The following is a 56,125-nucleotide window of genomic DNA, read 5'->3' as shown; positions in this document are numbered from 1 at the left end:
CCAGGCTCACGCCGCGGCGGCGGTGGCGGCGCTGAAGGAACGCGAGGAGGAGCTGACCGGGTTCGCCGCGGCGGCCGGGGAGAACCTGCACGCCCCGCTGCACACCATTGCCGGGTTCACCGACCTGCTGCTGGAGGAAGTGGCACCCCAGCTCGATGAGGCTTCGCGAGGGTTCCTGCATCGCATCGGCGCCAGCACCCGGCGCATGCTCGCCCTGGTTGACGAGTTGCTCACCTATTCGCAGGCCGGAGAGGCGGCGCTCAAGCTGGAACCGGTCGACGCCACCGGGCTCACCCTCGGCGTGGTGGCCGGCCGGCTGGACTCGGTCGAGGGCGAGCGCCCCAGCATCGACGTCGCCGACCTGCCCACCATCATGGTTGACGCGCACCTGTACGGCGAGGTCGTCGGCCAACTCGTCGACAACGCGACGCGCTTCGTGCGCCACGGCACCGCCGCGCGCGTCACCGTGTCGGCGCGCGAAGCTACGCCCGGGTGGTGGCGCATCGAGGTGGCCGACCGCGGCATCGGCGTACCGGAGGATCAGCGCACCCGGATCTTCCGGCCGTTCCACCGTGCCCCGGCGGCCGAGGGCTTCCCCGGCACCGGCCTCGGGCTGGCCGTGTGCCGGCGCATCGTCGACCTGCACGGCGGCGAGATCGGCGTCGAAGCCAACCCGGGCGGCGGCAGCGTCTTCTGGTTCACGGTTGCGGCGACAGGGGTGGCGCTGCAGCCTTCGCTGGCATCATCAGCAGCGACCTCAGGCCGATGACGATGTGCACGACCACCGGCAGCAGCAGGCTGCCGGTGGCCAGGTAGAGCCCGGCTGGCCCCACCTGCGCAGCGCCGAGCAAGCATGGCGCGCCGCAAGCTGCCCTCCCACCGGCGCGGCACCCGCCGCGCGCTGGCCAGCTCGCGGCTGCGCGTCCGCGTCGGACGGCGGATTGGCCGGTAGCAGCACCACGCACAGATTCCCGCCGCGCTGCAGCACCGTGAACGACCCGTCCTCGCCGACCCGGACTCGGTCACCGGCCGCGAAACCGTAAGCGATGGCCGGGCTTGCCAGCACGTCATAGATCGCCTGCTCAACCAGGGCGGCAGGCACCTGCTCATGGACCGGCCGGCCGGTGCTGGCGTGGCCGGCCAACAGCCGTACATGGGTGTGCTCGTGCTTCACCGGCTCAGTCATCACGGACAGCACTCTGGCGCATCACTCCCAGGAAAGTACTTGCCGCGGAGGAAAGTGGAGGGGTACTTTCCTCTGGAGAAAGTAATTCCCTCGACGGATGGAGGCGCGTCATGACGACGCCGGCACCGCAGGAAGCACGCCAGGCCCTCGACGCGATTCAGCAGCGCCGGGAGCAGTCCGCCACCGCTGCCCGCTCGTCCCGGTGGTGGTGGATCGGCAGCGGGCTCTTTCTCATCGGGTACGGAGTGGCCCAGGAACTGGCTCCCGATGTCATGCGCAATTGGGGCTCGGTGATCAGCATGGCGCTGCTGTTCCTCAGCATCGCCCGCAGCAGCCGGTGGGGTTCGCATCTCTTCGGCCGGCAGGTGAGCCCGCGGCTGACCGCCAAGCCGGTGCGCAGGTTCGGCGTCGCGCTGGTGTTCGCCATCACTCTCGTGGCCCTGGCGCTGGGCGCGGGCCGGCTGCAGGTGCCGCACTTCGTGCTGTGGTACTGCATCGCTGGTGGCCTGCTGGTCATGCTGGCCGGGCCGTGGTGGGAGAACCGGGTGCTCACCCGGGTCAGCAACAAATGACCGACCTGGATCCGCTGCTGCTCGACCCGACCCGGCTGGCGATCGTGGCGTTGCTGGCCGGCGCGGAATGGGCCGAGTTCGCCTTCGTGCGCGACTCCGTGCAGCTGTCCGACTCGGCTCTGTCGAAGCGCCTGTCGCACCTGAACGAGGTCGGCTACGTCGAGGTGCGCAAGGGCTACGTCGGCAAGCGTCCCCGCACGTGGGTGAACCTTTCGGAGGCGGGCCGGGCGGCGCTCAAGGCGCACATCGCCAAGCTGCAGGCCATCGCGACGCAGGTTGATCGACCCGCGGCCGGATAGGCTCGGGTGCATGGTGGCGCAGGCAGACAGGCTGAAGAACGTCCGGTACGACATCCGCGGCCCGGTGCTGCGCCGCGCTCAGGAACTGGAGAGCGCCGGGCACCGCATCCTGAAGCTGAACCTGGGCAACCCGGCGCCGTGGGGGCTCAACACGCCCGAGCCGATCGTCGCGGACATGGTGCACAACCTGCCGTCCGCCGAGGGCTACAGCGACGCCCGCGGGATCTACTCGGCCCGCGTGGCCGTCGCGCAGTACTACCAGACGCTCGGGGTGCAGGACGTCCAGCCGGATGATGTGTTCCTGGGCAACGGGGTGTCCGAGTTGATCGTGATGTCGCTGCAGGCCCTGCTCAACACCGGCGACGAGGTGCTGGTCCCGAGTCCGGACTACCCGCTGTGGACCGGCGCGGTGACGTTGTGCGGCGGCCGGCCGGTGCACTACCGGTGCGACGAGACGCAGGGCTGGGAGCCTGATCTGGAGCATGTCGCCGCACAGATCACCCCGAGCACCCGGGCCATCGTCATCATCAACCCGAACAACCCGACCGGCGCCGTCTACTCCCGCGAGACGCTGCTGGGGTTGCTGGACATCGCGCGCCGGCACGGTCTACTGGTGCTGGCCGACGAGATCTACGACAAAATTCTGTACGACGACGCCAAGCACCACTGCGCCGCCGCGCTCGCCCAGGATCTGCTGGTCATCACGATGGGCGGGCTGAGCAAGGCTTACCGGGCGGCCGGCTTCCGCTCGGGCTGGATGGCGGTCAGCGGCCCCACCGCCCACGCGACCGAATACCTCGAAGGCCTGCAGTTGCTGGCCAACATGCGGCTGTGCCCCAACGTGCCGGCCCAGCACGCGGTGCAGACGGCGCTGGGTGGGTTCCAGAGCATCACCACGCTGATCCGCCCCGGCGGCCGGCTGTACGAACAGCGCACCCACGCCTATCACAAACTCAATGCCATTCCCGGCGTGGACGCCGTGCTCCCCCGCGGCGCGCTCTACCTGTTCGCCCGGCTCGATCCCGAGGTGCACAAGATCCGCGACGACCAGAAGCTGATCATCGACCTGCTCGAACAGGAGCTGATGCTGCTGTCGCACGGCACCGGCTTCAACCTGCCGACCCCCGATCATCTGCGGCTGGTCTTCCTGGCGCCGGTGGATGTGCTCGACGACGCCACCGACCGCCTGCGCCGCTTCCTGGAAACCTACCGTCAGTAACAGCGCGCAGGCTCAGCTGTCGATGATGGTGCCGTGCTCGTCCACGCCGTGGGTGCGCCAGTACACGTCCCACTTGTCGTCGACCTGCTGCGGCACCTTGCCCTCGGGGTAGCGCACGTACGGCGCGGCCGGCTCCTGGCCGTCGGGGAAGCAGGCGCTGCCACCCTCGGGGCCGACCGCGATGGCCGGGTATTCGCCGTCGCCGCAGATGTTCTCGACGATGGAGCAGCCACCGGTGACGACCACCCCGGCCATGCCGACGGTGGCCAGGACGATGGAGATTCGCTTACGCATGCCGGCAAGTCTCGTCGCAACGGCGGCGGCGGCCATCCGTACGCGTACTCATAAGGGCCTGAGGTCTTTGTGAAACGTCAGGAACCGGCACTCGACGGCCAGCAGCGGGGCCAGGTCGGGGTGGTGGCCGGCTACCTCGCCGGAGTCGACCAGCCGGAACCCGAGCCGGGTGTACCAGGCGCGCAGGAACTGCTTGACCGGGTGCTCGCCGGTCGCGGGCACCAGCAACTGCAGCTGCATTACCGGCAAGCCCCGGTCACGGGCCCATTGTTCGGCGAAGCGTACGAGCCCCCGCCCCGCCCCACTACCCTGCTGCGAAGGCGCAACGGCCAGCAGGCCCAGCTCACCGACGCCGCGTTCGGGTTGCACCACGCGCACGCAGCCGGCCAACCGGCCCGCCTGCCGGGCCACTGCGATCTCCCCGCGCCCGATCAGCTCGGCCAGCTCCGGCTCCGAGATCCGTACGGCCCCCGCGCGCCACAAACCCTTCTCCCCTTCGAGGTAGGCCTGATTGATCAACTCGGTGAGGCCGGGTTGCGGGTCCCGGGCCAGGGCGATGTCCACCCGTTGAGTATCAGGCGACCGGGAACCGGACCGTCACCGTGGTCCCGGCGCCTTCCTGCGAGCTCACCGCGATCCGGCCGCCGTGGTTGTCGACGATGGTCCGCACGATCGCCAGGCCCAGCCCGGTGCCCGGGATGGCCTGGTGAATGGCGTTCGTGGCGCGGAAGAAGCGGGCGAACAACGACTCCTGCTCGCTGGGCGGGATGCCCATGCCGGTGTCGGCGACCACGAGTTCGACCTGGTCACCGTCGCGGCCGGCGCGCACGGTGACCTTGCCGCCGGGCGGGGTGAACTTGACCGCGTTGGACAGCAGGTTCATCAGCACCCGGTCGAGCTGCTCGGGGTCGGCGGCCAGTTCGAGCGGGCCGGCCAGGTCGGGGCACAGGTTCACCTCACCCTTGTGGGCCGCCGGGGTGATCGCGGCGATCGCCTGGTTGGCCAGCGTGGCGAGGTCGACGGGTCGTCTGGCCGTACGGAAGGATCCCGCTTCGATCTTGGACAGGGTGAGCATGTCCTCGATCAGCTCGCGCAGCCGGCGGGTGTTGCGGGCGATGACGTCGAGCATCCGGCGCTGCGGCGGCGCGACTTCCCCGGCATCGGAGTCCAGCAGCAGCTCGACGTAGCCGGCGATGCTGGTCAGCGGCGTGCGCAGCTCGTGCGAGACGGTCGACATGAAGTCGGTCTTGGCAACGTCGAGTTCCTGCAGGCGGGCCACGAGGTGCTGCTCGCGCTCGTACTGGCGGGCCAGGTGCACGCCGCGGCCCAGGTCGGCGGTGACCACCTCGCTCAGGCGCACCTCGACCGGCGAGAAGGCCGGGCCGTGATCGCGGATCAGGGTGAGCGCGCCCAGGCACTCGTCGCCGCCGCTGAGCGCCACCGTGAGCACGGGACCCCCGCCGATCGCGGCCCACGCGCGGCGTTCGGCTTCGGGCGGCTCGGATCCGCCGCTGGGTTCGCCGTCGGCCCAGACGTCGCCGGACTTGAGCCACGTGACGTCGGCGCGGGCCAGCTCCGCCAGCACGCCGTCGTCGTGCTCGTCGTGCAGGCTGGCCAGCGGCGGCACCCCGATCTGCCCGGGGGCCATGCGCAGCAGCACGTGGTCGGCGCCGATCGTGGTGGCCAGGCCCTGCACGGCCTCGCTGATGGCGTCCTCAACCTTGAGGTGGGCACGGATGCGGTAGCCGAGCGCGCGAACCTCGCTGCGCATCCGGGCGATCTCGGCCTCGGCCAGGCGCGCGTGGTCGGCCTCCTCAGCCATCTCGTTGACGGCCTGCGCGACAGCCCGGATCTCGGTGGGCCCGGTCCCGGCGTCGGCCCGCGAATCCAGCGCGCCCGTGCGGCGGCGGTCGATCACCGCGACCACGCCGGCCAGCGGGCGGGTGATCCGGCGGGTGGTCAGCAGGGCGGCCAGCACCGCCGTGGCCGCCGCGAGCAGGGTCAGCGCGACAACGACGGCCACCGTGATCGCACTGAGCCGGGAGCTGCGGTTCTGCAGGCTGGCGGCGCGGACGGCCAGGGTGGCGTCGAAGTCGTGGTTCTCCACCGCGAACGCCTGGAACAGCGGTTTGCCCTGGGTGACGTACTGGGCGGCGAGGTCGCTGCGCGGCGGGGCCTGGCGTTGATTCTCGGCCAGCGCCCACCAGGTTTCGGCGCGGGCGAGTTGCTTGGTGACGGCGTCGCGCTCGGCGTCGCGGGCCAGCCCGGACAGTCGCCGGCTCGAGGTGTAGTAGTCGCTGCGAGCCACGTGGTACGTGTCGAGCAGTTGGCTGTCGCCGGTCAGCAGGTAACCGCGCAGGCCGCGCTGAGCGTCGCCGAGCACGCTGCGCAGGTCGGCGTTGGCCAGCTCCAGCGGCTGCACGTGCTGGGACAGCTCCCGCACGACGCGTTGCTGCAGGACCAGCGCTGTCGTCTCGGCGGCCCCGGAGCAGACGATGAGCAGCACCAGGGTTCCGAACGCCCGGGTGAGCAGCCGGCCAATGCTGCGGTTGCGGCGCATTCAGGCGACCGGCATCAAGCGCGCGTCCGGCTCAGCAGGGCCTGGATCCGCGAGACCAGTTCCCTGGGGCTGAACGGCTTGGTGACGTAGTCGTCGGCGCCGGCGCTGAACCCGCCCTCGACGTCCTGCTCCTGCACCCGGGCGGTGAGCATGATGACCAGGATGCCCGCGGTGGCCGGGTCGGCCCGCAGCATCCGGCACACGTCGATCCCGGACAGCGCGGGCATGGACACGTCGAGCACCGCCAGCGTGGGGCGGCGGGTGCGGGCCTGCTCGAGCGCGGCTTGCCCGTCCTCGACGGCGATCACCTCGAGCCCGGCCTGCTCCAACTTGAACGCCACCAGGTCCCGGATGTCGGCGTCATCGTCGGCGACCAGCACCACCGTCACGGGAGCCCCCTCCACACTACGAGCATATTTCCGACCATATCCGGTTCCCGTAGGTGTGACTTCTGATCTCCGCAACCGCATCGCAACTCTTACGCAGCGAGGATGCATCCTGCGGCGTATGTGCTTGGTGTACAGCCCGCTCACGCCGGCCGGCAGGAGGAACCGATGACCCCGCTCGACACCGACGACGACATGCGCACCGAGGCGCTGTTCGTCTCTTACCTGCAGATCTCCCAGCAACCCACCCCCGAGACGATCCGGGCTGCGGTCAGCGCCACCGTCGACCGCCTCGGCGAGCACGGCTGCGCCGCCCTGGTCGCGCAGGAGTTCGGCGAGCACCCCGACTGCGCGCAGAGCCGGATGATCTGGGCCCGCCGGGCCGTCAAGACAGCGTTCAACGGCTGAACCTGCTAGCCTGCCCGGCATGCACGCGCGATTGAGCATGTGGTGGCCCGCCGACCTGGCGGCCACACCTCCCCGCGCGTAACCCACAAACGCGGCCGCCTCCCCGAGGCGGCCGTCGCTGTAAGTGCAGCAAGGTTCCTCGGCGGCGGTCCCGACCGATCGAGGACCCATGAAACCCTTCGCCCTGCTGCACCGCGACGGCGCCGAGCACGTCGACGTTCTGACCGGCGACCTCACCACCGTCGCCACCCTCGCGGACCTCCCGTTGCCGGCCGGCCCCGGTCCGCAGACCCTCGCGCTGATCCCCTACCGGCAGGTCGCCGAGCGAGGCTTCGCCTGCATCGACGACGGCACCCCGCTGGAAGCCCTGCAGATCAGCCGGCACGAAACCGTGGCGCTGGCAGACCTGATCGCCTCGCTGCCCGCCACCCCGGCGAGCATCCGCGGCGGTGCCTTCGACATCGCCGACCAGGAGTACGAGCACCTGGTCGAAACGGTCCTCGCGGAGGAGATCGGGCATGGCGAGGGCGCCAACTTCGTGATCCACCGCGGGTACGAGGCCACCATCGACGGCGACCCGCTCGAAGCGGCCCGGGCGGCGTTTCGCACCCTGCTGCTCGGTGAGCGCGGCGCGTACTGGACGTTCCTGGTGCACACCGGCACCCGCACGCTGGTCGGCGCGACCCCCGAACGCCATGTCAGCGTGGCCGGCGGGCTGACCATGATGAACCCGATCAGCGGCACGTTCCGCCACGACGGCACGCGCACGCTGCAGGAATTCCTCGCCGACGCCAAGGAGATCGAGGAACTGCACATGGTCCTCGACGAGGAACTCAAGATGATGGCGGCGGTCGCCGAGCACGGCGGTCAGGTCGTGGGTCCGTACCTGAAAACCATGTCCCACCTCACTCACACCGAGTATCTGCTGGCCGGGCGGGGTGCCCTCGACGTGCGCGAGGTGCTGCGCCAGACCATGTTCGCCCCGACCGTCACGGGCAGCCCGATCGAGAACGCCTGCCGGGTGATCGCCCGTCACGAACATCGCGGCCGCGGCTACTACGCCGGGGTGCTGGCCCTGCTCGGCCACGACGACGAAGGCCGCCAGACCCTCGACGCGCCCATCCTGATCCGCACCGCCGAGATCTCCCCCGCCGGCGAGCTGCGGGTTCCGGTCGGGGCCACGCTGGTGCGCCACTCCACCCCCGCGGGCGAGGTCGCGGAAACCCACGCCAAGGCGGCCGGCGTCCTGTCCGCGTTCCAAGCAACCGTCAAGACCATTCATCCGGTACGACCACAGCCCGCCGATCTCGCAACGCTGGCCCGGCGCAACGACGGCCTGGCCCGCTTCTGGCTGGACCAGCGCCGCCCGGGCGAGCTCAGCATCCCCGAACTCGAGGGCCGCACCGCCGTGATCGTGGACGCGGAGGACACCTTCACCGCGATGCTGCGCCACCAGTTGTGTGCCCTCGGCTTGGCGGTCACCGTGGCCGCCTGGTCCACCCCGGACATTCCCCCGGCCGACCTGCTGGTCCTCGGCCCCGGCCCGGGTGACCCGGCCGGCAGCACGCCGAAGATGCACCGATTGCGCGAGGTGGCTGCCCGCGCCCTGGCAACCGGGCAACCTGTGCTGGGCGTGTGCCTCGGTCATCAGATCCTGGCGGGGATCCTGGGGTTGCCGTTGCTGCGGCGCGACTTGCCGTATCAGGGGCTGGCGCGCGAAATCGGGCTCTTTGGGCGTACCAGAAAAGTAGGCTTCTATTCGTCTTTCACCGCTGTTGCCGGACCGGTGGAGGGCGTCGAGCTGGCCGCAGATGCGGACGGAACGGTCCACGCGCTGCGCGGCAAGGGGTTCGCGGGCGTGCAATTCCACCCCGAATCGGTGCTCAGCGCTGACGGAATCACCGTCCTCGAAGAACTTCTGCCCCCACTTCTCGAACGGGTGATTAGTCCGTCGGTGAGCGGGTAGCGAAGAGGTTGCCGGTGGTTCAAGCGGATCGAGAGCCTCCTCTTGGACCACCGGCCCTATGCTGGGTCCAGGCAGCGTGTCCCGAGCTGACCGTCGCTTCGGCGAGGTCTCTCCGGGGCACCCCCGGGGACGAAAGTGTGAGTTCGCACCGCACCGCCGGCACTCGCCCGCGCTTCGCGCGACACCGTGCAGGCACAACCGGGATTCGTCGGGACACGCTGCCGCCTTCTCTCTCCACGGCGATGGTGGTGGGTCATCGTTATCGTGGGCGGCGCGCATCCATAGTGGATGGGCGTTGACGGGGAGGTTGGCATGATCGGGATTCGAAGTGTGGTCGGAGCCGCGGCGCTGGCGGGGGCCTTCGCGCTGCCGGGGGTCGCGCTCGCAGACACAGTTCCTTCTGCCATCGGCACGATCACAGCAGAGCAATACCTCGGCACCTACTGCGACGACCTCGGCGCCCACGTGCGCGTCACCGTCGACGCCGGCCTGGCCGGCACTACCTACTCGGCCACGGGCATCGGCCGGTTCTCCGGAACATCCACGTTCGTGACCGACAGCTCCGGCGCCGGGCACGTGGACCTGCACAACGTCCGCACCGCGGCAGGCCCCGGCGTGGGCGTCACCCAGGTAACTGTCCGCGCCGGCGGCACCACGGTCACCGTTCCGGCAACGATCAACTGTCCCGGCCAGCAGGGCGGCTGATCTCTGGCACGATCACCGCATGAAGCCGGTGACCAGCACCGCCCTCGCGGACGCCCTCCTGGCCTGCGCCAACGCCAACGGCTCCTGGCCCGAGGGCTCAGCCTCTCGAAGCGGCCCAGCCTCTCGAAGCGGCCCAGCCTCTCGAAGCGGCCCAGCCTCTCGAAGCGGCTCAGCCTCTCGAAGCGGCTCAGCCTCTCGGAACGGCTCAGGCGGGCGTGGCGTGGTGGTGGCTGGGCTGGTGCGGGCGGGGGCCGAGGTGCTCGGTGCCCGCCCGTGGTGGCTGCGGCCGGTGGTGGCTCGGGTGCTGCGGGCGTACCCGCATCCTCCGCTCGATCGGCCCCGGGAGTTGGCCGCCTTCCTGGACCGCCGGGTCCAGCCGCATCCGGTTGTGGTGCGGCGGGCGGCGCCGGCGCGGGTGGTCCGGATGCGCTGGGACACGCCGCAACTGAACGATCTGGGCGCGCTTGCCGATTTCCTCGAGGTGAGCGGGGACGAGCTGGACTGGTTCGCCGACCGCAAGGAGATCAACCGGCACGCCCGTGACGAGCGGCTGCGCCATTACCGGTACGTATGGCTGCCGCACCGGCTGATCGAGGCACCGAAACCCCGGCTGCGCGCGTTGCAGCGGCGGCTACTGGATGAGTTACTCGGGCGGATTCCGGTGCATCCCGCTGCGCACGGGTTCGTGCCGGGGCGCAGTGTGCACACGTACGCGGCGCCGCACGCCGGGCAGCGCATGGTGGTCCGGGCCGACCTGGCTGCGTTCTTCTCCTCGATCACGGCTCAGCGCAGCTACGGGCTGTTCCGCCTGGCCGGTTACCCCGAGCCGGTGGCGCATGCGCTGACCGCGCTGACCACCACCCGGACCCCGATCGATGTGCTCCGCGGCCGGCCCGGCAGCACGCGTACCCTGCTCCGGGAGGGGCATCTGCCACAGGGTGCGCCGTGCTCCCCCGCGCTGGCCAACCTGGTCGCGTTCCGGCTCGACCGGCGGCTGACCGGTCTCGCCGCGCGGTTCGGGCTCACCTACACCCGCTATGCCGACGACTTGGCGTTCTCCGGTCCGCGCGCCCTGAACCTCGACGCGCTCGCCGCGGTGGTCAAGGATGAGGGCTTCCGGCTGCACCCGGCCAAGACGCGCATCCGGGGCCGCGGTGACCAGCAGCGCCTCGCCGGGCTGGTGGTCAACGAACATCCGGCGGTACCCCGGGGCGAGTACGACCATCTGCGCGCCATCCTGCACGATGCGGCCCGGCGGGGACTCGAAGCGGCGAACCGGGAGGGGAAGGCGGACTTCCGGGCGTACCTGATGGGGCGGGTTGCCTGGGTCTCGCACCGCCACCCGGGCCGGGCCGCCAAGCTCGACCGGCTGCTGAAGGATGCCCTGCGGCGGGGGGATTGAGATCAGCTTGGGCCGGGCAGGTGAAGGGGCATGGTGCAACCAGGACCGAACCCGGACAACTACCCGCCGATTGACCCGGCCGAGCCGATCCCGGACGACCCGGGTGTGCTCTCCCCCGACACCCCGGAGACGCTACCGCCGGCGCCGGTCGAGCCGATGCCTGGACCGGACGACCCGGGCAACGTACCCTTCACCGACCCCGACGCGGCCCCGGACGACAACCCCGGAGCCGTGCCCGAGCCGGCCTGAAACCGTGCTCCAACCGACCTGAAAACCGCGCCCGAGCCCGCCTGGAAGCGGGCTCGGGCTGCGAAAGAGAAGCGCCACGCGAGGTAAGCGCCGGGCGAAACAGTCGCCGCGCGAAGCAAGCGTTGCGCACAGTAAGCGTCGCGCAGATCAGGCTTCCCGCACGACGGCTTCGGCAACCCGGTGGAGTTCGCGCTGGTCGGGGACGAACGCCTCGGCGATGTCGTGGTGCAGACCGGCCTTGGTCTCGTCGAGGATCTCCTCGGCCACCTGATCCACCGGCTCTCCCGCGTAGTCGTGCGAGACCTTCTCCGTAGCGGCCTTCATCGCCGAGGTGAGCTGCTGCTCCAGCGGGCCGCGCAGCTTTTCCTCGACCGGGCCGAGCTTGTCGGGGTCCAGGGTGACGTGTGGCTCGATCATGGTGCAATCCCCCCATAGGTGGCTGACGGCGCGTCGCTTGTACCCATGCCCGGCCCGCCGTCAAACCGGTTGCTTCACTGCCGTCCCCGTTTGAGTTCGAAGAAGGTCCGGCTGCGCGCCAGCGGCACCGTAGCGTCCCAGATGGCCAATGCCTCCTCGCGCTCGGGCACCCCCTTGATGATCGGGCCGTGCACGCCGCGTTCGGCGCCCTCGATCAGCAGGACCGGCGAGCCGATGTCGGGGCCGGCCGAGCCGAACGCGAACTCGTGCGACTCGCGCACATTCTGATCCCATGCCGCGTCGTCGAGCACGGTTTTCGCGTCGGAGATCCCGGCCGCCTCAGCAGCCTGCTCAACGATCTCGTCGCTGAGCGGGGCCTCCGCCTCGAACGTCCGGGTGCCGAGTTCGGTGTAGAACACCGCGATGTCGTCGTGACGGTTGTCCGCGCGCAACGCCTCCACCAGGCGCAATGCCCGGCTGGAGGCGTCCATCATGGGCTTGTACTGCGCCGGGGTGTTGCCACCGTTGAGGATCGACAGGCTGAACGCCCGCCAGCGCAGCGTGACACCGCGTTCGGCGGCGACGGTAACCAGCCAGCGCGAGGTGTTCCAGGTGAAAGGGCAGGCCGGATCAAAGAAATAGGTGGCTTCCATGCCATTGATCCTAGGCCGGCCCACGGCGGCGTTGATCACTCTGCGCATAGTTGTCGATGCATTTCGTGTTTGTTTCTCGTTAGGGTGGGGCAACGTGACCTTAGTGACGAAGATCACTATCGGGAGGGTCAATGGCTCTATCCACCAGACTGCTCGCCGCGGGGGCCGCACTGGCCCTGCTGGCCCCGCTGACGGCCTGCGGATCGGACGACGAGGGCGGGACCCCGACCCTCAACCTCTACCAGTTCCCGGTGCAGGACATGCAGACGGTGATCGACAACTGCAACCAGGCTGCGGCCGGGCGCTACCGCATCGTCTACCAGGTGCTGCCCCGGGCGGCCGACGACCAGCGCGTGCAGATGGTGCGCCGGCTCGCCGCCGAGGACGACAGCATGGACATTCTCGGGCTCGACGTGACGTGGACCCAGGAGTTCGCCAGCGCCAAGTGGATCCGCGAGTTCACCGGCGCGGACCGCTCCGAGATCGAGAACGGGACGCTGGCCGGGCCGCTCGCGTCCGCCACCTATGCGGACAAGCTGTACGCCGCCCCGAACAACACCAACGTCCAGTTGCTCTGGTACCGCAAGGACCTCGTGCCCACGCCACCCAGGACGTGGAACGAGATGATCGACGCCGCCCTGCAGCTCAAGGCGCAGGGCAAGCCGTACCAGGTGCTGACCATGGGCGCGCAGTACGAGGGCCTGGTCGTGCTGTTCAACAACCTCGTCGCCAGCGCAGGCGGGCACGTGGTCAGCGACGACGGCAGGAGCGCAGCGATGGACCAGGGCGCGGTGACCGCGTTGCAGGTGATGCAGCGCTTCGCCACCGCCGGGGTGACCAGCCCGTCGTTCTCCAACGCCATCGAGGACGACGTGCGCCTGGCCTTCCAGAACGGCGGCGGGGCGTTCCAGCTCAACTGGCCGTACGTGTACTCGGCGTTGCAGAGTGACGCGCCGCAGCTCGCCCCGGACGTGACGTGGGCGCGGTACCCGTCCATCGACGCGAACACCCCGAGCAAGGTGACCATCGGCGGGTCGAATCTGGCCGTCAGCTCGTACAGCAAACATCCGGATCTGGCCGTGGACGCGGTGAAGTGCCTGCGCAACGCGGACAACCAGAAGTTCCTGGCGATCAAGGCCGGGCAGCCGCCGAGCCTGGAGAACGTCTACAACGACCCGGAGATGACGAAGGCGTACCCGATGAAGGACGCCATTCTCGAGGAGCTCAAGGACGCTGTGCCGCGCCCGTTGACGCCGGCGTACCAGAACGTCTCGACAGTGGTCTCGGCCGGGCTGTCGCCGCCGTCGTCGATCGCGCCGCAGCAGACCGCGACGGATCTCAAGAAGGCCATCCAGGACGCCATCGATTCCAAGGGGGTCCTCCCGTGAGCATCGGATCCACCACCCCCGGTTCTGCGGCGACCAGCGAGCAGACCGCCCAGCAGACCCAGCAGAGCCGCACGGCCACCCGGCACCGCCGCAAGGCACCGCTGAGCGAGGGCAAGCGGCAGGAACGCAAACTCGGCTGGCTGTTGTGCGCGCCCGCAGCGATCGTGATGGTCGCCGTCACCGCGTACCCGATCCTGTATTCGTTCTGGCTGTCGCTGCAGCGCTACGACCTGCGGTTCCCGGCCGACCGGCAGTTCGTGTGGTTCGAGAACTACGTGACCGTGCTGTCCAACAGCTACTGGTGGACCGCGTTCGGCGTCACGATGCTGATCACCGTGGTGTCGGTGGTGGTCGAGCTGGTGCTGGGGATGGCCCTGGCGCTGATCATGCACCGAACGCTGGTCGGGCGGGGACTCGTACGGACCAATGCGCTGATCCCGTACGGCATCGTCACCGTCGTCGCCGCGTTCAGCTGGCGTTATGCCTGGACCCCGGGCACCGGCTACCTGGCGAACCTGATCACTCCGGACGGTGCGCCGCTGACCGAACGCGGCAGCGCGCTGACCATCATCATCCTGGCCGAGATCTGGAAAACCACGCCGTTCATGGCGCTGCTGCTGATGGCCGGCCTGGCCCTCGTACCCGATGATCTGCTCAAGGCCGCCTCGATGGACGGCGCGTCCTGGTGGCAGCGGTTCACCAAGGTCATGCTGCCGGTGATGAAGCCGGCCATCCTGGTCGCGCTGCTGTTCCGCACCCTGGACGCGCTGCGCGTGTTCGACAACATCTATGTGCTGACCGCCGGGGCCAACGAGACGTCCTCGGTCTCGATGATCGCCTACAACAACCTGATCCGCGGGCTCAACCTGGGCATCGGCTCGACGATGTCGGTGCTCATCTTCATCACCGTGGCGATCATCGCGTTCATCTTCGTGAAGCTGTTCGGCACGGCTGCCCCGGGCAGCTCCGACGACGGGAGGCGCTAGATGCCGGCCAAGCTCAAGTGGGGCGTGCTGGACGCCGTCGTCATCGTGTTCGCGCTGATCCCGGTGCTGTGGATCATGTCGTTGTCGTTCAAGACGACGGCCACGCTGACCGACGGCAACTTCATCCCGCGGGAATGGACGCTGGAGAACTACCGGACCATCTTCTCCACCGACCAGTTCGTCCGGGCGCTGATCAACTCGATCGGCATCGCGCTGATCGCCACGCTGATCGCGGTGGTGCTGGGCACGATGGCCGCCTATGCGATCAGTCGCCTGGACTTCCCGGGCAAGAGCCTGCTGGTCGGGGTGTCGCTGCTGATCGCGATGTTCCCGCAGGTGTCGCTGGTGTCGCCGCTGTTCAACATCGAGCGCCAGACCGGGCTGTTCGACACCTGGCCCGGACTGATCCTGCCGTACATCACCTTCGCGCTGCCGCTGGCGATCTACACGCTGTCGGCGTTCTTCAAACAGATCCCGTGGGATCTGGAGAAGGCCGCCAAGATGGACGGCGCCACCCAGGGTGAGGCGTTCCGCCGGGTGATCGCCCCGCTGGCCGCGCCGGGGGTGTTCACCACCGCGATCCTGGTGTTCATCTTCTGCTGGAACGACTTCCTGTTCGCCATCTCGCTGACCTCGACCGAGCAGTCCCGCACGGTGCCGGTGGCGCTGTCGTTCTTCACCGGCGCCTCGCAGTTCGAGGACCCCACCGGCGCCATCTCCGCGGCCGCCGTGGTCATCACGATCCCGATCATTCTCTTCGTGCTGTTCTTCCAGAAGCGCATCGTCGCCGGGCTGACCTCCGGCGCCGTGAAGGGTTAGGTGCTGGCATGGCTGACATCGTTCTCGACAAGGTGACAAAGAGTTACCCGGATGGCACCACCGCGGTGCACGGCATCGACCTGGAGATCGCCGACGGCGAGTTCATCATCCTGGTCGGCCCGTCCGGTTGCGGGAAGTCGACAACTCTCAACATGATCGCCGGGCTGGAGGACATCACCTCCGGGGAGCTGCGCATCGCCGGTCAGCGGGTCAACGACAAGGCGCCCAAGGACCGGGACATCGCGATGGTGTTCCAGTCGTACGCGCTGTATCCGAACATGACCGTGCGCGACAACATGGGTTTTCCGCTCAAGCTGGCCAAGCTGCCCAAGGCCGAGATCGACAAGAAGGTGGCCGAGGCGGCCAAGGTGCTGGAGCTGACCGAATATCTCGACCGCAAACCGGCGAACCTGTCCGGCGGGCAGCGCCAGCGGGTGGCCATGGGCCGGGCCATCGTGCGCAACCCCAAAGCATTCCTGATGGACGAGCCGCTGTCCAACCTGGATGCCAAGCTGCGGGTGCAGATGCGGACCCAGGTTTCCCGCCTGCAAAAACAACTGGGTACGACCACCGTCTACGTCACCCACGACCAGACCGAAGCCATGACCCTTGGTGATCGCGTCGTGGTCATGCGCGCCGGGTACATCCAGCAGGTCGGCGACCCCCAGACCTTGTACGACAACCCGGTCAACCTGTTCGTCGCCGGGTTCATTGGCTCGCCGTCGATGAACTTCCTGCCCGCCACCGCTGAGGAGGGCGTGCTGCGGACCCCGCTCGGCGACCTGCCCCTCGGCGACCGGGTCCGGCGCAGCCTCAGCGGAGCCGACGCGCCGCGCCAGTTGATCGTCGGCATCCGGCCCGAGCACTTCGAGGACGCCCACCTGGTCGACGAGGCGCAACTGCCCAACGGCTTCACCTTCAACGCCCCTGTCGACCTGGTCGAGTCGATGGGCTCCGACAAATATGTCTACTTCTCCCTGGAGAATGGCGCTGTCGCCTCCGAGGATCTGCAGGACCTCGCCGCCGACGCGGGTGGCGCGGACCTGCCCGACCAGAGTGGGCTCGTCACGCGCCTGTCGGCCGAATCCCGCGTGCGCGAGGGCACCGACGCCCGCGTGTGGCTCAACCTCGACAAGATCCACCTGTTCGACCCGTCGACCGGGCGCAACATGACCCTGCACGAGGGCCGGGCGGCCGGGCTTACCGCTGGTTGAGTGACCGGCTGCGCTGGTCGACCCCGAGCGCGCCGTAGGGGTAGTCCGGCGGTTGCGGGTCGCTGACGGCATCGAGGGCCGCGGTCTCCTCCTCATCGAGGTGCAGCTCCGCGGCCCTCAAATTCGCGTCCAACTGCTCGACCGTGCGCGCACCCAGGATCGTTGAGGTCACCCCGGGACGTCCGGTGACCCAGGCCAGCGCCACTTCGGCCATCGAGACCTTGCGGGCCTCGGCAATGCTCTGCACGGCGTCAATCACCTTCCAGGTACGGTCGGAGCCCCGCCGATCCCACGCCTCCATCCCGCGGCCCGGGTCCTCGCCGAGCCGGGTTGCCCCCTGCGGCCGCTGATCCCGCCGGTACTTGCCCGACAGCCACCCGCCGCCCAGCGGGCTCCACGGCAGCAGGCCCAGGCCCGCGTCCTGAGCCGCCGGCACGATCTCCCACTCGATTTCGCGCACCAGCAGGCTGTACTGCGGTTGCAGGGTGACCGGGGCAGCCAGCCCCAGCTCGCGGGCCAGGTGCACAGCCTTGGTCAGCTGCCACCCGGTGAAGTTGGAGAACCCGTAGTAGCGGATCTTCCCGGCGCGCACGAACCCGTCGAGCGTGCGCAGCGTCTCCTCCAGCGGGGTCACCGGATCCCACGAGTGCGCCTGATAGAGGTCGACGCTGTCGCGTCCGAGCCGGCGCAGCGAGTCGGCCAGCGCGCGGGTCAGGTGCCGCGCGGACAGCCCCAGCGCGTTCGGTTCCTGGCCCATCGGGAACCGGCCCTTGGTCGCGAGCACGATCCGGTCGGTCAGCTCGGCCGGCCGGTCGGCAAACCAGCGGCCAATGATGCTCTCGGATTCCCCCGCGGCGTACACGTCGGCGGTGTCGACGAACGTGCCGCCCGCCTCGGCGAACCGGTCGAGCTGGGCGTGCGCGACATCCTCGCTGGATTCGGCGCCGAAGGTCATCGTGCCGAGGCACAGGGCTGAGACGGCGCAACCGCTGCGCCCGAGCGTGCGGATTTCCATACCGCCAACGTACGCCCGCCCCGACCGGCATACGCCCCCGTAAACGCATGCCGGTGCGGGGCATTGAACTGCGTATGGTTACGGTCGCTCAACACAAGGGGCGTTTCCAGGGCGCCCACCGGGCGTTCAGGGGGCGTTGGTGTTCGGGGACCAGGTGCGCGCACGTCGGCGGGAACTCGGCCTCACCCAGGAAGAGCTGGCCGAACGCGCGAAAATCGACGTCAAGACGGTCCGGATGATCGAGACCGGCAAGCGCACGCCCCGCCCGGCCACCACCCGGATGCTCGCCGACGCGTTGCAGGTCCACGGCGAGGCCCGCACCCACCTGTTGGGAGCTTCGACGCCGACCGGGACGGCTCAGCCGATTCCTGCGCAACTGCCGCCGGACGTGTACGGCTTCGTTGGACGCGCCGCTCACCTGCACACCCTCGACGCCCTCACCGCCGCCCCCGGCAACCGGCCGCCAGCGATCGCGCTGTCCGGCTCGGGCGGCATCGGCAAGACCGCGCTTGCCGTGCACTGGGCGCACCGGGTGCGGGACCGCTTCCCCGACGGCCAGTTGCACGCCGACCTGCGCGGCTTCGACCCCGGCGGCACCGTACGCGACCCGGCCGCGGTGCTGCACGGCTTCCTCGGCGCGCTCGGCGTCCACCCGGAACGCATCCCGGCGTCAGTGGACGAGCGGGCCGCGTTGTATCGCAGCCTGCTCGCCGACCGGCGCATCCTGGTGCTGCTCGACAACGCCCGCGACGCCTCCCAGGTGCACCCGCTGCTGCCCGGCTCGCGCGGCTGCCTCGTGGTGGTGACCAGCCGCGACGACCTGGCCGGCCTGGTCGTCCGGCACGGCGCGCACCCGCTCGGGCTGCACCTGCTCAGCGAGGACGAGGCGTATCAGCTGCTGGCCCGGCGCTTGGGTGCGGACCGGCTCGCCGGGGCACCGGCGGCGGTCGAGGAGATCATCGCGCACTGCGCCCGGCTGCCGCTGGCTTTGACCATCACAGCCGCGCTCGCCACGACCCGGCCCGATGTCCCGCTGGACAAGCTGGCCGCCGAGCTGCGGGACGCCCAAGGGCGGTTGGACACCCTGTCGGTGGGCGATCCAGCTGCGGACGTACGGGCGGTGTTCTCGTGGTCCTACCGGACCTTGAGCCCGGCCGCGGCGCGCCTTTTCCGCCTGCTGGGGTTGCATCCCGGGCCGCACGTTTCGGTTGCGGCAGCGGCAAGTCTGGCCGCGGAGCCGCTGGTACGGACCCGGTTGCTGCTCGCCGAACTGACCGCGGCCAGCCTGCTCAGCGAGCGGGATCCCGGCCGGTTCGCCTTTCACGATCTGCTGCGGGTGTACGCCTCGGACCGGGCGTACCAGCAGGAGAGCCCGGACGATCGCGACGCCGCGGTACGCCGCATGCAGGGCCACTACCTCCACACCGCCCAGGCCGGCGATCGCGCTCTGGCAACCCACCGCAACGCCCTCGCCACGCCGGCACCGCCCCCGGGAACGCTGCTCGACGATGCACCGCGCGGGGCCGAGGAGGCGCTGGCCTGGTTCAGCGCCGAGCACGCAGTGCTGCTGGCGGTCCTGCACCAGGCCAGGAACGCCGGGCAGGACGTGCATGTGTGGCACCTGGCGTTCGAGATGTCGACCTACCTGCACCGCAAGGCCCTGGGCGAGGACTGGGTGAGCGTGCAGCACCTCGCCATGGCCGCCGCCGACCGGCTCGGTGATCGCGAACGACAGGTCCGCACGCACAACGAGCTGGCCGGCGCCTACTTCTCCGACGGCGACCCAGCCACGGCGCTCGACCATCTGCAGCACGCGCTCGCGCTGAACGAGGCGCTCGGCGACAGCTCCGGCCTGGCGCGCTGCTGTCTCAACACCGGTGCGGTGCTGCAATCGCTGAACCGGCACCGGGAGGCGCTCGAACACTACGAGAAGGCGCTCCGGCTGTTCCGCGAAGCTGGCAACCGGGCTCGGGAAGCCGACGCACTCAACGCGGTGGGGTGGTCCCATTCACAGCTCGGCGACTACGCGGCCGCTGTGGCGTACGGCATCGAGGCGGTAGCTCTGACCAGGGACATGGACGCCGGCGACCATGCCGGGCTCGGCGCGGCGCTGGACAGCTTGGGATATGCGCACAGCCGGCTCGGCAACCACGAAGAAGCGCTGCGCTGCTTGTCGGATTCACTGGAGGAATACCGGGCGTCCGGGTCCACACCGCACCAGGCGGAAATCCTCGCGCACATCGGCGACGCCCACGAGACCGCGGGCGATGTGTCCCGGGCCCGCGACGCCTGGCGCAGCTCGCTGACCATCTACGACAGCCTTGACCATCCGGCCGCCGTGGAGCTGCGGGCAAAGTTGCGCTGAAGACGGTCCGGCGCTGGGTCCGGCTTCACCGGCGGTTGGCCCGGATCCACTCCAGCGCCTCCTCGGCCTGTGCCGCCAGCCTGGTGACCAGCTCCTGCGCGGGCGGCACGTCGGTGATCAGATCGACGCCCTCGCCGGCCCAGATCGGCAGCGCCGGGATGACTCCCCGGGCCACGTCATTCCGGTAATCCTGCTGGGCCTGGGCGTCCGCGGCGAGTTCGGTCTCCCGCCCCCGCCATCGGTCCAGATAGGGGTGGGCGAGCGTACGAGCGCTGTAGCGCCCCGGCCAGGCTGAGCCGCGGGCGAAGTCCAGGATCCGGCTCCGCTCGGTGTCCGCGGCGCCGGCCCGTACCAGTGCCGCGGTCACGCCCGGTGCGACCAGGGCCTCCGCGGAGGCTTGGAAACGCGTGCCGATCAGCGCCCCCGCCGCGCCGGCCGCGAGCACAGCGGCTACGCCACGCCCGTCAGCGATGCCACCGGCGGCCAGCACAGGAACGGACCCGGCAAGATCCACGACGGCCGGTACGAACGCAAGTACCGATCGTCCCCGGTGCGCGCCATGGCCACCGGCCTCGGTGCCCTGGGCCACGATCACGTCGGCACCCAGGTCGAGGGCCAGCCGTGCCTCGTCGAGATCGGTGACCTGGAGGATGACCTTGACGCCGGCCGCGTGCACGGCTGCGACGAACGGGCTCGGGTCGCCGAAGGAGAACATCAGCGCGCTGGGTTCGTACCGTAGGACCTGTTCTATGGCTGGGAGTGTGACGGCCCACGTCAGGAAGCCGGCGCCCCACGGCAGCCCGGTTTCCGCCACGATCGGCGTCTCGCGCGCGAGCCACTCCGGATCGCCGAACGCGCCGCCCAGCAGCCCGAGCCCGCCGCCGCGCGACACCGCCGCTGCCAGTGCCCCACCGGCCGAACCGCCCATGGGCGCCAGCGCGATCGGATGCCGCACGCCGAGCAGGTTGGTGAACGCCGTTGCCACCGCCATGAGGTCATCATGGCCTACCCGCGGGCGCGGCGGGTTCGGGGTAGCTCAACCCATCCGGGTCAGGGCGGCACGCAGCCGGGCCATGTCGCGGCGACGGCGTTCCAGGGTCATGGCGAGCCCAACCAGCAGCAGGCCGGCCGCCGCTAGCGGGATCCAGCGCGGCAGCAAGTCCCACACCAGGATCGCTTCATGCAGGGCGAGCACAACCAGCGTCACTCCACCCGCGACCACCGGCGCCCGCAGCCGCATCTGGGCGCCGACAACCGTGAGTGCCAGCGCGGCCAGGCCCAGCAGCAGGCGGCGCAGCGGTTCACCCTCCTGCACCAGCACGGTCATCAGGGTGGGCAGCAGGGCCGCAGCCAGCGCCGGACCGTAGGCAGCCCAGCTCGACAGTCCACGCCGCAGCAGCAAGCCGGCCAGCAGAGCCACGACCGCCGCGGGAATCGTGTACGCCTCCACCACCGCAACGTCCGAAGCCGCCAGCAGCATCCACGCCGCAGCCAGCTCAACAACGGCGGCCGCGATCACATGCTGACGCCAAGCACCGGCCGCCCGGACCAGCGCCCGCAACCCGAGAGCAACACCCCAGAACGTGCACACCGCGGCCATGTACCGCCCCGAGTCGCCCATCAGCAGCACCGCCAGCAGCGCTCCCCCGTGCCCGGCGGCCTGCAACACACGCCCCTCGGCACCGCGCCGGCGCAAGGTGACCAGTACGCCAACCGCCAGCATCGCAGCCGCGGTCCCCAGCAGGACGAAGGCAATCCCGCGCCACTCCAGCCCGGCCCGGCGACCAGCGACGACGGCCTCCACGAACGCGGCCAGCACCGCACTCACCACACCGGCTACCCGCACCGGTAAAACCCGGCCCTGAGCAGCGGCCACGCCACCCGCGACCACCGTCAACCCAAACGCCACCAGCGTCGCCGTGTCCGAGATCGCCGCCCCGGCCAGCCCCGGACCAACGGTGAGCACCCCGGCCCCGGCGGGAACAGCCCACCGGTTCCCGGCCAGCAGGGCGGCCAGCACGAGCGCCCCCAACCCGGTCACCACCGCGGCCACCGCGACGACGGGCCACGGCACCCGGGAGCCGACCACCGCAGCCAACGCCGCCAGCCCGGTCAGAGCCACACCGCTGAGGACCACGTCAACGCGGGGCCGCAGCACCGCAACGCCCACGGTCAGCACCGCGATCACCACCGGCAACCGCCAGTCCGACCATCCGAACACGACGGTCCCGGCGAACACGGTCAGCGCCGCTACGACCGGCACACCGAGCGACACCAACGCACCGAAGCGGGCTGCCCGGCGTACCGGTGAAGGGACAAGCGTGGCGGCAACGGCCAGGACGGTCACGATCAGCGCAAGCAGGATCGGCGCCCAGAAGCCGCCGGAGGCGATCGCCGCCACCCGTCCGCCGCCGATCGCCAGCGCGATCACGGCGAGCGCAACACTCCAGGACCGGTGGGCCGCCGCGAGCACCGCAGCCGCCGCGAGCAGGGCGAATGCCGAGAGGGCAGCCGATCCGGTGGCTGAGGCAACCGCCAGACCGGTGAGCGAGAGCAGGGCAGCCAGGGCCAGCGCGGCCAGCCCGAAACCGTAGGCGACGAACCGGACCGAGCGGCCCAGGCGGAAGATCATCAGGTTTGCGGCGGCAACAAGCGTCATCGTGTACGCCCACCCGGCCGTTCCGGGATGCGAGGGCGCCACCACCAGCGGCAGCACCGGTTGGGCCAGCACCAGAGCGGCGTACCGCGGGCCGGTCAGACCGGTCAGGTGCTCGTAGCCGGCGGCGATCGCGGCGGTCACGGCGAACACCGCTCCCGCATAGCCCAGGGCCGTGGTGTGGGCGAGCCCGAACAGGTTGACGTACCAGGCGGCGTACCCGTCCAGCAGCACCAGCAGCAACCCGACCGCCGCGAAGGTCTCGGCGCTGGCCCGCAGCTTGCGGCGCAGCGCGAACAGCGGTGCGACCAGCGCGACAACGGTGGCCACGCCGAGCAGCCCCGCGCGGCCCTTGAGCCCGAACTGCGACCAGGCGACGGCGGTGAACACGATCGCGGCCACCGCCAGCAGCACCCCACCCAGCGTGAACAGGGTGTTCTGCACCAGCCGGGTGGAGGCCTCCCCCGCCGCCGTGGTGATCGGAGCCGTCGTCGCCGGCGCGTGCTGGTAGCCGGCCACCGCCGCGCGGACCTTTGCCGCTGCAGCCTCCCGCTGCTGCCACGCCTTGCGCAGAACCGCATCCGCAACGCCAACCGCTTGCCGAGCAGTGGCGAGCCGAGCGGTCAGCACCGGGATCTCGGCGTCCAGCCGGACAACCTCGGCGGCATCGGGGTCCGGGCCGCGGCCACAGCCGGGGCAGCCGGTGGTCAGGGTCGCTTCGCAAGAACAGAAGGGGCACGGGTACGCGGTCACGCCGTTGATCGTCGCGGAGAGTGAGGGCTGCTCTCTTGAGTCGGCGTACTCAGAGTGCCTAGGTGCTCGACCAGGACGTCCAGGTGGTGACGTGGATGCGCAGGAAGGGGCCGGGTGGCGGGGTTTCGGCGTACTGCGGGTAGCGGCTGAGCAGGGCGGGTTCGGGTTCATTGACGATCGTGGCGAGGCCGTCGGCGCGAACCCACCACAGCATGTCCCAGTCGTCGTCGTAGTGGTCGGCGAGCACGCTCACCCGCGGTTCGCGCTCGATGTTGGCCAGCCGTTGCAGCCGCCGGTGCCGCTTGGGTTTGCCGTCCACCGCCGTGTGGATGACCTGCCCGACAACAGCGAAGACGATGGGTACGAGATGAGGTGCCCCGTCCGGCGTGACCGTGGCCAGCCGCGCCACTCGCACCGACGAGAACAGCTCAGCGGCAGGTGAACTCACCGGTCGCCCGCTCCCATGACGCCGGCTCCTGCTCGATCACGTACCCCGGCCCGGAGCGCAGCCACGCCGGCACCGAACTCCATCAACCGATTCTAGAAACCCCCCTGCGCGGGAGCCGGACACCCCCGTTTCGGCGCCCGGCTCTCGCGTCAGCGTTGACGGACAGTAATCAGCAGTAGGCGGTCCGGGCCGCCGCCGGGCTGGCGATGCCGCCGGTACGGTAGCTCTTGGTCTGGTTGCCACCGATCGAGAAGCAGCCGGTGTCCGGCCAGTTGTTGATCACGAAGTAGAAAGAGTACGTCCCGCTGCAGATGTTGCGGACCGTGCCGTACTTCGAGAAGCCGTCGCTGTAGGTGCCCACCAGCGACACGCACGCCGCCGCGGCCGACGCGCTCGGTGCGCCAGCTGCGGTCGCGGTGGCGGCGTGGGCGCCGGTGGCTCCGGCGGAGACGGCGAGCGCGAGGCCGGCGCCGGCCACTGCCAGCGCCTGGGTGATCCGCTTCGGCTTGGACATGGGTCCTCCTAAGTGGAGACAAACCGCCGCCGGACGTCCCGGCGACGAGTTCGATGCTCGGCCCGCAGGCTGCCGCCCAGCAACCTCGAGATGTCCCTGACCTCGGCCTATCTGTCTGCGGTAGACAGATAGACGTGCTCTGACACAATGGTCGGCGTCGATTGCTGAACGGGGGCATCACGAGCATGATGGAGCCGGTCGAGCCGTGGTGGGCCCAGGTCCACGAGGCGGCCCAGTTACTGACGTCGAACCTCGGCGCAGCGGTGACCCGGGCCGGGCGCGACGGGGTATACCACCCGCCACCGGGGCGCCCGGTGCCCAAACGCCGGCGCCGCCCAGCCTCGCTGCGCCATCTCGCCGAGGTGATCGGCACGCACCGGCTGGCGCCGGGGCTGTCGATGGACAAGGACGTCGTGGGGGCCGTGCTGGCCGGCGATCTGCGCTACCTCACCAACCCGATCGCGGTGGTGGCGGTCGCCAGGGCCGCGCAGCTGATCGCCGGGGATCCCCCGGACACCGCTGCCGAACGGCAACTGAGCGTAGCCAGCGAACGCGTTGCCGCGTTGGTCAAGAGCGCCGAGGAGGCCGATCAGCGAGCGCCGCGTCTGCTGCCCGAGCCAGTGCTGGAGGGCGAGTTGCAGCCGGCCCCCACCCGCACCGAGGTGATCGAACGCCCACTGCCCATCGACCGGCCGGTCCGCAACCCCCGCCGCCCCCTGCTCATCATGCTGGCCGTGGCGCTGGTGCTCGGCGTGGGCGTCGGCACGTTCCTGGTCCTGCGCGACGATCCCGACAAGTCCGACGCCGCCTGCACCGCCGGCGCCGACCCGGGCGAAATCATCATCGGTACGCCCACCACGTTCGACGACAAGGCCGCCACCCGGCTCGACCCGACCCTGGACTTCGACGCCATGAACGGCTCGGCCCGCTACGCCCGCCGCAACGGCCGCACGTACTACTGGGGTCGCGCCGGCTCGGACGACAACGCCCCGGAAGCGGGCGGCAGCCGGATCCGCTGGCGCTTCACCGACGGCCCCTGGCACTCCTGCGGCACCGACCTGGCCGTCGACAACCGCAACTACGTGCACAGCCCGGCCGTCCCCACCACCATCAACGGCCGGGCGGTGACGCTGCAGGTCTGCCTGTGGCGCGCCGACCCCTACCGGGAGAACTGCACCCCCGAGATCAAGACGGGCTAGGTGGTTCGGGTCGGTGCAGGGTGAGGATCAGGTCGACGACCAGGGCGGTCCAGCCGGTCTGGTGCCAGGCGCCCAGGCCCGCGCCGTTGTCGCCGTGGAAATACTCGGGGAAGGCGACCAGGTCCTTCCAGTCCGGGTGGGTCTGGAAGAGCTCGTTCGCGCCGTAGATCGGGCGCCGGCCCCACGAGTCCGGCACGAACAGCGAGATCAACCGGCGGGACAGGTCGTCGGCCACCGCGGTCAGCGAGCACTTGGTGGCCGAGCCGGTCGGATATTCGACCTGTAGGTCGTCGCCGTAGAACGCGGCGAACTCGCGCAGCGCCTCGACCAGCAGAAAGTTGGTGGGCATCCAGATCGGGCCACGCCAGTTGGAGTTGCCGCCGAACAGCCCGCTGGTGCTCTCGGCGGGCTCGTAACCGACGGTGAAGTCCGAGCCGCCGAGCGAGACCGTGAAAGGTTTCTCCGCGTGGGAGCGGGAGAGCGTTCTGAGGCCGTACGGGGAGAGAAATTCCTCGGGGTCGAGCATCCGGGCCAGGATCCGCATCAACTGGTCCTGCCCCACCATCGACAGCAGCCGCTGCTGGCGACCGTCCGGGGACAGCCGCCGTGCGCTGATCACGTCGCCGTAGTCGGGCTGGTTGGCCAGCAGCCAGCGCAACCGCGCCCCCAGCTCGGGCAGGCGGGTGAGGGTGCCGGCGGACAGCCGCGTGGTGGCCGCGAGCGGGAGCAGGCCGACGATCGAGCGGGCCTTGAGCGGCATCCGGTGCCCGTCGGGCAGGCGCAGCACGTCGTAGAAGAAGCAGTCCTCGTCGTCCCAGAGACCCTGCTGGTACGCGGCCTCGGCGATGTAGGCGAAGTGCTCGAAGAACTTGGTCGCCATGTCCTCGTAGGTGCGGTCGTGCAGCGCCAGCCGGATCGAGATGTCGAGCAGGTTGAGCGCGTACATGGCCATCCAGCCGGTGCCGTCGGACTGTTCGAGCACCCCGGCGACCGGCAGCGCGGCCGAGCGGTCGAACGGGCCGACGTTGTCCAGCCCGAGGAAGCCGCCTTCGAACACGTTGTTGCCGCCCACGTCCTTGCGGTTGACCCACCAGGTGAAGTTGAGCAGCAGCTTGTGCATGATCCGGGCGAGGAAGTCGTGGTCACGCCCGCCGTCGATCTCGAACACGCGCAGCGCCGCCCAGGCGTGCACGGGCGGGTTGACGTCGCCGAACGCCCACTCGTAGGCGGGGATCTGGCCGTTGGGGTGCATGTACCACTCGCGCAGCAACAGCAGCAGCTGGGCCTTGGCGAACCCGGGGTCGACGCGCGCGATCGTGACGCAGTGGAAGGCCAGGTCCCAGGCGGCGTACCAGGGGTATTCCCACGGGTCCGGCATCGAGATGACGTCGAAGCTGTTCATGTGCCACCAGGCGTTGTTGCGCCCGTAGCGCCGGCCCGGTGGCGGGGGAGCCGAGCCGGGGTCGCCGTGCAGCCATTGTTTGACGTCGAAGTGGTAGAACTGCTTGCCCCACATCAGCCCGGCGATGCCCTGCCGCGCGACCGCCGCTTCCTCCGCGCTGGCCGCCGCCGGGATCAGCTCGGCGAAGAAGGCGTCGGCCTCGGCCTTGCGCTTGGTGATGATCTCTTCATATGAGGGGCCCAGATCCAACGAAGGTGGAGCGTCTGTCTCGGCCAGCCGCAGCCGGATCTCGCGCGTCTCCCCCGGCCCGAGGGTCACCTCGTAGTGCAGCGCGCCCTTGGTGCCCGTGCCCGCCGGGTTGACGGTCGGGGCGCCGGAGACCACATAATCGTTGATGCCGTCCTTCGGGTACGTGCTCGTGCCCGGCTGACCCCACAGGCGCTGCGAGTTGGTCTCGTTGTCGCACATCAGGGCGGCCGGCTCGCCCTCGCCGCGCAACTCGAGGTGCCCGAGGCTGCGGTGCTCGCCGGTCAGCCGGCCGGGGGTGCCGGTGAGCACCGGGACGGGGCGGTTGGCCGCACCCCAGGACCAGGTGTTGCGGAACCACAGCGATGGCAGCACGTGCAGGGTGGCCTCGCCGGGACCCCGGTTGGACACGGTGATGCGGATGCAGGTGTCACGCGGCGAGGCCTTGGCGTAGTCGACGGTCACCGCCCAGAACCGGTCCTCGTCGAAGACGCCGGTGTCGACCAGCTCGTATTCCGGCTCGTCACGCGAGCGCCGGCCGTTGACGGCTACCAGCTCGTCGTACGGGAAAGCGGCCTGCGGGTAGTGGTAACGCCAGGTCATCCAGCTGTGCGTGGGGGTGGAGTCCTGGTACCACCAGTATTCCTTGACGTCCTCGCCGTGGTTGCCGCCATCCCCGCCAAGGCCGAACATGCGTTCCTTGAGGATGGGGTCGCGCCCGTTCCACAGCGCCAAGGCGAAGCAGAACGTCTGCCGGTCGTCGCTGAGCCCGGCCATGCCGTCGTCGTTCCACCGGTAGGTCCGCGAGCGGGCGTGGTCGTGCGGGAAGTAATCCCAGGCGGTGCCGTGCTCGCTGTAGTCCTCCCGCACGGTGCCCCAGGCGCGCTCGGCCAGGTAGGGACCCCAGGCGCGCCATGGCTGCTCGCCTGCGTCAGCCTGCGCCAGGCGCTCACGCTCCCCTTCAGCCACGGCTAAAACATTAACGGACGAACACGAGAGTTGATCAGGGTCCGCTGCTCAGGGCGTCCAGGTTGAGCTGGCGCAGCACGTGCGGGGCGAACATCGCGGCGACGGCCAGCACCGAGATCACCGTGAAAACGGTCCGGAGCACGACGGTCTCGACCTTGCCGCCGACCTGCACGGCGATGCCGTCGGGGATGCCGATCATCCGCCACATCCGCCGGTTGAGCGGGATGGGCCACAGGATGGGCACGCCATTCTTGGTGATCATGTCGCCGAACAGGTGCACCACGCACCCCACGGCGACCGCCGCGCCGAGCATCGGATAACCCCGCTCGCCGGGCAGGTTGGCCGCGGTGAACCAGGCGATCGCGGCGGCCGAGATGGTGATGATGACCCAGCCCGCGCGCTCGGCCCACTCGTCGAACAATCCCCGCAGGGCGAGCCCGGCCATGAAGAAGATAATGCCGACAACTGCCCATTTGCCGTACGAGGTCGCGAGCGTCGTCGTGCCCCACCCGACCAGCGCGGCGAACGGCAGCGTGTGGGTGAAGGTGCGGTGGCCGTTGTTGCGCCGCGGGTCCTTGCTGAGCTTGGTCGCGGTGTAGATGCCCAGCGACACCTTCTCGACCACCTCGGCGATGAACAGCGAGAACACCCCGAACGTGCGGGCCACGGTGGCGCCGCCCTGATTGCGGGTGACCTTGCCGGACAGGTCGAGGTCGGGCAGCAGCGCGCCGCCCGCGCACACCGTCGTGCCAATGGCCACGGCCAGGGGACTCTGCTCGTAGCCCGCGAAATAGTCGAGCGCCCAGCTCCCGGCGAGCCAGACCGCCGCGCCCGACAAAGCGTGCGACGGACCCATCATGGTTGTTGCCCACCCCTCATGCCGATCAGGGGCACCACTGTCGCATCGGTGGACAAGGTGGGCAACGACCCCCGCTTCCACTATGGAGAGACCAACATCACCATCCGCCGTGCATCCGGTGGCTGAACCGGGGCCGCCGATCGCCGTGGCGGGCGTGCCGGATCAGCCCGATGACCAGGAACGTCAGCGGGATGGCAGGCCAGAAGAAGTGCGCGTTGGACAGCAGGAACAACCCGGTCAGCAGGGCCGCGATGAAGATCACGAATCCCGCGTGGCGGCGCAGGTCCCGGCGTGTCGCGGCGCGCGCCTCAGGGGTCTCGCGCAGCGCTTGACGTCCACCGCCGGGCAGATCGGCGGTCAGCGGGGCCAGCTCGTCGCGGTACTTGGACGCGTACACGCTGCTCAGCCGCTCCTCGCCCTCCTCCAGCGAGAGCCGCCCCTCGGCCATCGCGGCCCGCAGAATCGTGGCAACCTGCTCGCGCTCGGCGTCGGACGTGCGCATCCGGGTGCCGCTGGTCTCCGTCATGTCGATCCCCTTCCTGCAAACGTGTGCCTCCAGGCTGCGGGATCCGCTCGCGCCGGGCGTCGGCCCGGGAGAGCGTCTTCGCGTACGTCCACCGGAGTACGCCACTGCCGGTCCCTACGCCCCCGGTCGCACCACCGTGGTCCGATGTCCGCCGCGCCCGGGTGCCGTAGCGTCGTTGACGTGCCGATCCACCCCAGCTACCACCCGCGGCGGCCCTACTCCCAGCGGCGGCCCGGTCCGCGCCGCGACAACTTCAAGGCCGCCGCGTTCGTTGCGCTGGGCTTCCACCTGTTCGGCAACGCTCGCATCGCCGGCGCCCTGGCTGCGCCCGCAGACAAGATCGGCATCGCGCTGCTGGTAGCCGGCCCGCTGGCCCTGCTCTGGCGGCGCCGGGCCCACCTGTTCGTCTTCGCGATCGCGGCGGCGGCCAGCATCGCGTACGCCACCCTGGTGCCGCCGGCCTGGACGTTCCTGGTCGCCCCGGTGATCGCGCTGTACACCGCGGCGAAGGCGGGCCGCGCCCGCGCCGCTGTCCCGGTCGCCGCCGCTGCCTACCTCGTCTACGTCACCGTGACCAAGCTGGCCGCCGAGCCGCTGGGGGTCCCGCTGACGTCCCAGCCGAGCCTTCGCGTGCTCATCCTGACCGCAGTCGGCCTGTTCCTGACCATGATCCTCGGCGAGGCCGGGCGCAGCCGGGACGCCTACTTCGCCCAGCTCGCCAAGGTCAACGCCGAACGCGCCAGGGCCCACGAGGAGCAGGAGAAACGCCAGACCTCCGACGAGCGGCTGCGCATCGCCCGCGAGCTGCACGACGTCCTCGGCCACCACCTGTCGCTGATCAACGTGCAGGCCGGGGTGGGGCTGCACCTGATGGACAGCCGCCCCGAGCAGGCCCGCGAGGCGTTGACCGCGATCAAGACGGCCAGCTCGGAGGCGCTGCGCGAGGTACGGGCGGTGCTCGACGCGCTGCGCCCGGAGCAGGAGGCGGCACCCCGGCAACCGTCGCTGGGGCTGGACCGGCTCGCCGACCTGACCTCGGACGCCGGGCTGCCGATCAGCACCACGACGACCGGGATCCGGCGCGAGCTGCCGCCGGAGGTGGACCGGGCGGCGTACCGGATCATCCAGGAAGCCCTGACCAACGTCCGGCGCCACGCCCTGGCCCAGTCCGCCACGATCGCGATCGACTACGGCCCGCTCGAGCTGCGCCTGGCCATCCGCAACGATGGCACAGCCCGCCCGGAATCCGACGAGGCCGGCGACGGCGGGTCGGGCACCGGGATCGCCGGCATGCGCGCACGGGCGGAGACGCTGGGTGGCACGCTGACGGCCGGGCCGGTGCCCGAGGGTGGTTATCTGGTCGGGGCCGTCCTGCCCACGCACGTTACGGAGTCCGCATGATCAAGGTGCTGCTCGCCGACGACCAGGCCCTGGTGCGGGCCGGGTTCCGCGCGCTGATCAGCGCGGAGCCGGATCTCGAGGTGGTCGGGGAGGCCGCCGACGGGCTCGAAGCCGTACGCCTGGCCGCCGCCACCCGGCCCGACGTCATCCTGATGGACATCCGGATGCCCGGCGTCGACGGCCTGGAAGCCACCCGCCGCATCGCCGCCGACCCCGAGCTGAACGGCATAAGGGTAGTCATTCTGACCACGTTCGAGCTCGATGAGTACGTGTTCGAAGCGTTGCGCACCGGGGCGTCGGGCTTCCTGGTCAAGGACACCGAGCCGGTCGACCTGCTGCGCGGCATCCGCGCAGTGGCGGCCGGGGACGCGCTGCTGTCGCCGAGCGTGACGCGCCGGGTGATCGGCGAGTTCGCCACGCCGGGCGGGCGGGGACGCCCCACGGTGCCGCCGGAGGAAGCGGGGCAACGGCTGGGTCAGCTCACCGACCGCGAGCGCGAGGTGATGGTGCTGGTCGGCGAGGGCCTGTCGAACGACGAGATCGCCGCCCGGCTGGTGATCAGCCCGGCCACCGCCAAGACCCACGTGAGCCGCACAATGGTCAAGCTGGGCGCGCGCGACCGGGCTCAGTTGGTGGTGCAGGCGTACGAGGCCGGGATCATCCGCCCCGGGTGGCTGAGCTAACTGCCTGCTACGGGCTGATTGCCGGGCAGGGGCTCGCCGGGCTGGGCGAACCAGGCCGGCAGCGAGTCGTCCAGCGCGGTGCGGATGCGATGGTGGGCGAACGGCGTGAGGTCGGCCGGCAGCGCGTCCAGGGCGAACCAATCCACAGCCAGCGACTCGGTGTCGTTGACCCGGGCCTGCCCGCTGACCGCCCGGCAGCGATACCAGGTGTTCACCATGTCGCAGCGGTCACCGTTGCCGTAGACCACCGGGTGCAGGGCCACCCCGGCCAGCCGCTCGACCTTGACGTGCACGCCGGTTTCTTCGAGGACTTCGCGGACCACGGCCTCGGCCGGCTGCTCGCCCGGGTCCATCATGCCGGCGATCAGCGACCAGCGGTGGTTGTCGCTGCGCTGCCCGAGCAGCAGCTCGCCGCGGTCGTTGAGGACCACGGCGCTGACCGTCGGAAACATGATCAGGTCCTGGCCGGCCTTGGCGCGCAGGTTCTTGACGTACGGGGATGCGGGCACGCCGCGACCCTATCCGGTGCCGGTTACCGGCGGTCAGCGTTTGCGGGCGGCCTGCCGACGGGCGCGTTGCTCGCGGGTGTACGCCTTGCGCTCCTCGAGGTCCTTCTTCCAGGCGTCGCGGGCTTCCTGCGTGACGCCCTCGATGGCTCCGTTCACCGACGCCGGACCGGCCCAGTATTTGTAGATCCAGTTCCACAGGAACCCGCCCTCGCGGACATCCTTCGCCATGACGACCTCCGTTTGCCCGTTCCTCGCCGATTGGTGCACCAACCATTGGCACACCAATTATTGGTACAGTAACAAGCGAGCTGAGGAGAGCCAACCAATGAGTGACCCGGTCGACAACGACCCTCTGCATCTGGAACAGCAGGTCTGTTTCGCCCTGTCCGTGGCGGCTCGCAGCGTGGTCGCGGTGTACCGGCCGCTTCTCGAACCCATGGGACTGACCCACCCGCAATACCTGGTGATGCTGGCATTGTGGCAGCACGCACCCCTGTCCGTACGGCGGCTGAGCGATCTCCTGCAGTTGGATCCTGGCACCTTGTCGCCGCTGCTCAAGCGACTGGAGGCCATCGGTTACCTGCACCGCGAACGGGACCGGGCAGACGAACGCAGCCTGGCCGTGACGCTGACTCCCCGGGGGCGCGAGCTGCGCGAAGAGGCCCTCACGATCCCGCCGGCGGTGGTTGAGCGACTGGGATTGCCGATCGAGGAGCTGCGGTCGCTCCACGCCGCCCTGACAACAGTCATCGCCGCCGCGAAGTGAGCCCACTCGGGTCGTGCCGGTCGATGGCGATGCCGATGGCCGCGACCACCGCGCCGGCGATCATCATCACGATGCCGGTGACGGCCAGCGCGTGACCCTGCCACGGAAACACGACGACGAGCAGAGCGACGGCCACCACCATCGCGATTACTGCAACAGCTGATCTGTACCTCATCGTCAGGTGGGTACCCGGGCCGCGACGGCCGAACCGGCGTGCGGCGCGATAGCCCCCCTTCAGGGGACATGACACTGACAACGCTCGAGGGGCAACGGCCTTGATGAGCGCCGGCTCAGCTCGGTGCAGCATCAAGGTCAGTGCCGCCGGCTGCACAGGATCGCGACATCAATGGCAACCCGGGACGGGTGTAAAGACCGTCACAGCCGCCGGGCCCGCAGCGCCTCCGCCACCGACCACGCCTGGAACGGGCACCCCGTAGCCGGGTGCGGTGCATCCCCGCCGGCGGTCTCGGAAACCGACCCGAGGCCGTACTCGCCCAGGTGCCAGTCGGCATCGGACAGGGTCTGGTCGGCGGCGATGCCGAGTTTGCGCCAGGATTCCACGTACGGGCCGGTGAGCCAGGGCCACACCGTTCCCGTGTGGTACGCCGTGTCCCGCTCGGCCGGGCCGCCGCGGTGGTTGCCCTGGTAGCCCGGTGTTCCCGGCGCTTGGCTGCGGGGTCCGAGCGGGGTCATCAGGGCCGCCCCGATGGTCTGCAGCGCGGCGGGTTCGGGGCGCAGCGGCGCGTACGGCAAGGACCAGGCCAGCAGTTGGTTGGGCCGCAACGTGTCGTCGTTGCCGTTGGGTCCGTCCACCACGTCGTGCAGCAGGCCACCACCGGCCGGGAAGCGGCGCGCGAAGGAGCCCAGGGCGGCGGCGTGGGCGCGGTCGACGGCGCCGACGTCCGCGCGGATCTGCCAGGCCATCTTGATCAGCATGGCCAGCCCGTTGATCCACAGCGCGTTGACCTCGACCGGCTTGCCTGCCCGGGGCGTCACCGGGACCTCGTTGACGCGCGCGTCCATCCACGTCAGCGCCACCCCGGGGGCACCCTGGCGCAGGAGGCCGTCGGCCGGGTCCGCGCCGATGCCGTAGCGGGTGCCGGCCAGGTGGGCGTCCACCGCGGTGAGCAGAACCGGGACCAGCTCGGCGGCCAGGTCGGTGTCGCCGGTCAAGGCAACGTGCCGGCCGACTGCGTGCAGGAACCACAGCGTGGCGTCGACCGTGTTGTACTCGACCCCGCCGACGTCAGCGGTGTTGGCGAGCATGCCCTCCGACAGGGTCGCCGCGTAGTTCTGCAGCAGGCTGCGGCCCAGCTCGCCCCGCCCGGTGGCCAGGAACAGGCCCTCGTAGCTGATCATCGTGTCGCGCGACCAGGCGCCGAACCAGGGGTAGCCGGCCACCACGTCGGGGCCGGCGTCGGTGCGCACGACGAAGGCGTCGGCGGCCAGCGCGAGGGTGGCCTGGGCTTCGTCGCCGGGTCCGGCCGCTGCCACCACGGCCCGATTCCTGGTACGCCCAGAGCTCACCACCTCAGCCGCCGGCTCCGGCACCGTCTCCAGGTCGTCGGCCCACGCCGCCACCGACGCGGTCGCCCCGGCCTGGCGCAGCTCGGCGTGGAAGCTTCCGGCGTACCAGAGATCCTCGGTGGGCGTGAGCCCGCGCGCCGCCTCCTCGCGATGCCGCACCCCGTGGAACCACCCACCCGCACCGCGGAAATCCGGCCCGCGCAAGCGGTACGCCCCCTCGACCACGCACCCGCCCTCCACCTCGGTGACCACCGGTTGCGGGCCCCCGGCCGTGCGTTCGGCATGCACATCGCGCCACGTGCACAGCGCCTCGAGCCGCAAACTGACGGGGCCGCCGGTGAGCAGCCGGTGCACGACGGCCACGCTGCTGCGCCCGGGTTCCATCGCCAGCTCGCGTTCCAGCACCACGTCACCGATGCGCCAGCGCCACCGCGGCAGCCCGTCGACCAGCTCGAAGCCGGACAGGAACCGGTGCCCCTCGGGCGCGACCACCCCGTCGGCCCACTCGTGCACCCCGAGGCGCACCACCGCCCCGGACGCCAGCGTGACCACCGGGTCGAGCGCGGCAAGCCCGAGGTAGCGCAGCCCGGGGTTCTTGCCCGCAACCACCAGCAACCCGTGGTAGCGCCGGGTCCGCAGGCCGCTGACGGTGCCCATCGCGTAGCCACCACGCCCGTCGGGCACGAGCCATTCCCGGCGCGAGCCCTCGTCGAGGTGCCCGCAGACCTGAGTCCCGAAAGCAATGCGGCGCATGGCGAAACGCTATCCCGGCGGCGGTGATGGTGCTTACGCGGCGCCCGATCCCGGCGAACTCTTCCCTCCCGAGGCTGCGTGATCGGCTCGACATCGCCGAGGGTTTCGCCCGCCAGATCGAGGACCACAACGCTCAAGCCGCATCCGCGTAACAGTCGACAATCGAAACATCCAACGGAAACCTGACCTCGGTACGCCCAAAGAGCAGGTCCCCCGCTCGCCCGGCGGCGAGCCGCACCGCCGCCGCGACGGCATCGGCTTCGGCGACCGGGCAGTGCACCCCCACCTCGTCGTGCACGAACAGCACGATCTCCGCGCGCATGCCGGCCAGCTCGGTACGCAGGGTGGCCAGCAGCACCAGCGCCCACTCGGCGGCGGTGGCCTGGATGACGAAGTTGCGGGTGAACCGCCCGCGGGCCCGCCCCGAGGCGCCACCCTGCGACACGTCGGCCGGCCCGGACTCCTCCGGCGGGTCCAGCCCGGCATCGCGCCACGCGGTCGACGAGGGCGGGCAGGTCCGGCCCAGCCACGAGCGGACCAGTCCCCCGGCCTCCCCGGTGCGGGCGGCGGCCTCGACGTACTCGAACGCGGTCGGGTAGTGCTTGCGCAGCACCGCCAGGGCCGGGATCGCGGCGCCGCCGGTCTGGCCGTACATCGCGCCGAGCAGGGCAACCTTGGCCTTGGGGCGGTCGCCGTCGAACGAGTCCTTGGCCAGCGCGGCGTACAGGTCGTCGGCCTCGCCCGCCGCGGCCAGCCGGGCGTCACCGGACACGGCGGCCAGCACCCGCGGTTCGAGCTGACCGGCGTCGGCCACCACGAAGCACCAGCCCGGGTCGGCCACCACCGCGCGGCGCACCACCTTGGGCACCTGCAACGCCCCACCCCCGCGGGTGGCCCAGCGCCCGGACACCACGCCCCCGGGCACGTACTCCGGGCGGAAGCGGCCTGCGCTGACCCACGACTCCAGCCAGCCCCAGCCGTGCGCGGTCCAGATCCGGTACAGCTCCTTGTACTCCAGCAGCGGCTTGACCGCCGGGTGCTCGACCTTGCGCAGCACCCAGGCGCGCGTGTTCGGGATGTCGATGCCCGCCCTGGCGAACGCCTTGAGCACCTCGGCCGGCGAATCCGGGTGCAATCCCCGTACCCCGAAAGCGGTGTTGATCTCCGCAGTGAGCTCGGCCAACCGGCGCGGCGGCCCCACCGGCTGCGGCGCGCCCAGCAACTCCCGCAGCAACCGGTCGTGCACGTCGGCCCGCCACGGCAGCCCGATGTGCCCCATCTCGGCGCCCACCAGCGCCCCCGCCGACTCCGCCGCCACCAGCAGAGCGACCCGCCGCGGCCGCCCGGTCCCCCGGACCCGCCGCTGCTGATCGGCAAACACCTCAATCAGCGCACCCAGCACCACTGCCGCGGCGCTGTCGTAGCCACTCCCCCCGGCCACCGCCAAAACGGTTCGATACGCCGACCCGCCGCCTCCCGTGGCCGGGCCGAACAGCGTCTCCTGGGCCAGCCCGGGCGGCTCCGGCAACCGCGGCGGCGGATCGGCCGGCACCGGCAGCACCCCGCGCACCCGGGCCACCGCCGCCGCCAGCGACCGCGGCGCTCCCCACATCCCAGCGTGCCCGAGCAGCAACGCCTCGGTCAGCTCGACGTCATGGCACCGCCCGACGCGCACCCCGGCCCGCAGCAACGCCGGGTAGACCTCGGCTGTGGCCGCCCACAACCACCGCGGCGCATCGCAGGCCTCGCGCGCCGCCACCGCCGCCGCCACATCCGGCACGGCCACCGGCGCCCCGGCCACCGAGCCGTCCTGGTGCACGTCCTGCAGCCAGCCGGGACCTTCTCCCGACCCGTCCCCGGACACCACAGCTACCAGCACGAACCCATCATGAACCAGGGGTACGACCAAAAACCGCAGGCCGGCTCAGCCGATCGCGCACCTGCACCACGCACACCGCCACCAGCAGCGCCGACACCGCCACCGCGGCCATCCCCCACACCAGGCTGCTGCCGTTGGCGATGAACCCGATCACCGGCGGGCCGGCCAGCAACCCCGTGGTGCCCATTGCCGCCACCAGCGTCAGCGCGTCCGGTCCCTGGTTCGCGGCGGCCACGTACAGGCACGGGGTGATCGCCGCCATGCCCAGGCCCACGCAGGCGAACCCGAGCAGCGCCGGCACCACGCCCCCGGCAACCAGCGCCCCGGCGAGCCCGGCTCCGGCCAGCAGCGCCCCGCCGACGACCACGCGTTCGTCGCCCCAGCGGGCCCGCCAACCGTCGGCGAACAGCCGGGCGAGCACCATCATCCCCGACACCACGGCGATACCCAGGGGCGTCAGACCGGCGGCGGCGTGCGCGATGTCGCTCAGGTACAGCGCCGACCAGTCGTTCATGGCGCCCTCGGTGACCGTACCGAAAACCATCGCCAGGCCCAGCCAGGCAGTGACCCGCGACGGCAGCGACAAGCGTCCCTTCGGCGCCTCGGGCGCGGTCTCGTGCACCAGCAGAGCGGCCCGTGCGGCAACGATCAGCAGCACCAGCAGCACCGCGCCGACGGTGAAGTGCAGGGCCAGGCCGGGGCTCAGCGAGACCACGACGGAAGCCAGCAGCGCCGACAGCAGGGTCCCGCCGCTGAACACCGCGTGCAGTTTGGCCATGGTGGTGCGGCTGTAGCGGGCTTCGAGCGCGGCGCCCTGGGCGTTCATCGACACATTCAGGCAGGCCACCGCGATGCCGTCGCAGAACAGCACGCCGAGCGCAACCGCGAAGCTGGGGGCCAGCGCGAGCGCCGGGAGCACCACGACCAGGGCGACGCAGGAGGCGATGGCGAGGGTGCGTGAGCCGTAGACCCGCATCATCCGCGAAACGAACGGAAAGGAGACCGCCGCGCCGATGCCGGTGGACAGCAAGAGCAGACCGACTTCCGCCTCGCTGAGTGCCAGTCCATCCTTGATTTGCGGTACGCGCGAAGCCCACGTCCCGTACTGGAACCCGAGGAAGCAGAACAGCGCCGCAATCGACACCTGCGATCGGCGGAACGAGTCAGCGGCCATGCAGCTCAACCTCTCGGGACATGTACATCGCATCCGCGCCGTAGCACGGTGGAACTGGGACATCGCGGTGGCGCCGGTAACCCCGGGCGGCCCAGAACGTGTCGCTGCCACCCACCGCGACCAGCGACACGTGCCGGTACGCCAGCGCCCCGGCCGCCGCCAGGAAGTGCTCGTGCAGCAGCGTCGCCAGCCCCTGCCGCCGGTGCTGCGCCCCGATGACCAGGTCGTGCAGGTGCAGCTCACCGCCGGGTCCGGCCGGTTTCGAAGGCCCGCCGAGCTCGGGCGAGGCGAACCGGGCATACGGCAGGGCCAGCACATAACCCACCAGCTCAGCCCCGGCGCAGGCCACGAACGAGGTGCCCGGGGCGGCTCGGGATTCGAGGGCTTCGCGGCCCTCGGACAGCCCGCTGGGGTCGTACGTGTGGAATTCGAGGGTGGTGATCTGCGCCCAGTCGCCGGGTTCGATGCCGCGGATGCGGATCATGCCGGGACCAGGTCGTCGCGGACCGCCCGGTACGGCAGCGGGTCGAAGCCGTTGAAGCCCAGCGTCATGTAGCTCGTGGCGTAGGCCCCGCTGGACAGCAACCAGACCGGGTCACCGGAGGCCGCGGCGGCCGGCACCGGGATCGGCTGCTCGTGGCTGAACGCGTCGTCGCTGTCGCAGGTCGGCCCGGCCACCACCGCTGGCACGTACCCGCCGCCGCGGTGGGCCGGGAACACCATCCGGTACTGAAGCTGGTCCATCTCGTACAGCCCGTTGAACTTGCCGCAGCTCAGGTAGAGCCAGTGCCGGCCGTCGCGGACCGTGAGCCGGGTGACGTGCGCGCGGATGGCGCCGTGGTCGGCGACCAGATAGCGGCCCGGTTCCAGCACGAACTCCAGCGGCCGCCCGGCGACGTCCTGCAACGTGCGCATGCCCGCTCGGATGGCGGCGAACATGTCAGCCAGCCGGGGTCGCGGCGGCCGGCCCTGCCGGTCGAGGTAACCCTGCGCGGGCAGGCCACCGCCGAGGTTGACGTGTTGGATGGCGATCCCCCGGGCCTTGAGCTGGGCGATCACACCGGCGAGGTCGGCCACCGCGCTGTGCCAGGCGTCGGCGGTCATCTGCTGCGAGCCCACATGCACCGACAACCCGGCCGGCACCAGGCCGGCCGCCCGTGCGCTGTCCAGCACGGTCACTGCCTCGCCGGGCGAGCAGCCGTACTTGTGGCTGAGCCCCCACAGAGCCCCGCGCCCGCTGGTGGTGACCCGGCAGAACACCCCGGCCCCCGGCGCGTGCTCGGCGATGGCCGCCACGTCCTGCAGGCTGTCGGTGGCGAACAACTGAATGCCCAGGTCACGGGCCAGCACCAGGTTGCTGTCGGACTTGACGGTGTTGCCGTAATGGACGGCCGAGGCCGCGGCGCCGGCTCGCAGCGCCGCGGTCATCTCGTTGGGGCTGGCCGCGTCGAACCCGCACCCCTGGCTCGCCAGCGCGGTCAGCACCTCCCCGATCGGGCACGCCTTCATCGCGAAACGGATCCGCACGCCCGGCAGCTCGCGGGTCAGCGCGTCGTACTTCTCCTCGATGCCGGTCAGGTCGTACACGATCCGGTCCTCGGGCGCGGCGGCGAGGGCGTGGCGCAACCGGCGGTCCGCGTCGCTCACCAGTCCGCTCCGGTCGCGTGGGCGGCGGTGACCAGCGGTTGCCAGGCCTCGATGAGCAGCGCGAAGTCGTCCATGTCGCGCCGCGCCTCGACAAGCAACTGGTCGCGCCGGGCGGCCAGGGTGGCGGCGAAGGTGGTGTACCGCCCGCCCAGGGCGCGGTAGGAGCGGTCGAGGCTGTCGAGCTTGGCGGCGTTCTCGTCGCGGCTCAGCCACGAGCTCTCCCGGACCAGGCCGGCCACCAGCGGCGTGCGGATGCGATGGTCGCGGTCGGTGAGCCGCTCGCCCAGCGCGGCCATCCCGCGATAGACAAAATGCAAATAGGGCATGGAGAGCAAGAACTTCACAAGCCTCATCTGGTACGACCACAAACCCGCGTCCGATTTGCGTTCGGCGGTGTGAAAATTGACGATGTCGCGATTGTGCAGCACCCCCGGTAATTGCGCGCTGCGGATCAGGTGGAACAGGAAGTAGTCGCTGCCGATGGTGTCGGTGGCCGGGGGCAGCGGCACCTGTTCCTGAATTGCCGAGAACGCGATGTTGCACATGTCCACACGCATCGGATCCACCACTGTCAGGGTGGACCGATCACCGGTGAACACCGCCTCACCCGCCCCGCGAAATGATTCCTCGACCAATTCGCGTTTCTGCTCGGCGGTTGCGTCACCGGGCGCCCACAAGCTGACGATGTCGTGGTAGACCTGCGGGTTCAGCGCCCGGATCGCGGCGATGTCCACCGACAGGTCGCCAACGAACGACGCCCCGGCCAGCACCACCGGCCGATCCGGGTCGACCGCCTCAACCTCGTCCACCTGCCCGGCCACGTCGCTCGCCCGGCGGCCCAGCACGGCGAGTTCGTGGCGGATCGGATAGACCGGCTGCCCGTCGTGGATCTGGTAGCCGCTGTCGGAGTCGCGCCGGTGCACGGACTCGCAGCCCAGCGCCGCCGCGATCAGGAACGCGCGGTTGGTGCAGGCGCCGTAGGACACCGCGGCGGGCAGCATCAGGTCGGCGATCAGGTCCGGCTTGGCGACCCCCGAAACGCTGATGACGGTACGCAGGAAGCGCCGCTGCTGCCCCTCGTCCAGATGCACAACCTCGACGCCGTCACCCACGTCGGCCGAGCGCAGCACCGCCGCGTGCCGCTCCCGGTCCGGCGCCGCCGCCGTGGAGTCCAGCACCAGCAGCACCACCGTCACCCCGAAGTGCTCAGCGGCGTAGCGCGCCTCGGCCGCCACCTGGGTGAGGACCGCGGCGCACTCCCGGTTCGTCGGCAGCGTCAAGCAGACTCGGCGCACGCCGCCTCCCCGCCGTGCCATGACTCGAGCCCGAGCAGCTTGGTCCCCAGCTCGGTGAGCCGGCCGGTTCCGTAGCGGCTGGCCTCGGGCCGGTCCGCGTCGCCGACCAGCGTCACGTTCCACTCCGGCGTACTCATCGAGCGCCACGACTCGACCCGCGACTTGACCAGCTCGTGGTGCGATTCCAGAGCCGGCATCATCGACAGGTACTGCACCGCGCGCACCCCGGACTGCGAGCGGTTGGGCGCCACCCCGTGGGCCAGCAGTCCGTTCCAGATGAGCAGGTCACCGGGTTCGAGCTGGGGGCGTACCGTCGGGAATTCGGTCTTGTCCACGTCGGGCCGGATCGGGTCGCGTCCGGCCGGTGCGGTCGCCCGCCACTGCTCGAAGCGCTTGAACAGCTCGGGCGAGCACTGGAAGCCGCCCTCGTCGTCGCTGGTGGGGGTCAGCGCGATGATGCCCTGCACGCGCTGCGGCAGCACGCTCAGCGTCGTGTCGACGTCCCAGTGCAGGTTGATGTCGAAGCCGCGTTCGGTGTCGGGGATCTGGGTGCGCGAGCGGTTGCCGACGTTCGGCGGATTGAGGTTGAGCCGGTCGAGGGTGACCCACAGCTCCTCGCAGTCCCACACGTCGACGAAGGCGTCGTACACGCGCTGAGCCTGCCGGCTGTCCCAGATGAGCTGGTGCTGGTACGCCTCGACGAAGCCGTAGACGTACAGGTCACGGTCGAGTTCGGAGGCGAATTCGCGTTCCGGGTACCAGGTTTGCGGGCGGTGCGGGTCGAGCCCTTGGAATTCCCAGGCAAAGGCGAGCAGGCGCTCGGCGTGAGCGCGCGGAATCGCCTCTTTGACGATGGTGTAACCGTACGTCTGCCAGTGAGCGAAATCCTCACCGGAAAGCACGCGCAAATCGCGGCTCTTGCGCAGATCGCGGAGCGGGGTTTCGGCGAGATAGGTATCAGCGTCTCTGCTGAAATACGGAATCCCGGAGGCGGCCCGGTGCAAAAATTGCTCGGTCGACGACATGCGCTCACTCCCAAAGCTATGTGCGAAGGAAATAGCGTCGAGCTTTTTCTCCGGGCGAACCTAACACGGCTCCGGCGGACTGGAAAGAAACCTAACACTCGCTGAACCCCAGTCGCGGGCGTCGATCCACTACACGTTGATCTAAGTTGGCTGCTCAGTCCACCTCGTCCACTATGGTGTGACCTCGGCCACAGAATCCGGGGACCCGGCCCGGCGATAGCGGTTCGATAGCTGCCGCTGGTTCGCTTCCGGCATGGATCTGGGGACACCGGTACGGGTACGGCGCTCGCAGCGTTATGTCGTGCTCGGGGCGGCGCTGTGGCTCGCGTTCGTGCTGGCGCACTGGGCGTTGAACGGGCGCTGGTGGCTGTGGCTGGTGCCGTCGGCGTTGCCGCCTCTGGTTTTTGTGGCCGTACCCCTGCTGGCTCTGCTTCTGGCTCGTTCGCGGGTGTCCATCGCGCTGGCGCTGGCCGGCCTGCTGCTCGGGCTGCCCTACAACGGGCTGTCGCTGCATTTCGGGCGCTCGGAACCGGCCGGCGTGCGCGTGTTCTCGTGGAACACCGAGTTCTGGGACCAGCAGGACGATCCGGCGGCCTTCTACCGGTATCTGCGCGCCCAGAACGCCGACGTCTACCTGCTGCAGGAATACCTGGGCTGGGACCTGGACCGCCCGTTCGACGGTCAGCGGCCGATGGACGACCTGGCCCGGCTACGCGCGGAGTTCCCCGGCTACGAAGTGGTGGTGCGCGGCGAACTGGCCACGCTGTCGCGCTATCCCGTGGTCAAACAGCCTCCGGTCGCCCCGGATCCGCTGGCACGCGGGGACAGCACGGCCGATTTCACCACGGTGTTCCGGGACGCCAAGGTGCTGCGCACGGATCTGCGAGTCGGTGCTCGGACGGTGTCGTTCTACAACGCGCACATTGCCGTACAGCTGAAGGTGGTCAATCCGCTCTCCGCCGGCTTCTGGAACGTGCCCAAGGTGGCCGACCCGCAGCGCAAACAGCAACTGACCGGGCTGTGGACCGACATCGCCGGCAACCCCGGCCCGGTCGTGCTCGCCGGTGACTTCAACACCAGCCCGGCGATGGCCGATCTGCGGGGTGTCCCGGACCGCCTGCACGACGCGAACGGCTTGGTCGCGCCGCGCTCCTGGCCCGCTTCGCTGCCGCTGTACCGCCTCGACTGGGCCTTCACGACGCTGGAGGCCAACAGCTACGAGCTGAACTCCCCCGACGGGTTGTCCGATCACCGCTCGCAGCTGTTCACCCTCAGCTAGCGCTGTTCTTTGCTGGCCGCCGCTTCAGCTCATGGCCGCCGCTGCCTCCTCGGCCGAGCGGGCGACCTGGTCGGCGGTGGCGGTGAGCCGGTCGCGCGTGCCGGCAGCCAGCGACACCTGCTCGTCCATCACCGAGGAGGCCAGCCGCTGGGCGTCGGCCACCGCGTTGAGCCGCGAGGTGATGCCCGAGACCGCCTTGGCCACGGTCGCGGCGCCGGAGGTCACCTCGGCCACCGTCGCCTCGATGCGGGCGGTCGCCGTGGCGGTCTGCCCGGCCAGCTCCTTGACCTCGCCGGCCACCACCGCGAAGCCCTTGCCCACCTCGCCGGCCCGGGCCGCCTCGATCGTCGCGTTCAAGGCCAGCAGGTTGGTCTGGTCGGCCACGCTCTGGATGAGCCCGGCGATCGTGGCGATGTCGGCCACCGACGTGGTCAGCCCCTCGATGTAACCGAGCGCCGCGCTGGCCTCGGCCACCGTCGCGTCGATCTGCTCCTCTGCGTGCGAGACCGTACGGGTCACGTCCGCCAGGGCATCGCTGAACCCGGTCAGCGCCTCGTCGGTGTCGGTGCGTAGCTGCGCGCCGGTCTGGCCGGTGGTGCGCAGCACCTCGCTGAGCCGTGACGCCAGTTGCTCGGCGCGGGTGAGGGCGGTCTCGGCCTCTTCGCGGGCGGCGCGCTCGCGGCGCTCCGCGTCCTCGGCTGCGGCCTTCAGCTCGCTGGTGACCTTGTGGGCGGCAGCCTGCTCGGACTTGGCGACGCGCTGCGCCACGGCTTCGAAGTGCCAGTACGCGATCTGCGCGATGGCCATGGCGATGATGAAGACGGCGTGCAGCAGGGCCCGGCCGATGATGTTGCCGTGCTCGTGGTCGGAGAAGACCAGGTCGGGGATCAACGACCCAAGCACCAGATGGTGTACGGCGACCAGAGCGATCGCCACCAGGAACGGAACCCAGTCCTGATAGAGCCCGATCAGCGCCAGCACCACAAAATAGTGGAAGTGCAGGTCGATCCCGCCACCCCCGGCCTGCACCAACGCATCCGCCGCCAGCAAAAGACCAACACTGACAGTAACGGAACGGGTACGGCGCCCCGTGGCCGTGGTAGCCCACACCCCGCAGATCAACGTCCCGGCGAGCACGGTCAGCAGAATGGCCACGTGGTGACCCGGCCCGAGTTCCCCGGTGAAGAAGCCGACGACCAGGATCAGGGGCACATGCAGCCACAACAGCAGCCGCAGCACCCGATGCCGGCTCGCAAAAGCCTCCTCGGTGAGGTTGATGTCCGGGATCAAGCCGCCCAGCAGGGCCATGGTTCCTCCTCCGTGGCGCCGGCTGTCGGGCCGCTCTTTCTATCGGCGCTACCGCCGAGATCCTGAGCCGGGACGCGCGAAGGCCGGGTGAATCGCTTCACCGTTGGCCCAATGTTGGCACATTCTCGAGGCGCGCAGATGGATCAATCGGGATCACAATGGGACCGAGCAGACGAAGGCGGGCCCGGCAGGAGTTGAGCGACTCCTGGTAGCCCGGGCCCTTGATCGCCCCAGGAGGCGACCCGTGAGCATCGTATGCACGAACAGCCCGGCGTCCTACCCCTTGGCCGACCGGGCACTCGAAAACCTGTTCACCGACGAGGTGACCCACGCGGTCGCGGACCTGCTGCAAAGCCACGGGTTCCCGTTGATCGCCGACGGTCCGGATCTGGAGCGGCTGAGAGCCCACCTGAGTGGCTACCTCTTCGGCCGCATCGCTGCCTGACAACAGCAGGGCGGCACCTCTCCGCACGGAGGGGCGCCGCCCGCGGTAACACAGCAGCAGCGACTACTTCGTGGCGCCCGCCGTCAGACCCGACTGGATCTGGCGCTGGAAGAAGGCGTACACGATGATCATCGGCAGGATCGACAGCGTCAGGGCTGCGAACAGGGCCGCCCAGTTGGCCTGGTAGCCCGCCGAGACCGAGATGTTGGCGATGCCCTGGGTCAGCACCCACTTCTGGTCAGCGCCCTGGCCCTGCATGATCGCCACCGGCAGCAGGTACTGGTTCCACTGCCCGACCACGTTGAAGATCGTGATGCTCACCAGGCCGGACTTGGCCATCGGCAGCATGACCTGGAAGAACAGCCGGGTGTGGGAAGCGCCGTCGACGATCGCTGCCTCGGCCACGTGGTTCGGCAGGGTCTTGAAGAACGCGGTCATGAAGAAGACCGTGAACGGCAGGGAGTAGGCGATATAGACCAGGATCAGACCGGTGTACGTGTTGAGCAGCCCGAGGTTCTGCAGGATCAGGAACAGCGGGACGATCGCCATGAACACCGGGAAGGCCAGGCCCGAGACGAACAGGTAGTAGATGGCCCGGTTGCCGATGAACTTGTAGCGGGCCAGCACATAGGCCGCCATCGAGCCGAAGATCATGGTGCCGGCCGTGCTCAGCGCCACCACGAACACGCTGTTCATGAAGTAGCGGCCGATGTGGGCCTCGGTCCACGCCGTCTTGTATGTCTCGAAGCTCAGCTTGCTCGGCAGGCTGAACGGCGCGTGCGTGAAGATCTCGGTGTTGCTCTTGAAGCTGGCCAGGATCACCCAGATCAGCGGGGCGATCACCAGCAGCCCCCAGATGGCCAGGGCCACGTGGGCGAAGCCACTGAAGAGCTTGATCTCCTTCTTCTCCCCCGTGGCACTGGCGGCGTGGCGCCTGCCGGGGTAGCCCACAGTGCCGGGCGGGGGGACGGAGACGTCGGTGCGCAGGTTTGTCATGTCAGGGCTCCGTCTCTACAGCTCGACGGTTTCGCGCCGGGTGACCCGCAGGGTCAGCGCGGCGAACGTGAGGGTCAGGAAGAACAGCACGACGCCCATCGCCGACGCGTACCCGAACTGTGCGTAGTCCTGCATGTTGCGGAAGATCTCCAGGCCCAGCACCGTGGTGGCACCGTCCGGGCCACCGCGGTCCACGGACATGACGTTCACCAGGGCGAACGCGTCGAATGCGGCGATGCCGAGGTAGACCCAGGCGACCTGCAGGGTGTTCCAGAGCAGCGGCAGCGTCACCTTGAAGAACAAGGTGCCGCGGGTGGCGCCGTCAAGCGCCGCCGCCTCGTAGATCTCGGTGGGGATGGAGCCCATGCCGGCCGAGAACAGCACGACATAGAAGCCGACCGCCTGCCAGATGAGCACCGCCATGATCGACCACAGGGCCAGGTTCTTGTCCGCGAGGAACAGCACCGGGCCGGAGCCGAACTGGTGCAGCAAGCCGTTGATCAGACCGCTCTCGTCCGGCGAGTAGACGCGGGCGAAGATGACCGCGACCAGGGCCAGGGCGAGTAGCTGGGGGAAGAAGAACACCACACGGTAGAACTTCGACCCCCAGACACCCGTGGTCCGTCCACCCCTGGAGCCGCCGCCCACGTTCAGCAGGAACGCGAAGAACAGCGCCAGACCGATCGTCACCAACGGCATGAAGACCAGCAGGAGGGCGTGGTGCTGAATGGCCTTCCAGAACGTGTTGTCGTGGAAAAGCTTCGTGAAGTTGTCGAAACCGATGTACTGCACGTCCGGCGAGAAACCGCGCCAGTTCGTGAACGACAGCTGGAAGGCCTGAAGGTAGGCCGCAACCACGAACGTGCCGTAGATAGCCACCGGCACGATCAGGAAGCCGATGATGAACGGGTACCTGCCGTGCTTCATGGTGCTCATGCTCCGTTCGTGATTGCGGGATACGTCAAGGAGAAAACAGGATCAGCGGGTGAACTTCTCGATCGAGGAGTCCTTCTTGATCGCGTCGGCCGCCTTCTGCATGCGCTCGCAGAACTTGTCGGCGGTCCCGCCCTGGTAGAACAGCTCGTTGGTGGCGGCGCGCAGCTCGTCGTCCAGCTTCTTGTACCAGGTGTCGAAGCGGAAGCTGAACGTGTTGGCACCGGCGGCGCCGAGGGCCTTGTTGCCGGAGGTCAGACCGGGGCTGATCTCCATGCCGTCGGTGGCACCGGCGACGACGGTCAGCGTCTTGGTGAGCTGGGTGAAGCCCACGGCGCCGGCCTTGGAGAGCATGTGGCGCAGGAACTCCATGCCACCGCGCGGGTTCTTGCCCTTGGCGGCGACGAAGTACTGCTCACCGGCCGCTGCGTACAGCGACTCGACGGGCAGCTTGTCCGCGGTGGTGACGCTCGGGATCGGCATGAGCTGGTAGTCGAAGCCGGCCGGGGTGTCCTTGGCCTGCTCGTTCTCCAGCCAGGAGCCCGAGGGGTACAGGCCGACCTTGTACTGGTCGTGCTGCAGCTGAACCTCGGTGTGCTTGAGACCCAGGAACGCCTTGTTGGAGTACTTGGCACCGACCTCGGCCCACGCGGCGGCGGCCTGCTTGACGGCGTCGTTGGTCCAGGCACCGTCCTCGAGGTTGTCGATGTTCTTGAGGATGTCGGCGCCACCGATCTTCGCGGCGCTGGCCAGGATCACGGTGTACTGGTAATACGGCGCGTTCGCACCGGCGTACCCGTAAGGCGTGATGCCCTTGGCCTTCATCGCGTCGAGCAGCTTGGTGAAGTCGGCCCAGGTGGTCGGGACGGTCCAGTTGTTCTCCTTGAACAGCTTGCCGGAGTACCAGAGACCGAAGACCGTGAAGGCGTAGTTGAGCACGTAGGGCTTGCCGTTGAAGGTGCCCTGCTCGACCGTACCGGGGATCAGGGTGTCCTTGACGGTCTTGCCCGAGATGTCGACCGACGGCGCGGCGAACAGGTCGGTGAGGTCCTGGACCTGTCCGGCCTGCACCAGCGCACCCTGGTCCATCAGCTTCGAGCCGGAGTTGTTGATCATGTCCGGCGGCGAGCCCTGGGCGAAGCGGGGCTGGACGACCGTGGAGATTTCCTCGGTCTGGTTGAAGGTGACCTTCGAGTTCGGGAAGAGCTTGTTGTACGACGGGATGTCGACGTCCGTCGCGTACTTGGTGCCCAGACCACCGTTGAAGATCACGATCTCCAGCGGCGCGTCCTCCTTGATGCCCAGCGGGTTGTTCGCCGAGACGGTGCCGGCCGGCTTGTCGGCCTTGTCGTCGTCATCGCTGCCGCCACCGACGCAAGCACTGAGCATGCTCACGGCCGGGGTGGCCAGCAGACCCACGGCGGCCGCGCGGCGCAGCAGCGTCCGGCGGTCGACCTCGGGCTTGAAGATGTCGGTCATTCGATTTCTCCTCAGTTTTCGTGCTGTGCCGGGGCGGAGAGATTTATGGGGTACGTCCGGTAGTGCGTCATCACAGTGGAGCGGCTCCGTCCTTTGCGGCTTTGTGACCGTGGACGGCTTGGGCGGTGCGCTGGAACGCGGCGTTCGAACGTTCGTGGGTCCGTTGCGCGACAGCGACGTAGAGCAAGTCGAGGACGACCAGCTGCGGGTGCCGCGCGGAAAGCGCGTCCGGCCGGAACGTCGTGGCCTGGGTGGCAGTGACCAGCACGATGTCGGCGAGCTCGGCCAGCGGCGACTGCGGGAAGCTGGTCAGCGCGATCGTGGTGGCACCCCGGCTGCTGGCCTCGGCGAGAAGCTCTATGGTCTCGCCAGTCTCCCCGCTGTGCGAGATGCCGAGCGCGACATCGCCCTGGCGCGACAGGGCGGCGCTGGCCAGCCCGTTGTGCACGTCGGTCCAGGCCCATGCCGGCACGCCGATGCGGTGCAGGCTGAACTGCATCTCCTCGCCGACCAGGGCACTGCCGCTGGCGCCGAAGATGTTCACCCGCTGAGCGGCGGCGATCGCTGCGGCGGCCCGGTCGACCTCGGTCAGGTCGAGCAGCGAGGCGGTGTCGTGCATGGCCCGGGTGTCGGCGGCCATGATCTGCCCGAGCACGCGCTCCAGCGGGTCGCTGGGCTGGATCTCGCGGCCGATGTCGACGGTCCAGCCTGCCGAGCGGGCCCGGCCGGTCTCGGCGGCGATGCCCAGACGCAGGTCGGCGTATCCGTCGAAGCCCAGCGCCCGGCAGAACCGGGTGATGGTGGCGGGCGAGGTGCCGCTGCGCTCGGCCAGCTCCACGATCGTGGCCCGCGAGGCCGCGGCCGGGTCTTCGAGGACCTGTTCGGCGACGCGCTGCAGGGCGCCGGTGAATTCCGGCAACAACGTGCGCACCCGTACGAGCACACCGTCCGACGCGTTGGTCAGCAGCGGACCATGCGCTTGGTCGCGCGCAGGCGAATCGACGACCGCTGTGCGAGCAGCGATGCCGTCCGCTTGTGGCTCGACCATGGACCCGCTCTCCTCAGGTAGGACTGTTAACTGTTGCGGTAAAAGTTCTTACTGCGGGCCCCCTTCTGTCAAGACTGTGGGTGAAGTTTTCAAACCGTTACCTATGCCACGCTCGTAAACGCAGGTTACACAGCGATGTTTTTACACACTTCGATACGGATCATGCGAAAGGGCTGCTAGAGCTGGTTATGTCCGATTGTGAGCCCGTTCACAGGGGGGTCCAGCATCGGCCGTTCGGCTAGCTGAGCACGCCAAACGGGGGAATCTGCCCGGACCGCGTCATCAACCGGCAACCGAGGACTCAGAGCCGTAACAAGATCTCAGTTCGGCAAAAATTTCGCCCAGAACCGGTTAAGCCCTGGGCCCGGCGGCGGCGAGAAGGCCGATGGCAGTGCGGAACTCAGCGCCGCATGCGCGGGAACGAAGGCGGTTTGCGCGGGCGTCGAGGGCGGTTTGCGCGGGCGTCGAGGGCGGTTTTGCGGGGACGAACGTGGTCAGGCGGTGGCTCGGATCGCCTCGGCGAAGACCTCGGAGCGGTGTTCGAAGTTGCGGAACTGGCCGTAGCTGGGGGCTGCCGGGGACAGCAGGACCACCCCCCCGGGCGGGGTCAGCTTGCGGGCCAGGCTGACCGCTGAGACCAGGTCCTCGGCGAGCTCTGTACGTACCTCGGGAAGGTTGTGCAATTCCGCAAGGATGCGCTCGCCGCTGTCCGGAAGACCAATCACGGTGATCGCGCGGTTCTTGAGATGGTCGCGCAGGGGGGCATAGTCGAGGCCGCGGTCGGTGCCTCCCACCAGGACGGTCAGGGGCCGGCCCTCGTAGGCGTCGATCGCATGCATCGCCGAGAAGGGGCTGGTTGACAGCGTGTCGTCGACGAAGGTCAGCCCCGACGGGTCCTCGATCTCGGCGAGGCGGTGCGGCAGGCCCTCGAACGAGGCCACGGCGTCGCGCAGCTCCTCCTTGAGCCCGAGCACGTCGATCCCCATGCCGTCGAGCACGGCCAGCGCCACGCACAGGTTGCGCCCGTTGTGCTTGCCACGCAGCGTGAGGGCGTCACGGGGGAACAGCGGGTCGTCGCTGCAGTACACCAGCCCGTCGTCCTCGATGCGGAAGCGCGAGTCGCCCGCGCCGGCCGGGATGGCGGGCCAGCCGTTGACGTCGCGGGCCTGCAGCGTCTCGGTGACCAGCCGCTCGTCGGCGCCGTTCACCACGATCAGTTCCGGTCCGTGAGCCAGCAGGTTGAGCTTGTCGCGGTAGTACTCACGTTCGCCGCCGTGCGCGTCGAGGTGCTCGGGGAACAGCGAGGTGACCACCGCGACGCGGGGAGAATCGGTCAGATCCGAGCACTGGTAGCTGGACAGCTCAAGGACGTACTGCTCGGCCGGGGGCAGATCCAGCAGCGGTACGCCGATGTTGCCGCCGAACACGTTGGGCCGGCCGGCCGCGGCGAGCAGGTGGCTGATCAGCGCCGCGGTGGTGCTTTTGCCCTTGCTCCCGGTGACGCCCACGGTTTGCCGGGCGTGATCGGCCATCCAGAGCGCGCTACCGCCGGTCACCGTCACCCCGCGCGAGCGCAGCTCAGCCATCCACGGGTGGGTCTGCGGCACCCCGGGCGAGCGAACCACGACGTCCGCCGTGACCAGAGCCGGGAACGCGTGGTCGCCACCGGCGAGCGGAGCCAGCGCGGCGAGCTCACCCTCCCACGGCACCGACAAGTAGTTGACGCTGTCATCGACCACCATCAAGCGCGCAGGCTGCTGAGCCGCAATCGCGTTCACGGCGGCACGGCCCTCACGGCCGGTACCCCAGACGGCTACGGAACGTCCGCGCAGGTCTGCCAGGCGCACAGGAATACTCCTCTGGTCGAGTGGCATTAGTATTGCCCGTCAGCTCAGGGACGGGAGTTTGCGGGTGCAGTTCGACGTGATGCGGTTTCCTTCGTACGCCTATGACCCTGTCACCGGGGTTGCGACGTTCGACTACCTGCTGGACGGCACAGCCCCGGAGAGCTTCACGGAGACCATCACGTTCCCGGTGGCCGACGGCCCGGTGCCGGACGCCTTCTACCGCGTGCTCGATCTGCTGCACGTCGTGGCCGGCGTGAGCTATTACAAGGTCGGTGCGCCACCGCGGATCGAGGCGCCGAAACCCGTTCCCGCCGAGGCCAAGGCGTTCTTCGACGCGGTCTACAGCAAAGGCCTTGGCGAGTACGCGTACGTCAACAAGCTGCCGTACGTGCTGGACCTGCAGGTCACCGTGCCGGACGGCGCCCAGGTCGCAGCCCCCGTCGACAACGCCGACGGGCGGCCCTTGTCAGCGGTCGGCGGCGGGAAGGACTCCATCGTCACGCTGGAGATCCTGCGGGCGGCCGGGCTCGACCCGGTGCCGTTCTCGGTCAACCCGAACCCGGTGATCCGCAACGTCAACGAGGCGTCCGGGATCCCCGCGCTTGCCGCGCGCCGGCAGCTCGACCCGCACCTGTTCGAGCTGAACAAGGCGGGGGCGCGCAACGGCCACATCCCGGTGACCGCCATCAACTCGCTCATCGCGATCGCCACCGCGGTGCTGCACGGCCTCGGCCCGGTGGTGATGTCCAACGAGCGCTCGGCGTCGGACCCCAACCTGGTCTGGAACGGCCACGAGATCAACCACCAGTGGTCCAAGGGCGTCGAGGCCGAGGGCCTGCTGCGCGCCGCGGTGACCGCGCACACCGGGCTGACCGAGCCGTACTTCTCGCTGCTGCGCTCGCTGTCCGAGCTGCACATCGCCCAGTTGTACGCGCGCTTCCCCGCGTACGACGATGTGGTCAACTCCTGCAACAAGGCGTTCAAGCTGCACGACCCGACGGCCCGCTGGTGCGGCGACTGCCCCAAGTGCCGGTTCGTCGCGTTGGCGATGGCCCCGTCGATGCCCCGCGAGCGGCTCACCCGCATCTTCGGCCGTGACCTGTTCGCCGACCCGGCGCAGATCCCCGGCTACCTGGAGTTGCTGGGCATCGACGCGCACAAGCCGTTCGAGTGTGTGGGCGAGGTCGAGGAGTCGCTGGTCGCGCTGACCATGCTGGCCGGCGATCCGCAGTGGGCCGGCGCACCGGTCGTGCAGGCGTTGCGCGCCGCGGTGCCGGCAACGGCGTGGGACACGGCGAACCGGGACGCGGTGCTCACGCCGAGCGGCGAGACGTTCGTTTCCCCGGCGTACGCAAAAGCTTTGGCCATGATCCTCTAGATTGTTGCCTGGACGTTTCCGAGCATCGATGCTGATCGCATGATTGCTTTCGGTAAGACGCTCGCGGCCGTGGCGGTGGCCGCCGCCGTGGCGACCCCAGCCGCCGCGGCACCGGCCGCCCAGCAGGCCGGCGGCAGCTGGTACACCTCGTGGTCGTCGTCGCAGCAGGGCCTGTCCGGAACCACCCTCACCAACCAGTCCGTCCGCATGATCACGCACCTGAGCCAGGGCGGCCGGGCGCTGCGGATCCGGGTGCAGAACCAGTTCGGCACCGAGGCGCTGCAGGTGAACGCGGGCACTGTCGCACTGAGCACCGGCCAGGACGCGTCGATCGTCGAGGGCACGACCCAAGCGTTGACCTTCGGGGGCAAGGCGTCGATCTCGGTCGCCCCCGGCACCGACGCGTGGAGCGACTCGGTGAAGCTGGAAACCCAGCCGCAGCAGGACGTGGCGGTCAGCCTGTACGTTCCCGGCAGCACCCGCCCCGGCCAGCACGGCGCGGCGTTCCGGACCAACTACGCCACCCCGGCGGGCAGCGGTAACCACGTGGCCGACCAGGCCGGGGCCGCCTACACGCAGACCACCACATCGACGTGGCTGGTCAGCGCGGTCGACGTCCGCAACACCAAGCTGGCCGGCACGATCGTGACCTATGGCAGCTCGGTGGTGGACGGCGAGGGCAGCACGAACTGCGGGGCGGGCTGTGTTCGTACCGGAAACAATGAACGCTGGTCCGATGTCCTGGCCCGGCGGATCGTCGCCGAAGCGCCCGCCAAGGAGCAGGTGGCCGTGGCGAACGCGGGCATCAACGGGACCATGAGCGCCACCGGCTGTCCCGGCGCCTCGCCCGGCGTGGCCGGGCTGGAAGCGGCGACCCGGCTCGAACGCGACGTGCTGGCGCTGCACGGCGTCACCGGCGTCATTTACTACTACGGCACCAATGACTTGGCGGCCGGCTGCACCTCAGCGCAGATTCTCGATAGCTGGCGAACCGTCTTCGGACGCCTGCACGCGGCCGGCATCAAGGTGTACCTCATTCCGACCACCCCGCGCCCGAGCTACACCGAGCAAATGAACCGCTACCGCTGGGACCTCGGCAATTACGCCTGGAACCGCAACAACTGCGGTGGCGACTGCGACGGCGTGATCAATTTCGATCAGGTCATCAAGGACCCGATCAACCCCAACGCCATCAACAAGGCGTATGACGTGGGCGACGGCATTCACGTGAACATCGCCGCGCAGGTGGCCGAAGGTCAGTCGATCGACGTGGGAATGCTCTCCACGCGGTAGGCAAATCGGTCATCAGTTAACGCGGACCTTCGATTTCCCTCAGGACATGGGGCGCGGCTGTGATCTCGGCCGCGCTCCTTCCTCTTAACGCGGCCGCTTCTTCCGGCGCGCTGATCCCTCTGCGCGTGCCCGTTCCCGATTCCCCCGGCGTTCTCGTTTCGCCGAGCGTCCTCGTTCCTCCGGGCGTTTCCGTTTTCTCGAGCGTTCCGGTTTCCTCGGGCGGGTCGTGGTGGATGCGGACGGGGTCGACGCCCAGGTTCAGCAGGGCTGTGGTGGTGGCGGCCAGCATCAGCGGTGGCCCGGCGATGAAGACCTCGTGGCCGGACCAGTCGCCGTACGCGGCCACGGCGTCGGTGACCGGACCGCTCAGGTAGGGGCCCGGTTCGCCCTCGGCCACGACCGGGATCACCGCTGCCCGGGGTGCCGAGGCGGCGATGGTGGCGAGGTCATCGAGGTCGTACAGTTCGGCAAGGGTTCGTACGCCCCAGAAAAGAACGGCGTTTCTCGAGTCGTTGGTGGCCGCCAATTCGGTGAGCAAAGCCTTCATGGGGGCAACGCCGGTATCCCCAGCAATGAGCAGCAGATCCCGGCGACTGGCGTGCAACGTCATCGCACCCTCGGCCCGGGCAAGCTTCACGGTATCGCCGATTTTGGTCCGGTGCACCAGCGCCCCGCTGACCCCACCCCACGTCTTGGCGCGCACGTGCAATTCCACGATATTGTCCCTCCCCGGCGTTCCCGCCAGCGAATAAGGACGCCAGATCTCGGGATGCTCACTGACCTGAACACGAGCAAACTGCCCAGGAAAATAAGGCATCGGAAGGTACGGTCGCAGCCGCACCACCGCCACATCCGCCCGCCGCAATTCGTGTCCCACCACCACTGCGGTCCACGCGAAAGGCTCATAACGCCCCGCGATCATCCCGTGCGCAATCCATTCATAAGCATGCTGCCAGGTGGACCGCCAAGCCTGATCGAAATCCTGCCGCCACCCGTTAGCCGCCATCCCGGCCCGCATGGCCTCCGCCAATGCGGCCCCGGCCAGCTGCAACTGCTGCGGCATCACGCCACTCTCGGCCAGCGCAGCACCCAGCCGCCCAAACCCCGCCACCAGCACCGGTGGCTGATCAACATGATGAGCCAGCCAGGTAAGCCCCTCGGCAAGCTGCTCCACTTGCGCCCCCGGCCCACCCGGCAACGTAGCGAAAAGCGCCGGCTGAGCCTGAGCAAGAGCAGCCCGCAGCCGCCCCGCCACCTCCAACGGCCCACCCGCCATCGACAAACTGTTGCCCAACAACCGCCGAATCTCATTCAGCGCGGCGTCATCAGCCGGATCCATCCCGTCCATCGGCGGCGCAGGACGCCCCGGAGCAGGCGGCTTGGCCCCCCAAACATTGGCGACGGAAGGCATCGGAGACGTACGAGAAATGAGATCGTCCTGCCACGCCGGCCCCACCTGCCGCGGACCACCAAGAGGCGGAACTGGCCCAACAGGCGCAGCCGAAGCAGCAGGCAAACCGGCCGGCCACGGCCCAGCGCCGGGCGGGTAGGCGGTAGTGGGGCGTCGCGCAGGCTGGGCGCCGGGCGGGATTGCGGGAACGGTGCCGAACGCTGGGCCGCCGGGGATCGGAGTTCCGGGGCTGGTGGCTCCAATGTCAGGGCCGCCGAGGGTAGGGGTGCTGCCTGGGTAGGCACCGCCGGGCACGGGCCTGCCGGGCATTGCGCCGCCCGGCACGACGCCACCGGCACCGGCGCTGCCTGGCAACACGCCCCCAGGCCCCACCC

General features: G+C 69.7%; 54 protein-coding genes (1 of these 54 only partly in view). 22 read left to right on the top strand and 32 right to left on the bottom strand.

The window, feature by feature from the left end:
- Positions 1–769, top strand: partial view of an ATP-binding protein gene (locus TFC3_RS10650; RefSeq protein ID WP_153040172.1) — the 3' portion only. The gene continues 926 nt to the left of window position 1, outside the view; only the last 769 of its 1,695 coding nucleotides appear in the window; its start codon lies off the left edge, out of view; its stop codon occupies positions 767–769.
- Here the strand turns inward: TFC3_RS10650 and TFC3_RS10645 are convergent.
- Entirely contained in the window at positions 758–1,198 is a 441-nt protein-coding gene (locus TFC3_RS10645; protein ID WP_067498793.1) for a DUF4265 domain-containing protein, read from the bottom strand. The two genes, TFC3_RS10650 and TFC3_RS10645, sit on opposite strands and share 12 nt — an antisense overlap.
- 98 nt (positions 1,199–1,296) lie before the next feature.
- Here TFC3_RS10645 and TFC3_RS10640 point away from each other — a divergent pair, with 98 nt between their 5' ends.
- From TFC3_RS10640 to TFC3_RS10630, 3 genes are read left to right on the top strand one after another with little or no spacing between them, the layout of a single operon-like run.
- Positions 1,297–1,758, top strand: a complete 462-nt coding sequence (locus tag TFC3_RS10640) for a hypothetical protein (protein WP_067498791.1) — start codon at positions 1,297–1,299, stop codon at positions 1,756–1,758.
- The gene (locus TFC3_RS10635; protein WP_067498789.1) at positions 1,755–2,057 is read left to right on the top strand and encodes a transcriptional regulator; all 303 of its coding nucleotides are present in this window, start codon (positions 1,755–1,757) and stop codon (positions 2,055–2,057) included. The genes TFC3_RS10640 and TFC3_RS10635 overlap by 4 nt, the downstream gene beginning before the upstream one ends.
- A 10-nt stretch (positions 2,058–2,067) precedes the next feature.
- Entirely contained in the window at positions 2,068–3,276 is a 1,209-nt protein-coding gene (locus tag TFC3_RS10630) for a pyridoxal phosphate-dependent aminotransferase (protein WP_067498787.1), read from the top strand.
- 12 nt (positions 3,277–3,288) lie between these two features.
- Here TFC3_RS10630 and TFC3_RS10625 read toward each other — a convergent pair whose 3' ends face one another.
- The 4 genes from TFC3_RS10625 to TFC3_RS10610 are packed head-to-tail and all read right to left on the bottom strand — an operon-like array spanning position 3,289 to position 6,519.
- Positions 3,289–3,570, bottom strand: coding sequence for an SCO0607 family lipoprotein (locus tag TFC3_RS10625; RefSeq protein ID WP_161952565.1), 282 nt, complete (start codon positions 3,568–3,570; stop codon positions 3,289–3,291).
- 48 nt (positions 3,571–3,618) lie between these two features.
- Positions 3,619–4,134, bottom strand: coding sequence for a GNAT family N-acetyltransferase (locus tag TFC3_RS10620; protein ID WP_067498783.1), 516 nt, complete (start codon positions 4,132–4,134; stop codon positions 3,619–3,621).
- 10 nt (positions 4,135–4,144) lie between these two features.
- Positions 4,145–6,130: an ATP-binding protein gene (locus TFC3_RS10615; protein WP_067498781.1), complete on the bottom strand. Its 1,986-nt coding sequence runs from the start codon at positions 6,128–6,130 to the stop codon at positions 4,145–4,147.
- 14 nt (positions 6,131–6,144) lie between these two features.
- Complete coding sequence (locus TFC3_RS10610; RefSeq protein ID WP_067498779.1) at positions 6,145–6,519, bottom strand: response regulator; 375 nt, start codon at positions 6,517–6,519, stop codon at positions 6,145–6,147.
- Positions 6,520–6,684: 165 nt separating this feature from the next.
- Between TFC3_RS10610 and TFC3_RS10605 the strand changes: the two genes are divergently transcribed.
- From TFC3_RS10605 to TFC3_RS10585, 5 genes are all read left to right on the top strand, one after another.
- The gene (locus TFC3_RS10605) at positions 6,685–6,924 is read left to right on the top strand and encodes a hypothetical protein (protein ID WP_067498777.1); all 240 of its coding nucleotides are present in this window, start codon (positions 6,685–6,687) and stop codon (positions 6,922–6,924) included.
- Between the two features lie 169 nt (positions 6,925–7,093).
- Complete coding sequence (locus TFC3_RS10600; protein WP_067498775.1) at positions 7,094–8,890, top strand: anthranilate synthase family protein; 1,797 nt, start codon at positions 7,094–7,096, stop codon at positions 8,888–8,890.
- A 312-nt stretch (positions 8,891–9,202) separates the two neighbouring features.
- Positions 9,203–9,595 carry a hypothetical protein gene (locus tag TFC3_RS10595; RefSeq protein ID WP_153040170.1) on the top strand — a complete coding sequence of 131 codons (393 nt, stop codon included), beginning with the start codon at positions 9,203–9,205 and terminating at the stop codon, positions 9,593–9,595.
- Between the two features lie 220 nt (positions 9,596–9,815).
- Positions 9,816–10,997 carry a reverse transcriptase family protein gene (locus TFC3_RS10590; RefSeq protein WP_067498771.1) on the top strand — a complete coding sequence of 394 codons (1,182 nt, stop codon included), beginning with the start codon at positions 9,816–9,818 and terminating at the stop codon, positions 10,995–10,997.
- A 30-nt stretch (positions 10,998–11,027) separates the two neighbouring features.
- On the top strand, positions 11,028–11,246 hold the full coding sequence (locus TFC3_RS10585) for a hypothetical protein (protein WP_067498769.1): 219 nt from the start codon (positions 11,028–11,030) through the stop codon (positions 11,244–11,246).
- A 147-nt stretch (positions 11,247–11,393) separates the two neighbouring features.
- Here TFC3_RS10585 and TFC3_RS10580 read toward each other — a convergent pair whose 3' ends face one another.
- The gene (locus TFC3_RS10580; protein WP_067498767.1) at positions 11,394–11,663 is read right to left on the bottom strand and encodes a hypothetical protein; all 270 of its coding nucleotides are present in this window, start codon (positions 11,661–11,663) and stop codon (positions 11,394–11,396) included.
- Positions 11,664–11,737: 74 nt separating this feature from the next.
- Positions 11,738–12,355: a DsbA family protein gene (locus TFC3_RS10575; RefSeq protein ID WP_236718063.1), complete on the bottom strand. Its 618-nt coding sequence runs from the start codon at positions 12,353–12,355 to the stop codon at positions 11,738–11,740.
- A gap of 92 nt (positions 12,356–12,447) precedes the next feature.
- Here TFC3_RS10575 and TFC3_RS10570 point away from each other — a divergent pair, with 92 nt between their 5' ends.
- Genes TFC3_RS10570 through TFC3_RS10555 form a run of 4 tightly spaced genes read left to right on the top strand, consistent with a single transcriptional unit; the run spans position 12,448 to position 16,723 of the window.
- Entirely contained in the window at positions 12,448–13,704 is a 1,257-nt protein-coding gene (locus TFC3_RS10570) for an ABC transporter substrate-binding protein (protein WP_067498763.1), read from the top strand.
- The gene (locus TFC3_RS10565; protein ID WP_067498761.1) at positions 13,701–14,690 is read left to right on the top strand and encodes a carbohydrate ABC transporter permease; all 990 of its coding nucleotides are present in this window, start codon (positions 13,701–13,703) and stop codon (positions 14,688–14,690) included. The genes TFC3_RS10570 and TFC3_RS10565 overlap by 4 nt, the downstream gene beginning before the upstream one ends.
- Positions 14,691–15,509, top strand: coding sequence for a carbohydrate ABC transporter permease (locus TFC3_RS10560; RefSeq protein WP_067498759.1), 819 nt, complete (start codon positions 14,691–14,693; stop codon positions 15,507–15,509).
- 8 nt (positions 15,510–15,517) lie between these two features.
- On the top strand, positions 15,518–16,723 hold the full coding sequence (locus TFC3_RS10555; protein WP_067498757.1) for an ABC transporter ATP-binding protein: 1,206 nt from the start codon (positions 15,518–15,520) through the stop codon (positions 16,721–16,723).
- On the opposite strand, the gene TFC3_RS10550 is transcribed toward TFC3_RS10555, so the two are convergent.
- Positions 16,710–17,738, bottom strand: coding sequence for an aldo/keto reductase (locus TFC3_RS10550; protein ID WP_067498755.1), 1,029 nt, complete (start codon positions 17,736–17,738; stop codon positions 16,710–16,712). The two genes, TFC3_RS10555 and TFC3_RS10550, sit on opposite strands and share 14 nt — an antisense overlap.
- Before the next feature lie 154 nt (positions 17,739–17,892).
- Between TFC3_RS10550 and TFC3_RS10545 the strand changes: the two genes are divergently transcribed.
- Complete coding sequence (locus tag TFC3_RS10545; RefSeq protein ID WP_161952564.1) at positions 17,893–20,103, top strand: tetratricopeptide repeat protein; 2,211 nt, start codon at positions 17,893–17,895, stop codon at positions 20,101–20,103.
- A gap of 25 nt (positions 20,104–20,128) precedes the next feature.
- On the opposite strand, the gene TFC3_RS10540 is transcribed toward TFC3_RS10545, so the two are convergent.
- The 4 genes from TFC3_RS10540 to TFC3_RS10525 all read right to left on the bottom strand — a co-directional run bounded on the left by TFC3_RS10540 (position 20,129) and on the right by TFC3_RS10525 (position 24,474).
- Positions 20,129–21,094 (bottom strand): nitronate monooxygenase family protein, encoded by a 966-nt coding sequence (locus tag TFC3_RS10540; RefSeq protein ID WP_067498751.1) that lies wholly within the window; start codon positions 21,092–21,094, stop codon positions 20,129–20,131.
- Positions 21,095–21,139: 45 nt separating this feature from the next.
- The gene (locus TFC3_RS10535; RefSeq protein ID WP_067498748.1) at positions 21,140–23,512 is read right to left on the bottom strand and encodes an SCO7613 C-terminal domain-containing membrane protein; all 2,373 of its coding nucleotides are present in this window, start codon (positions 23,510–23,512) and stop codon (positions 21,140–21,142) included.
- 58 nt (positions 23,513–23,570) lie between these two features.
- On the bottom strand, positions 23,571–23,960 hold the full coding sequence (locus tag TFC3_RS10530) for a TIGR03668 family PPOX class F420-dependent oxidoreductase (RefSeq protein WP_067498746.1): 390 nt from the start codon (positions 23,958–23,960) through the stop codon (positions 23,571–23,573).
- A 169-nt stretch (positions 23,961–24,129) separates the two neighbouring features.
- Positions 24,130–24,474 (bottom strand): hypothetical protein, encoded by a 345-nt coding sequence (locus tag TFC3_RS10525; protein WP_067498744.1) that lies wholly within the window; start codon positions 24,472–24,474, stop codon positions 24,130–24,132.
- A gap of 185 nt (positions 24,475–24,659) precedes the next feature.
- On the opposite strand from TFC3_RS10525, the gene TFC3_RS10520 reads away from it, so the two are divergent.
- Positions 24,660–25,673: a hypothetical protein gene (locus TFC3_RS10520; RefSeq protein ID WP_067498742.1), complete on the top strand. Its 1,014-nt coding sequence runs from the start codon at positions 24,660–24,662 to the stop codon at positions 25,671–25,673.
- Here the strand turns inward: TFC3_RS10520 and TFC3_RS10515 are convergent.
- From TFC3_RS10515 to TFC3_RS10505, 3 genes are all read right to left on the bottom strand, one after another.
- Positions 25,660–28,290 carry a glucosidase gene (locus TFC3_RS10515; protein ID WP_067498740.1) on the bottom strand — a complete coding sequence of 877 codons (2,631 nt, stop codon included), beginning with the start codon at positions 28,288–28,290 and terminating at the stop codon, positions 25,660–25,662. The two genes, TFC3_RS10520 and TFC3_RS10515, sit on opposite strands and share 14 nt — an antisense overlap.
- A 34-nt stretch (positions 28,291–28,324) precedes the next feature.
- Entirely contained in the window at positions 28,325–29,149 is an 825-nt protein-coding gene (locus TFC3_RS10510; RefSeq protein WP_067498738.1) for a metal-dependent hydrolase, read from the bottom strand.
- Between the two features lie 97 nt (positions 29,150–29,246).
- Entirely contained in the window at positions 29,247–29,675 is a 429-nt protein-coding gene (locus TFC3_RS10505) for a DUF1707 domain-containing protein (RefSeq protein WP_067498736.1), read from the bottom strand.
- 180 nt (positions 29,676–29,855) lie between these two features.
- Here TFC3_RS10505 and TFC3_RS10500 point away from each other — a divergent pair, with 180 nt between their 5' ends.
- Together TFC3_RS10500 and TFC3_RS10495 are read left to right on the top strand one after the other, a co-directional pair.
- Complete coding sequence (locus TFC3_RS10500; RefSeq protein WP_236718062.1) at positions 29,856–31,076, top strand: sensor histidine kinase; 1,221 nt, start codon at positions 29,856–29,858, stop codon at positions 31,074–31,076.
- Entirely contained in the window at positions 31,073–31,759 is a 687-nt protein-coding gene (locus TFC3_RS10495; protein WP_067498732.1) for a response regulator transcription factor, read from the top strand. The genes TFC3_RS10500 and TFC3_RS10495 overlap by 4 nt, the downstream gene beginning before the upstream one ends.
- On the opposite strand, the gene TFC3_RS10490 is transcribed toward TFC3_RS10495, so the two are convergent.
- The gene (locus TFC3_RS10490) at positions 31,756–32,268 is read right to left on the bottom strand and encodes an NUDIX domain-containing protein (RefSeq protein ID WP_153040169.1); all 513 of its coding nucleotides are present in this window, start codon (positions 32,266–32,268) and stop codon (positions 31,756–31,758) included. The two genes, TFC3_RS10495 and TFC3_RS10490, sit on opposite strands and share 4 nt — an antisense overlap.
- A gap of 33 nt (positions 32,269–32,301) precedes the next feature.
- Entirely contained in the window at positions 32,302–32,496 is a 195-nt protein-coding gene (locus tag TFC3_RS10485; RefSeq protein ID WP_067498730.1) for a hypothetical protein, read from the bottom strand.
- 97 nt (positions 32,497–32,593) lie between these two features.
- Here TFC3_RS10485 and TFC3_RS10480 point away from each other — a divergent pair, with 97 nt between their 5' ends.
- Entirely contained in the window at positions 32,594–33,034 is a 441-nt protein-coding gene (locus TFC3_RS10480; protein WP_067498727.1) for a MarR family winged helix-turn-helix transcriptional regulator, read from the top strand.
- Here TFC3_RS10480 and TFC3_RS36910 read toward each other — a convergent pair.
- The 8 genes from TFC3_RS36910 to TFC3_RS10445 all read right to left on the bottom strand — a co-directional run bounded on the left by TFC3_RS36910 (position 33,015) and on the right by TFC3_RS10445 (position 42,334).
- Positions 33,015–33,209: a hypothetical protein gene (locus TFC3_RS36910; RefSeq protein WP_153040168.1), complete on the bottom strand. Its 195-nt coding sequence runs from the start codon at positions 33,207–33,209 to the stop codon at positions 33,015–33,017. The genes TFC3_RS10480 and TFC3_RS36910 overlap by 20 nt on opposite strands.
- A 200-nt stretch (positions 33,210–33,409) precedes the next feature.
- Complete coding sequence (locus tag TFC3_RS10475; protein ID WP_067498725.1) at positions 33,410–35,314, bottom strand: amylo-alpha-1,6-glucosidase; 1,905 nt, start codon at positions 35,312–35,314, stop codon at positions 33,410–33,412.
- A gap of 133 nt (positions 35,315–35,447) precedes the next feature.
- A complete protein-coding gene (locus TFC3_RS10470) occupies positions 35,448–37,193 on the bottom strand; it encodes a bifunctional 3'-5' exonuclease/DNA polymerase (RefSeq protein WP_067498723.1) in 1,746 nt (581 codons plus the stop codon).
- Positions 37,194–37,200: 7 nt separating this feature from the next.
- Complete coding sequence (locus TFC3_RS10465) at positions 37,201–38,367, bottom strand: MFS transporter (RefSeq protein ID WP_067498721.1); 1,167 nt, start codon at positions 38,365–38,367, stop codon at positions 37,201–37,203.
- Positions 38,357–38,851, bottom strand: a complete 495-nt coding sequence (locus TFC3_RS10460; RefSeq protein WP_067498718.1) for a GNAT family N-acetyltransferase — start codon at positions 38,849–38,851, stop codon at positions 38,357–38,359. The genes TFC3_RS10465 and TFC3_RS10460 overlap by 11 nt, the downstream gene beginning before the upstream one ends.
- Entirely contained in the window at positions 38,848–40,014 is a 1,167-nt protein-coding gene (locus tag TFC3_RS10455; protein WP_201787135.1) for an alanine racemase, read from the bottom strand. Before TFC3_RS10455 ends, TFC3_RS10460 begins: the two co-directional genes overlap by 4 nt.
- Positions 40,011–41,309, bottom strand: a complete 1,299-nt coding sequence (locus TFC3_RS10450) for a DUF6271 family protein (RefSeq protein ID WP_067498716.1) — start codon at positions 41,307–41,309, stop codon at positions 40,011–40,013. The genes TFC3_RS10455 and TFC3_RS10450 overlap by 4 nt, the downstream gene beginning before the upstream one ends.
- Positions 41,291–42,334 carry a phytanoyl-CoA dioxygenase family protein gene (locus TFC3_RS10445; RefSeq protein WP_067498714.1) on the bottom strand — a complete coding sequence of 348 codons (1,044 nt, stop codon included), beginning with the start codon at positions 42,332–42,334 and terminating at the stop codon, positions 41,291–41,293. Before TFC3_RS10445 ends, TFC3_RS10450 begins: the two co-directional genes overlap by 19 nt.
- Positions 42,335–42,587: 253 nt before the next feature.
- Here TFC3_RS10445 and TFC3_RS10440 point away from each other — a divergent pair, with 253 nt between their 5' ends.
- Positions 42,588–43,613 carry an endonuclease/exonuclease/phosphatase family protein gene (locus tag TFC3_RS10440; RefSeq protein ID WP_067498712.1) on the top strand — a complete coding sequence of 342 codons (1,026 nt, stop codon included), beginning with the start codon at positions 42,588–42,590 and terminating at the stop codon, positions 43,611–43,613.
- Positions 43,614–43,637: 24 nt separating this feature from the next.
- Here TFC3_RS10440 and TFC3_RS40160 read toward each other — a convergent pair whose 3' ends face one another.
- A complete protein-coding gene (locus TFC3_RS40160; protein WP_067498710.1) occupies positions 43,638–44,921 on the bottom strand; it encodes a methyl-accepting chemotaxis protein in 1,284 nt (427 codons plus the stop codon).
- 244 nt (positions 44,922–45,165) lie between these two features.
- On the opposite strand from TFC3_RS40160, the gene TFC3_RS10430 reads away from it, so the two are divergent.
- Positions 45,166–45,366: a hypothetical protein gene (locus TFC3_RS10430; protein ID WP_067498708.1), complete on the top strand. Its 201-nt coding sequence runs from the start codon at positions 45,166–45,168 to the stop codon at positions 45,364–45,366.
- A gap of 63 nt (positions 45,367–45,429) precedes the next feature.
- Here the strand turns inward: TFC3_RS10430 and TFC3_RS10425 are convergent, their stop codons facing one another.
- From TFC3_RS10425 to murD, 5 genes are all read right to left on the bottom strand, one after another.
- Positions 45,430–46,362 carry a carbohydrate ABC transporter permease gene (locus TFC3_RS10425; protein ID WP_067498706.1) on the bottom strand — a complete coding sequence of 311 codons (933 nt, stop codon included), beginning with the start codon at positions 46,360–46,362 and terminating at the stop codon, positions 45,430–45,432.
- Between the two features lie 15 nt (positions 46,363–46,377).
- Entirely contained in the window at positions 46,378–47,289 is a 912-nt protein-coding gene (locus tag TFC3_RS10420) for a carbohydrate ABC transporter permease (RefSeq protein ID WP_067506390.1), read from the bottom strand.
- A gap of 51 nt (positions 47,290–47,340) precedes the next feature.
- Positions 47,341–48,774, bottom strand: a complete 1,434-nt coding sequence (ngcE, locus tag TFC3_RS10415) for an N-acetylglucosamine/diacetylchitobiose ABC transporter substrate-binding protein (protein ID WP_067498704.1) — start codon at positions 48,772–48,774, stop codon at positions 47,341–47,343.
- Positions 48,775–48,844: 70 nt separating this feature from the next.
- Positions 48,845–49,822: a MurR/RpiR family transcriptional regulator gene (locus TFC3_RS10410; protein ID WP_067498702.1), complete on the bottom strand. Its 978-nt coding sequence runs from the start codon at positions 49,820–49,822 to the stop codon at positions 48,845–48,847.
- A gap of 494 nt (positions 49,823–50,316) precedes the next feature.
- Positions 50,317–51,669 carry a UDP-N-acetylmuramoyl-L-alanine--D-glutamate ligase gene (gene murD, locus TFC3_RS10405; RefSeq protein ID WP_067498700.1) on the bottom strand — a complete coding sequence of 451 codons (1,353 nt, stop codon included), beginning with the start codon at positions 51,667–51,669 and terminating at the stop codon, positions 50,317–50,319.
- A gap of 79 nt (positions 51,670–51,748) precedes the next feature.
- Here murD and TFC3_RS10400 point away from each other — a divergent pair, with 79 nt between their 5' ends.
- Both TFC3_RS10400 and TFC3_RS10395 read left to right on the top strand, forming a co-directional pair.
- Positions 51,749–53,047: a hypothetical protein gene (locus TFC3_RS10400; RefSeq protein ID WP_067506386.1), complete on the top strand. Its 1,299-nt coding sequence runs from the start codon at positions 51,749–51,751 to the stop codon at positions 53,045–53,047.
- Between the two features lie 39 nt (positions 53,048–53,086).
- Positions 53,087–54,340, top strand: a complete 1,254-nt coding sequence (locus tag TFC3_RS10395) for a GDSL-type esterase/lipase family protein (protein ID WP_067498698.1) — start codon at positions 53,087–53,089, stop codon at positions 54,338–54,340.
- Between the two features lie 16 nt (positions 54,341–54,356).
- Here TFC3_RS10395 and TFC3_RS10390 read toward each other — a convergent pair whose 3' ends face one another.
- On the bottom strand, positions 54,357–55,679 hold the full coding sequence (locus tag TFC3_RS10390; RefSeq protein ID WP_236718061.1) for an FAD-binding oxidoreductase: 1,323 nt from the start codon (positions 55,677–55,679) through the stop codon (positions 54,357–54,359).
- Between the last annotated feature and the right edge of the window lie 446 nt (positions 55,680–56,125).

The organism is Actinoplanes sp. TFC3 (assembly GCF_001553785.1).
Classification (GTDB): domain Bacteria; phylum Actinomycetota; class Actinomycetes; order Mycobacteriales; family Micromonosporaceae; genus Actinoplanes.
This window is presented reverse-complemented; position numbering and strand designations above follow the sequence as displayed.

What these genes read in the sequence shown, in the direction of transcription:
- TFC3_RS10420 (WP_067506390.1), bottom strand. Translation starts at nt 47,289, where the DNA reads ATGAAGCACGGCAGGTACCCGTTCATCATCGGCTTCCTGATCGTGCCG.
- TFC3_RS10425 (WP_067498706.1), bottom strand. Translation starts at nt 46,362, where the DNA reads ATGACAAACCTGCGCACCGACGTCTCCGTCCCCCCGCCCGGCACTGTG.
- TFC3_RS10440 (WP_067498712.1), top strand. Translation starts at nt 42,588, where the DNA reads ATGGATCTGGGGACACCGGTACGGGTACGGCGCTCGCAGCGTTATGTC.
- TFC3_RS10570 (WP_067498763.1), top strand. Translation starts at nt 12,448, where the DNA reads ATGGCTCTATCCACCAGACTGCTCGCCGCGGGGGCCGCACTGGCCCTG.
- TFC3_RS10585 (WP_067498769.1), top strand. Translation starts at nt 11,028, where the DNA reads ATGGTGCAACCAGGACCGAACCCGGACAACTACCCGCCGATTGACCCG.
- TFC3_RS10560 (WP_067498759.1), top strand. Translation starts at nt 14,691, where the DNA reads ATGCCGGCCAAGCTCAAGTGGGGCGTGCTGGACGCCGTCGTCATCGTG.
- TFC3_RS10635 (WP_067498789.1), top strand. Translation starts at nt 1,755, where the DNA reads ATGACCGACCTGGATCCGCTGCTGCTCGACCCGACCCGGCTGGCGATC.
- ngcE (WP_067498704.1), bottom strand. Translation starts at nt 48,774, where the DNA reads ATGACCGACATCTTCAAGCCCGAGGTCGACCGCCGGACGCTGCTGCGC.
- TFC3_RS10550 (WP_067498755.1), bottom strand. Translation starts at nt 17,738, where the DNA reads ATGGAAATCCGCACGCTCGGGCGCAGCGGTTGCGCCGTCTCAGCCCTG.
- TFC3_RS10600 (WP_067498775.1), top strand. Translation starts at nt 7,094, where the DNA reads ATGAAACCCTTCGCCCTGCTGCACCGCGACGGCGCCGAGCACGTCGAC.
- TFC3_RS10555 (WP_067498757.1), top strand. Translation starts at nt 15,518, where the DNA reads ATGGCTGACATCGTTCTCGACAAGGTGACAAAGAGTTACCCGGATGGC.
- TFC3_RS10625 (WP_161952565.1), bottom strand. Translation starts at nt 3,570, where the DNA reads ATGCGTAAGCGAATCTCCATCGTCCTGGCCACCGTCGGCATGGCCGGG.
- TFC3_RS36910 (WP_153040168.1), bottom strand. Translation starts at nt 33,209, where the DNA reads ATGAGGTACAGATCAGCTGTTGCAGTAATCGCGATGGTGGTGGCCGTC.
- TFC3_RS10465 (WP_067498721.1), bottom strand. Translation starts at nt 38,367, where the DNA reads ATGGCCGCTGACTCGTTCCGCCGATCGCAGGTGTCGATTGCGGCGCTG.
- TFC3_RS10400 (WP_067506386.1), top strand. Translation starts at nt 51,749, where the DNA reads ATGCGGTTTCCTTCGTACGCCTATGACCCTGTCACCGGGGTTGCGACG.
- TFC3_RS10495 (WP_067498732.1), top strand. Translation starts at nt 31,073, where the DNA reads ATGATCAAGGTGCTGCTCGCCGACGACCAGGCCCTGGTGCGGGCCGGG.
- TFC3_RS10520 (WP_067498742.1), top strand. Translation starts at nt 24,660, where the DNA reads ATGATGGAGCCGGTCGAGCCGTGGTGGGCCCAGGTCCACGAGGCGGCC.
- TFC3_RS10475 (WP_067498725.1), bottom strand. Translation starts at nt 35,314, where the DNA reads ATGCGCCGCATTGCTTTCGGGACTCAGGTCTGCGGGCACCTCGACGAG.
- TFC3_RS10390 (WP_236718061.1), bottom strand. Translation starts at nt 55,679, where the DNA reads ATGGATCCGGCTGATGACGCCGCGCTGAATGAGATTCGGCGGTTGTTG.
- TFC3_RS10580 (WP_067498767.1), bottom strand. Translation starts at nt 11,663, where the DNA reads ATGATCGAGCCACACGTCACCCTGGACCCCGACAAGCTCGGCCCGGTC.
- TFC3_RS10605 (WP_067498777.1), top strand. Translation starts at nt 6,685, where the DNA reads ATGACCCCGCTCGACACCGACGACGACATGCGCACCGAGGCGCTGTTC.
- TFC3_RS10540 (WP_067498751.1), bottom strand. Translation starts at nt 21,094, where the DNA reads ATGGCGGTGGCAACGGCGTTCACCAACCTGCTCGGCGTGCGGCATCCG.
- TFC3_RS10395 (WP_067498698.1), top strand. Translation starts at nt 53,087, where the DNA reads ATGATTGCTTTCGGTAAGACGCTCGCGGCCGTGGCGGTGGCCGCCGCC.
- TFC3_RS10525 (WP_067498744.1), bottom strand. Translation starts at nt 24,474, where the DNA reads ATGTCCAAGCCGAAGCGGATCACCCAGGCGCTGGCAGTGGCCGGCGCC.
- TFC3_RS10640 (WP_067498791.1), top strand. Translation starts at nt 1,297, where the DNA reads ATGACGACGCCGGCACCGCAGGAAGCACGCCAGGCCCTCGACGCGATT.
- TFC3_RS10445 (WP_067498714.1), bottom strand. Translation starts at nt 42,334, where the DNA reads ATGTCGTCGACCGAGCAATTTTTGCACCGGGCCGCCTCCGGGATTCCG.
- TFC3_RS10510 (WP_067498738.1), bottom strand. Translation starts at nt 29,149, where the DNA reads ATGATGGGTCCGTCGCACGCTTTGTCGGGCGCGGCGGTCTGGCTCGCC.
- TFC3_RS10505 (WP_067498736.1), bottom strand. Translation starts at nt 29,675, where the DNA reads ATGACGGAGACCAGCGGCACCCGGATGCGCACGTCCGACGCCGAGCGC.
- TFC3_RS10410 (WP_067498702.1), bottom strand. Translation starts at nt 49,822, where the DNA reads ATGGTCGAGCCACAAGCGGACGGCATCGCTGCTCGCACAGCGGTCGTC.
- TFC3_RS40160 (WP_067498710.1), bottom strand. Translation starts at nt 44,921, where the DNA reads ATGGCCCTGCTGGGCGGCTTGATCCCGGACATCAACCTCACCGAGGAG.
- TFC3_RS10480 (WP_067498727.1), top strand. Translation starts at nt 32,594, where the DNA reads ATGAGTGACCCGGTCGACAACGACCCTCTGCATCTGGAACAGCAGGTC.
- TFC3_RS10630 (WP_067498787.1), top strand. Translation starts at nt 2,068, where the DNA reads ATGGTGGCGCAGGCAGACAGGCTGAAGAACGTCCGGTACGACATCCGC.
- TFC3_RS10460 (WP_067498718.1), bottom strand. Translation starts at nt 38,851, where the DNA reads ATGATCCGCATCCGCGGCATCGAACCCGGCGACTGGGCGCAGATCACC.
- TFC3_RS10595 (WP_153040170.1), top strand. Translation starts at nt 9,203, where the DNA reads ATGATCGGGATTCGAAGTGTGGTCGGAGCCGCGGCGCTGGCGGGGGCC.
- TFC3_RS10485 (WP_067498730.1), bottom strand. Translation starts at nt 32,496, where the DNA reads ATGGCGAAGGATGTCCGCGAGGGCGGGTTCCTGTGGAACTGGATCTAC.
- TFC3_RS10615 (WP_067498781.1), bottom strand. Translation starts at nt 6,130, where the DNA reads ATGCGCCGCAACCGCAGCATTGGCCGGCTGCTCACCCGGGCGTTCGGA.